Annotated in this window: 44 protein-coding genes and 1 pseudogene; 20 read left to right on the forward strand and 25 right to left on the reverse strand. The window is 63.6% G+C overall.

Annotated features, from left to right (window positions below; genetic code table 11):
* Positions 1–65: 65 nt before the first annotated feature.
* From C6W91_RS07460 to C6W91_RS07475, 4 genes and pseudogenes are all read left to right on the forward strand, one after another.
* A pseudogene (locus C6W91_RS07460) lies at positions 66–329 on the forward strand (response regulator transcription factor); the annotation flags it as partial.
* A 112-nt stretch (positions 330–441) separates the two neighbouring features.
* The gene (locus C6W91_RS07465) at positions 442–1083 is read left to right on the forward strand and encodes an acyl-homoserine-lactone synthase (RefSeq protein ID WP_370570649.1); all 642 of its coding nucleotides are present in this window, start codon (positions 442–444) and stop codon (positions 1081–1083) included.
* A gap of 83 nt (positions 1084–1166) precedes the next feature.
* Positions 1167–2702 carry an ATP-dependent RecD-like DNA helicase gene (locus C6W91_RS07470; protein ID WP_274827613.1) on the forward strand — a complete coding sequence of 512 codons (1536 nt, stop codon included), beginning with the start codon at positions 1167–1169 and terminating at the stop codon, positions 2700–2702.
* Positions 2699–3439, forward strand: coding sequence for an SDR family oxidoreductase (locus C6W91_RS07475; protein WP_370570650.1), 741 nt, complete (start codon positions 2699–2701; stop codon positions 3437–3439). Before C6W91_RS07470 ends, C6W91_RS07475 begins: the two co-directional genes overlap by 4 nt.
* A 162-nt stretch (positions 3440–3601) precedes the next feature.
* On the opposite strand, the gene C6W91_RS07480 is transcribed toward C6W91_RS07475, so the two are convergent.
* The 21 genes from C6W91_RS07480 to pcaF all read right to left on the reverse strand — a co-directional run bounded on the left by C6W91_RS07480 (position 3602) and on the right by pcaF (position 22124).
* On the reverse strand, positions 3602–4225 hold the full coding sequence (locus C6W91_RS07480; RefSeq protein WP_274827614.1) for an RNA ligase family protein: 624 nt from the start codon (positions 4223–4225) through the stop codon (positions 3602–3604).
* Between the two features lie 120 nt (positions 4226–4345).
* Positions 4346–4762, reverse strand: coding sequence for a VOC family protein (locus C6W91_RS07485; protein WP_370570651.1), 417 nt, complete (start codon positions 4760–4762; stop codon positions 4346–4348).
* An 89-nt stretch (positions 4763–4851) separates the two neighbouring features.
* The gene (locus tag C6W91_RS07490; RefSeq protein WP_065272538.1) at positions 4852–5646 is read right to left on the reverse strand and encodes a TIGR02186 family protein; all 795 of its coding nucleotides are present in this window, start codon (positions 5644–5646) and stop codon (positions 4852–4854) included.
* Positions 5646–6566: a sulfite exporter TauE/SafE family protein gene (locus C6W91_RS07495; protein ID WP_274827617.1), complete on the reverse strand. Its 921-nt coding sequence runs from the start codon at positions 6564–6566 to the stop codon at positions 5646–5648. Before C6W91_RS07495 ends, C6W91_RS07490 begins: the two co-directional genes overlap by 1 nt.
* A 192-nt stretch (positions 6567–6758) precedes the next feature.
* Positions 6759–7766 (reverse strand): ABC transporter permease, encoded by a 1008-nt coding sequence (locus C6W91_RS07500; protein ID WP_274866931.1) that lies wholly within the window; start codon positions 7764–7766, stop codon positions 6759–6761.
* Positions 7766–8860, reverse strand: a complete 1095-nt coding sequence (locus tag C6W91_RS07505) for an ABC transporter permease (protein ID WP_274827619.1) — start codon at positions 8858–8860, stop codon at positions 7766–7768. Before C6W91_RS07505 ends, C6W91_RS07500 begins: the two co-directional genes overlap by 1 nt.
* Complete coding sequence (locus C6W91_RS07510; protein WP_065272542.1) at positions 8861–10390, reverse strand: ABC transporter ATP-binding protein; 1530 nt, start codon at positions 10388–10390, stop codon at positions 8861–8863.
* A 188-nt stretch (positions 10391–10578) separates the two neighbouring features.
* Complete coding sequence (locus C6W91_RS07515) at positions 10579–11574, reverse strand: BMP family protein (RefSeq protein WP_370570652.1); 996 nt, start codon at positions 11572–11574, stop codon at positions 10579–10581.
* A 159-nt stretch (positions 11575–11733) separates the two neighbouring features.
* On the reverse strand, positions 11734–12171 hold the full coding sequence (locus tag C6W91_RS07520; protein WP_274839423.1) for a GNAT family N-acetyltransferase: 438 nt from the start codon (positions 12169–12171) through the stop codon (positions 11734–11736).
* Entirely contained in the window at positions 12164–12760 is a 597-nt protein-coding gene (tsaB, locus tag C6W91_RS07525; RefSeq protein ID WP_370570653.1) for a tRNA (adenosine(37)-N6)-threonylcarbamoyltransferase complex dimerization subunit type 1 TsaB, read from the reverse strand. Before tsaB ends, C6W91_RS07520 begins: the two co-directional genes overlap by 8 nt.
* Positions 12761–12808: 48 nt before the next feature.
* Positions 12809–13372, reverse strand: coding sequence for a NifU family protein (locus tag C6W91_RS07530; RefSeq protein ID WP_065272546.1), 564 nt, complete (start codon positions 13370–13372; stop codon positions 12809–12811).
* Between the two features lie 121 nt (positions 13373–13493).
* A complete protein-coding gene (locus tag C6W91_RS07535) occupies positions 13494–13949 on the reverse strand; it encodes a universal stress protein (RefSeq protein ID WP_065272547.1) in 456 nt (151 codons plus the stop codon).
* A gap of 21 nt (positions 13950–13970) precedes the next feature.
* Entirely contained in the window at positions 13971–15041 is a 1071-nt protein-coding gene (locus C6W91_RS07540) for an AbrB family transcriptional regulator (protein ID WP_370570654.1), read from the reverse strand.
* The gene (locus C6W91_RS07545) at positions 15034–15897 is read right to left on the reverse strand and encodes a branched-chain amino acid aminotransferase (protein WP_065272549.1); all 864 of its coding nucleotides are present in this window, start codon (positions 15895–15897) and stop codon (positions 15034–15036) included. The genes C6W91_RS07540 and C6W91_RS07545 overlap by 8 nt, the downstream gene beginning before the upstream one ends.
* 376 nt (positions 15898–16273) lie before the next feature.
* A complete protein-coding gene (locus C6W91_RS07550; protein WP_370570655.1) occupies positions 16274–17035 on the reverse strand; it encodes a Phenylacetic acid catabolic protein in 762 nt (253 codons plus the stop codon).
* Positions 17036–17115: 80 nt separating this feature from the next.
* A complete protein-coding gene (gene paaE / locus C6W91_RS07555) occupies positions 17116–18189 on the reverse strand; it encodes a 1,2-phenylacetyl-CoA epoxidase subunit PaaE (RefSeq protein ID WP_065272551.1) in 1074 nt (357 codons plus the stop codon).
* Between the two features lie 10 nt (positions 18190–18199).
* Positions 18200–18673, reverse strand: a complete 474-nt coding sequence (paaD, locus tag C6W91_RS07560; protein ID WP_370570656.1) for a 1,2-phenylacetyl-CoA epoxidase subunit PaaD — start codon at positions 18671–18673, stop codon at positions 18200–18202.
* A 121-nt stretch (positions 18674–18794) separates the two neighbouring features.
* On the reverse strand, positions 18795–19556 hold the full coding sequence (gene paaC / locus C6W91_RS07565; RefSeq protein WP_065272552.1) for a 1,2-phenylacetyl-CoA epoxidase subunit PaaC: 762 nt from the start codon (positions 19554–19556) through the stop codon (positions 18795–18797).
* The gene (gene paaB, locus C6W91_RS07570; RefSeq protein ID WP_065272553.1) at positions 19556–19840 is read right to left on the reverse strand and encodes a 1,2-phenylacetyl-CoA epoxidase subunit PaaB; all 285 of its coding nucleotides are present in this window, start codon (positions 19838–19840) and stop codon (positions 19556–19558) included. The genes paaC and paaB overlap by 1 nt, the downstream gene beginning before the upstream one ends.
* Positions 19841–19921: 81 nt before the next feature.
* Positions 19922–20899, reverse strand: a complete 978-nt coding sequence (gene paaA, locus C6W91_RS07575) for a 1,2-phenylacetyl-CoA epoxidase subunit PaaA (protein ID WP_065272554.1) — start codon at positions 20897–20899, stop codon at positions 19922–19924.
* Positions 20900–20921: 22 nt separating this feature from the next.
* Positions 20922–22124 (reverse strand): 3-oxoadipyl-CoA thiolase, encoded by a 1203-nt coding sequence (gene pcaF, locus C6W91_RS07580; protein WP_065272555.1) that lies wholly within the window; start codon positions 22122–22124, stop codon positions 20922–20924.
* Positions 22125–22423: 299 nt separating this feature from the next.
* On the opposite strand from pcaF, the gene C6W91_RS07585 reads away from it, so the two are divergent.
* From C6W91_RS07585 to C6W91_RS07600, 4 genes are all read left to right on the forward strand, one after another.
* Complete coding sequence (locus C6W91_RS07585) at positions 22424–24214, forward strand: acyclic terpene utilization AtuA family protein (RefSeq protein ID WP_370570657.1); 1791 nt, start codon at positions 22424–22426, stop codon at positions 24212–24214.
* Between the two features lie 129 nt (positions 24215–24343).
* The gene (locus C6W91_RS07590) at positions 24344–25960 is read left to right on the forward strand and encodes an acyl-CoA carboxylase subunit beta (RefSeq protein WP_370570658.1); all 1617 of its coding nucleotides are present in this window, start codon (positions 24344–24346) and stop codon (positions 25958–25960) included.
* A gap of 14 nt (positions 25961–25974) precedes the next feature.
* Complete coding sequence (locus C6W91_RS07595; RefSeq protein WP_370570659.1) at positions 25975–27945, forward strand: acetyl-CoA carboxylase biotin carboxylase subunit; 1971 nt, start codon at positions 25975–25977, stop codon at positions 27943–27945.
* Positions 27942–29084 (forward strand): nitronate monooxygenase, encoded by a 1143-nt coding sequence (locus C6W91_RS07600; protein WP_370570660.1) that lies wholly within the window; start codon positions 27942–27944, stop codon positions 29082–29084. The genes C6W91_RS07595 and C6W91_RS07600 overlap by 4 nt, the downstream gene beginning before the upstream one ends.
* Positions 29085–29102: 18 nt before the next feature.
* Here the strand turns inward: C6W91_RS07600 and C6W91_RS07605 are convergent, their stop codons facing one another.
* Entirely contained in the window at positions 29103–29639 is a 537-nt protein-coding gene (locus C6W91_RS07605) for an N-acetyltransferase family protein (RefSeq protein WP_370570661.1), read from the reverse strand.
* A 215-nt stretch (positions 29640–29854) separates the two neighbouring features.
* Here C6W91_RS07605 and C6W91_RS07610 point away from each other — a divergent pair, with 215 nt between their 5' ends.
* The 3 genes from C6W91_RS07610 to C6W91_RS07620 all read left to right on the forward strand — a co-directional run bounded on the left by C6W91_RS07610 (position 29855) and on the right by C6W91_RS07620 (position 32756).
* Complete coding sequence (locus C6W91_RS07610; protein WP_274831396.1) at positions 29855–31495, forward strand: sulfatase-like hydrolase/transferase; 1641 nt, start codon at positions 29855–29857, stop codon at positions 31493–31495.
* A 200-nt stretch (positions 31496–31695) separates the two neighbouring features.
* Complete coding sequence (locus tag C6W91_RS07615; protein ID WP_274831395.1) at positions 31696–32010, forward strand: DUF2834 domain-containing protein; 315 nt, start codon at positions 31696–31698, stop codon at positions 32008–32010.
* A 95-nt stretch (positions 32011–32105) separates the two neighbouring features.
* Complete coding sequence (locus tag C6W91_RS07620; RefSeq protein WP_065272562.1) at positions 32106–32756, forward strand: GntR family transcriptional regulator; 651 nt, start codon at positions 32106–32108, stop codon at positions 32754–32756.
* A gap of 6 nt (positions 32757–32762) precedes the next feature.
* Here the strand turns inward: C6W91_RS07620 and C6W91_RS07625 are convergent, their stop codons facing one another.
* Positions 32763–33470 (reverse strand): type 1 glutamine amidotransferase, encoded by a 708-nt coding sequence (locus C6W91_RS07625; RefSeq protein WP_274831394.1) that lies wholly within the window; start codon positions 33468–33470, stop codon positions 32763–32765.
* A 79-nt stretch (positions 33471–33549) separates the two neighbouring features.
* Here C6W91_RS07625 and C6W91_RS07630 point away from each other — a divergent pair, with 79 nt between their 5' ends.
* From C6W91_RS07630 to C6W91_RS07645, 4 genes are all read left to right on the forward strand, one after another.
* Complete coding sequence (locus C6W91_RS07630; RefSeq protein ID WP_065272564.1) at positions 33550–34809, forward strand: cytochrome P450; 1260 nt, start codon at positions 33550–33552, stop codon at positions 34807–34809.
* A 179-nt stretch (positions 34810–34988) separates the two neighbouring features.
* On the forward strand, positions 34989–36278 hold the full coding sequence (locus C6W91_RS07635) for a glutamine synthetase (protein WP_370570662.1): 1290 nt from the start codon (positions 34989–34991) through the stop codon (positions 36276–36278).
* Between the two features lie 30 nt (positions 36279–36308).
* The gene (locus C6W91_RS07640) at positions 36309–36626 is read left to right on the forward strand and encodes a 2Fe-2S iron-sulfur cluster-binding protein (RefSeq protein ID WP_370570663.1); all 318 of its coding nucleotides are present in this window, start codon (positions 36309–36311) and stop codon (positions 36624–36626) included.
* Positions 36627–36756: 130 nt separating this feature from the next.
* Positions 36757–37491, forward strand: coding sequence for an FkbM family methyltransferase (locus C6W91_RS07645; protein WP_370570664.1), 735 nt, complete (start codon positions 36757–36759; stop codon positions 37489–37491).
* 173 nt (positions 37492–37664) lie between these two features.
* Here C6W91_RS07645 and C6W91_RS07650 read toward each other — a convergent pair whose 3' ends face one another.
* Positions 37665–39020: an aspartate aminotransferase family protein gene (locus C6W91_RS07650; protein WP_370570665.1), complete on the reverse strand. Its 1356-nt coding sequence runs from the start codon at positions 39018–39020 to the stop codon at positions 37665–37667.
* 76 nt (positions 39021–39096) lie between these two features.
* A complete protein-coding gene (locus C6W91_RS07655; protein ID WP_274827636.1) occupies positions 39097–39876 on the reverse strand; it encodes an IclR family transcriptional regulator in 780 nt (259 codons plus the stop codon).
* 181 nt (positions 39877–40057) lie between these two features.
* Between C6W91_RS07655 and C6W91_RS07660 the strand changes: the two genes are divergently transcribed.
* The 5 genes from C6W91_RS07660 to C6W91_RS07680 all read left to right on the forward strand — a co-directional run.
* Positions 40058–41002 (forward strand): tripartite tricarboxylate transporter substrate binding protein, encoded by a 945-nt coding sequence (locus tag C6W91_RS07660; RefSeq protein WP_370570666.1) that lies wholly within the window; start codon positions 40058–40060, stop codon positions 41000–41002.
* Positions 41003–41074: 72 nt separating this feature from the next.
* Positions 41075–41605, forward strand: a complete 531-nt coding sequence (locus C6W91_RS07665; RefSeq protein WP_370570667.1) for a tripartite tricarboxylate transporter TctB family protein — start codon at positions 41075–41077, stop codon at positions 41603–41605.
* Between the two features lie 24 nt (positions 41606–41629).
* Positions 41630–43249 (forward strand): tripartite tricarboxylate transporter permease, encoded by a 1620-nt coding sequence (locus C6W91_RS07670; RefSeq protein WP_274831389.1) that lies wholly within the window; start codon positions 41630–41632, stop codon positions 43247–43249.
* Positions 43156–44598, forward strand: a complete 1443-nt coding sequence (locus tag C6W91_RS07675) for an aldehyde dehydrogenase family protein (protein ID WP_370570669.1) — start codon at positions 43156–43158, stop codon at positions 44596–44598. Before C6W91_RS07670 ends, C6W91_RS07675 begins: the two co-directional genes overlap by 94 nt.
* 17 nt (positions 44599–44615) lie before the next feature.
* A partial coding sequence (locus tag C6W91_RS07680) for a Tm-1-like ATP-binding domain-containing protein (protein ID WP_370570668.1) occupies positions 44616–45533 on the forward strand: 918 nt, incomplete at its 3' end.

Here is a 45533-nt window from a genome sequence, read left to right on the forward strand (position 1 = left end):
TGCTCATACGTGGGTCTCCTCTGTGAGCAGTTACCACGTCAGCGCACAAAATTCAGGATAGTCCCCTTATGGCGCATTATTTCAACCGCAAAGCGCTGGAATTCGAACCTGATCGCGGCCCGGAACAGGCCCAAACCCTGTCGCCAAGGGAAATTGATGCACTGACCCTGCTGGCAATTGGTTATAGCCGTGCGCAGGTCGCACAAACGCTTTCAATTTCGGAACATACCTTGCGCGTTTACATTGAAAGTGCTCGATTTAAGCTCGGCGCACTGAATACGACTCATGCAATTGCCCGCGCATTAAGCTGCGGCTTTATCGTTGTCTGATCCGGGCGCGAAAATCTGCTCAAATCCAATCTTATGAATTCGTTAATGTCTTTGGCGCATCGCCTTCTGGGCGTAAGCTCCCCCTGCATTTCAAGCAAAAGGGGACGAAAAAATGCTTCGCTATATCTACGGACACGACCTGCATAAACATCCTGAACTGGCCCGCTCCATGTTTCAGGATCGCGCCGACCAATTCCGCACCCGTCTGGGCTGGGAGGTCAGCGTCGATGCCAACGGACAGGAACGCGATCAATACGATGCGCTGGATCCGCTTTATGTGATCTGGGAAATGCCGGATGGCAGCCATGGCGGCTCCATGCGGTTTTTGCCGACCACCGGGCGGGTGATGGTGAACGAGATTTTTGGCCATCTGACTGGCGGCAGCCCGATCACCAGTCCGCTGATCTGGGAATGCACCCGGTTCTGCCTGTCGCGCAATGCGCCGTCCAAGGTGGCAGGTGCGCTGATGTTGGGCGGGGGTGAGATCATGCGCAATTTCGGCATTCGCCATTTCGTCGGTGTCTTTGACCGCCGGATGATCCGCATCTACCGCGCCATCGGCTCCAGCCCCGAGGTTTTGCGCACCGAGGGAGAAGGCCGTGACCAGATCAACGTCGGTCTGTGGGAGTTCACTCCGGACAGTTATGACATGGTGGCCAGCCGCGCGGGCATCGCGCCCGAGCTGTCGCGGCTGTGGTTCGACCGCTCCTTTGGCGGTGCCGACCCGATGAAGCAGATGGCGCTGACTGGCTAGGACCCGGGTCTGTCTTGCGACCCCACATGCCACGGGGCCGGTTGCATCTGGTGCAGCCGACCCCGCAGCTGTAGGGTCGCGCCATGACAAAGCCGCTTATTCAATTCTCCGACGATCAGGCCGCCGCTTTTGACAGCGTGACCGCGCTTTTGCACCAGGCCGGGGTGGATCTGGACGATGGTCTGCTGCATCCGCCGCGCGGCGATGCCGGGGTGATGGCGGTGATCGGCAAGGCGGGATCGGGCAAGACCCTGCTGCTGGCCGAGCTTTACAAGGCGCTGGAAGATGCCGGCGTCGAAGTGGTGTCGGGCGATTACGAAAGCCGCAAGAAAAGCGGCAAGCGCACCCTTGCGATTCTGGCCCCCACCAACAAGGCAGCCAGCGTGCTGCGGCTGCGCGGGGTGCCCGCGACCACCATTCACCGGATTCTCTACACGCCGGTCTACGATCCCGAATACGAACGCATCGCCGAATGGTTGGCCGGAAACGGCGAAGAGCCTGATATCGAAGGTCTTACCGAAGAGGCGCTGGCCCGCGCGGCGGCCTTTTACGAGCGCAACAAATCGATCCCCGGGGCGCTGGCGGCGGCAGGGCTGCGCGGCTCCGATTTTATCACCGGCTGGAAACGGCGCGAGGATCCGCTGGACATCGGCTTTGTCGATGAAGCCTCGATGCTGGATGACCGCCAGTTCAGCGATCTCAAAGAGATTTTCCCGACCCTGCTGCTGTTTGGCGACCCGGCGCAGCTGGCACCGGTGAACCAATCCGGCGCCATGGTCTTTGACGGGCTGCCAGAGACGCGCAAACTGGTGCTGAGCCGCATTCACCGACAAGAGGCCGATAACCCTATTCTGGACCTCGCCCATGCGCTGGCGGATCCGCAGCTCGGGTTCGAAGATTTCGAACGTATGGTCGAAGACACCGCCCGCCGCGACGAGCGCGTGGTCTGGGGGCAGCGGGTCGAGGTCGACCTGATGGCGCGCTCTCCGGTGCTGGTCTGGCGAAACAACACCCGCATCCGGCTGATCAACGCCTTCCGCAGCGTCCATGGCGCCCCCGAGGATGCGCTGATCGAAGGGGAACCGCTGATCTGCGACGGTATCGAACTGCCGCTGAAACACCGCAAGAAACGTCTTGATCTTGAGGCGCGCGGACTGATCAAGGGCGCGCAGGTGATCTACCTCGGCCCCGGCCGCAAACCCGGATTTTCCCGCCTGCACGTGATGGGCGCCGAGGATCCGCAGGTCTCGGCTGCCTCCATCGTGAAGATCGAAAAACCGGATGAGGAAGAGCCCTTCATCCCCTTTGCCGCGCGCATGGGGGCGACCTTTCTGCATGGGGCGGCGGTGACCATTCACAAGGCGCAGGGTTCGCAATGGGAGACCGCGCAGGTCTTTGCCCCCGATATCTACGCTGCTGCGCGCATGGGCCGGGTCGAGGCCGGCCAGCCGCTGTGGAAGCGGCTCGCCTATGTGGCGATTACCCGGGCGCAGGAGCGGCTGATCTGGGTGGTGCGCAACCGGCTGGCCAAGCCCACCGGGCCGCTCAGGGTGGATGATCTGCGCGCCGCACCGGTGGCGGCGCTGACACTCGAGGCAGAGGAGGAAACCGCGTTATGAGCAACAAGACAATCCTGATCACCGGCGCCAGCTCTGGCATTGGTCGGGCAGTGGCCGAACAGTTCCTGACCCAAGGCTGGACCGTGGGCCTGCTGGCCCGGCGCGCGGACAAGCTGGCGGAGGTGGCGCTGGGGCACGACCGGGCCTATGTGCTGCCTGCCGATGTCACCGATGCCACCGCCGTGGATCATGCGGTCAACAGCTTTGCCATGCAGGCCGGGCGGCTGGATGTGCTGTTCAACAACGCAGGTATCTTCACGCCGCCCGGCACCATCGATGAGATCGCGCTGGAGGACTGGCATGCCTCGGTCAATGTGAACCTCACGGGCATGTTCCTGGCGGCGCGGGCGGCCTTTCGGCAGATGCGCCATCAGGCACCGCAGGGCGGACGGATCATCAACAACGGCTCCATCGCTGCCCATGTGCCGCGTCCCGGCTCGGCGCCTTATGCGGCCACCAAATCGGCGATCACCGGGCTGACGCGCAGCATCTCGCTGGACGGTCGGCCCTTTGACATCGCCTGCGGGCAGATCGATATCGGCAATGCCCGTACCCCGATGGTGGAGGATCTGGCCCATCGCCATACCGAGGCCAATCCCGAGGCCGCGCCGATGGACACCTTTGATGTGGCGGATGCGGCGCGGTCGGTGCTGCATATGGCTGAATTGCCGCTGGAGGCCAATGTGCAGTTCATGACGGTGATGGCCACCAAGATGCCCTATATCGGCCGCGGCTGATCAAGGCAGGGCAGGGGACATGGCGGGGGAGCGCTCCCGCCCGTCTTCGGTCTGCGGACGCAGCTCTCATCCCGTTGGGCCGGGCACCGCGCGTGGCGCGGTGCCTGTTGCGAGAGCTCCGTGAAATGGTTGCTTTTTATGCGGTCCGCCGACCCAGCCCGGTCAGGCAAGGCCGTTCTTTACCAGCTCGGCCTTCATCCAGTGGATGTCGCTTTGCACATGGTCTGCACGCACGTATTTTCCCAGATGGGTAGCCATCTCGGCTTCGGTAAATGACCCTGTTGTGCGAATGACAAAACCTTCTTGCCGGTCAAAGTCCATTTGTGCGACCAGTTGGTCCACCAGAGTGGTCGAAAACGGGCCGCGAAACAGCTCTGGTACGCTGGAAATGCCGAGCTCAGAAAGTCGTGCTTGGGTATCCTCCCAGCTCTGTATTGTGTCTCCCAGAATCCATGCAAAGCCCATAAAGTATGTGGGTAGCGCCTCATAGGCGATGGAATGGCGTGCGTAGACGTACTCTCCGACAACCCGTTCATCCGGCGCAAGTTGCGGGGACACGCCTGCAGCAAAGGCCTTCATCCAATCGCGGGAGGGATGGTATCTGGCATCTGGGCTGCGCGGGTGGCAGCCGTCGGAGAAGATCGTGGTGTTCTCACCATCCATCTTCTCTGTTGCGATTACCTCTGACGAGGCCAGAAGTTGCGACAGATCGCTCATGATCTTGTCGTCCTTAGTGGCGCCGGGAGAGCTGGGTAGGTGAAAGGTGCGACCGTATTTCGTAGACATGAATAGAGCACCTTTGCAGAATAACTGAATGAAAATGGGGGGAGCGTTGGCTACCTTCACTGCAATGTAAAGATCATTGGCAAAGGGATGAAGGGGGCGTTTCAGTCCCGGTGAAAAGGATCAGTCATCCCGTCCCGTCTCGTTCGGGTTGCTAGAAAACAATGCGATCTTGTTGCCTTGTGGATCGCGCAAGTAGCCGACAAAGAACCGGGGGCCATAGGTGTCACGAAAACCCGGTTGTCCCTCATCAGTGCCACCTGCGGCCAGCGCGGCGGCGTGGAGGGCGCGCACCTGATCCTGGCTGCGCGCCTCAAAGGCCACCATGGCGCCATTGCCAGCCGAGGCCGCCTCTCCATCGAAGGGCGGTTTGACGTAGAAATCAGGCAGAGCAGGAGACTGGCCCGGCTCCACTGGCAGGGCATAGCTTAGACCTTCAGGTCCCTCCGATAGCCCATAACCAAGGGCCGGTAGGAAGGCAGAATAGAACTGTTTGGCACGCGTGATATCGTCAGCTCCGACGGTGACATAGGCGATCATGCTTGCTGTCCCGTTGCGCGATACATCTGATTGCTAAGGTGGCAATCCAACCGGCTGTTAAGACAGCGAAACGGCATGAATTGACGCTCCTACCGGTCGCGCAGCAGCTGGAAGGCTGCCGAGGCGCCCCAGCCGGCGAGGACGGCGATGACCAGTGACATGATCCCATAGATAAAGGGCCGTTCGCGCGAGAGGGCGTAAAGGAACCGCTCCAGCCCGACCTTGCGCACGTCGATTGCGGTTTCATAGCTGGAGACCACCTCGCCGCCGCGGGTCAGCAGGACGCGGGTGGTATAGGCGCCCTCGGTCAGGTTCGCGGGCATGTCGATCGCGGTGCGGAACAGGGTTTGCTGGTCCACGGTGACGGTGCTGGGCCGCAGGGAGTAAAGCCCTTCCTCGCGGCGGATGCGCACCACGGCCTCGGCAAAATCCTGGGCGCCGCGGATGTTCATCGCGGCCCCGACCGAGCGGATGGCGCGTTCGACCGATACCTTGTGGCGCAGGTCCTCGATATCCGTCAGAACCGCGCCGAAGGGGGCGCTGGTGGCTACGGCGTAAAAGCTGGGCGCGGAGTCGACCAGCACGCTGTCGACATTGACCCAGATGCCAAGCTTCTTTTCCTTGCGACGCACGGTGACCGGGGCGGAGGGGCCGGACACGGTGACGATCACTTCGAGCGGCGGCGCATCTGCGGGGATCGGAGTGTCGCGTTTCACCGCGCCGAAAACCAGGATTTCAGAGCCGTCAAAATCGGCGGTAATGGCGACACGGTTCTGGCTGAGGCCAAGCACAACCGCTTCGCGCTCGTTAGCGCGACCCGGGGAAGCGAGAACCGCAGGAAGGCTGAGCAGGGCAATTAGCAACAGGCGGAAGAGCGGCGTCATCAGTGACCTCCTGCCACGCCGAGCGAGAACAGCTCGTCCGGCTGAATAAGAAGCTCAAGCCCCAGTTTGCCGCAGACCAGCAGCACCATCAGTGCCAGCAGGATCCGCAGCTGTTCGGCCTTGAGATAGGTGCCGATGCGGGTGCCGATCTGCGCCCCGACGACGCCGCCAACCAATAGGAGCACGGCCAGCACGATGTCCACGGTAAAGTTGGTCGTGGCGTGCAGCATGGTGGTAAAGGCGGTGACGAGGATGATCTGGAACAGCGAGGTTCCGACCACCACCTTGGTCGGCATGCCGAGGATATAGATCATCGCGGGCACCATGATGAAACCGCCGCCCACGCCCATGATCGCGGCCAGAATGCCGACCGCGACGCCGACCAGAACCGGCGGGATCACCGAGATATAAAGACCGGAGGTGCGGAAGCGCATCTTGAAGGGCAGGGCATGCACCCAGCTGCGCTGGCGCCGCGCTGCGGGCGCGCCGCCCGATTTGCGGGATTTGCGTAGGGCGCTGAGGCTTTCGATGAACATCAGCCCGCCAACGACACCAAGGAAGACGACGTAGCAGAGCTTTACCAGAAGATCGACCTGACCCATCTGTTTCAGATGATTGAAGACCACCACGCCGAGCGCGGCGCCAAGCAGACCACCGGCCTGCAGCACAAGCCCCATCTTGATATCGACGGTGCGCCTTCGAAAATGGGCAAGGACGCCGGAAAAAGAGGAAGCGACGATCTGGTTGGCCTCGGTCGCCACCGCCACGGCAGGCGGAATGCCGATGAAGAACAGCAGTGGCGTCATCAGAAAACCACCGCCGACGCCGAACATCCCCGAAAGGATACCCACTAGCCCACCCAGCCCCAGAAGAAGGAAGGCATTGACCGAAACCTCGGCGATGGGAAGGTAGATCTGCATACTCAATTTAGACCCCTTTGCCGGTTTAAAATCAACTGGCGATGCCGCCCCGCAGCATTCAGGACCGATAATCGGGATCAATCTGGACTTATCACCTCGGCTGAGGGGGAAGGGCACGTGCAAAACGCAAAACCGCCCGGCGTGGGGCCGGGCGGTTTGACTGGGTCATGCGGCTGTGTGAGCGGTGCGCTCTTAGCGCTCCTTCACGTAAGGCTCGCCGCCGGCGCGGGGCGGAATGGCCTTGCCGACGAAACCGGCCAGGATCACCACGGTCAGGATATAGGGCAGGGCATCCATCACCTGCACCGGGATGGTGACGCTGCCCAGTTCGATGTTCTGAAACCGTAGCGCGACCGCCTGCAACAGGCCGAACAGCAGGCAGGCGCCCATCGCGTGCCAGGGCCGCCATTTCGCAAAGATCAGCGCCGCCAGCGCGATGAAGCCACGACCGGCGGTCATGTCTTTCACGAAACCGGCCTGCAGGGCCGTCGCCAGATAGGCGCCCGCGATGCCACACAGAAGGCCGCAGATCGCAACGGCGGCAAACCGCAGCCCCACCACCGAAACACCGGCCGTGTCCACCGCTGCCGGGTTTTCCCCGACCGCGCGCAGACGTAGGCCGAAACGGGTGCGGAACAGAACCCACCAGGTGAGCGGCACCGCGAGGAAGGCGGCATAGACGAGGATGGAATGCCCCGACAGCAGCTCGGAATAGACCTGCTGGAACATGCCCGCTTCTGCGATCAGTTCGGACAGGGGGCGGCCCGCTGCCTCGGCGTCGCTGGGGCCGATGGCAAAGGGCAGTTCAAGACCGCCAAAGCGTCCTTCGCGCAGCAGGGAGGGGGTGCGCCCGCCTTGCTGGAACCAATCCTGTGCGATCAGCACGGTCATGCCTGCGGCCAGAAAGTTGATGGCAACCCCGGAAATCAACTGGTTGCCCCGGAAGGTGATCGAAGCGACCCCGTGCAGCCCGGCCAGCACCAGCGAGGAGGCGATGCCCGCGAGCAGCCCCAGCCAGACATTGCCGGTGATTGCGGCCACCGCAGCGGACAGAAAGGCGGCCATCAGCATCTTGCCTTCAAGGCCGATGTCAAAGATGCCCGCGCGCTCTGAGAACAGGCCGGCCAGACAGGCCAGAAGCAGCGGCGTCGCCAGACGGACGGTGCTGTCCAGCACCTGAATTATGGTCAGGAATTCCATCAGGCTTTCTCCTTCCGCAATGCAAGGAAGATCTTTTCAAGCGGTATCCGCACCATATTGTCCAGCGCGCCGGTAAAGAGGATGACCAGCGCCTGAATGACGACGATCAATTCGCGCGGGATCGAGGTCCAGAGCGCCAGTTCCGCGCCGCCCTGATAGAGGAAGCCAAAAAGGATGGCGGCCAGGAAAACGCCAAAGGGATGGTTGCGCCCCATCAGCGCCACGGCGATGCCGATGAAACCGGCGCCCTCGGTAGAGTTCAGAACCAGACGCTCGGCCTCGCCCATGACGTTGTTGATCGCCATCATGCCCGCAAGCCCACCCGAGATCAGCATCGAGATCATGATGATCTTCACCGGAGAGATCCCGGCATAAAGAGCGCCGGGTTCGGAATGGCCATAGGCGCGGATTTCATACCCCAGCCGCGTACGCCAGATCAGCAGCCAGACCACCACGCAGGCGGCAACGGCCACCAGAAGGCTCACGTTGGCCGGTGCCGATTTGGAAAAGGCGATACCGAATGGGGCCAGCAGCTCGTGCAGGCTTGGCAGGTGAACAGCTTCGGCAAAGCGGGCTGTGGCTGGATCCATGGCCCCTGCGGGCTTCAGCACATTGACCAGCATATAGTTCAGAACCGCGGCTGCGATGAAGTTGAACATGATGGTTGTGATGACGATATGGCTGCCGCGCTTGGCCTGAAGATAGGCCGGTATGGCAGCCCAGGCGGCCCCAAAGAGGGCGGCGCCAAGGGAGGCAAAGATCAGCGCCAGAGACCAGTGAGGCCAGGGGATGTAAAGGCAGACAAGCGCAACGCCAAGCCCCCCCAGCATCGCCTGCCCTTCGCCGCCAATGTTGAACATCCGGGCGTGGAAGGCGACAGCGACCGCAAGGCCGGTGAACAGGAAATTGGTTGCATAGTACAGCGTGTAGCCCCAGCCATAGGTGGAGCCGAGCGCGCCTGTCACCATCATCTTGACCGCGGCGAGTGGGTCCTCGCCGATGGCCAGAATGACCAGAGCCGACAGGAAGGCAGCCAGTATCAGGCTGATCAGCGGAATCAGGACCACATCGGCCCATTTCGGCATTTTTTCCATTTACGCGGCCTCCCCCGCGACACCGGCCATCAGAAGGCCCAGTTCCTTTTCATCGGTCTGATCGGCGGCGCGTTCGCCCATGATCATACCGTCAAACATCACCGCCACCCTATCAGACAGGGACAGGATCTCTTCCAACTCGACCGAGACCAGAAGGATCGCCTTGCCCTCATCGCGCAGGGCGACGATCTGCTTGTGAATGAATTCGATGGCGCCGATGTCGACGCCGCGGGTGGGCTGGCCGATCAGCAAGAGGTCGGGATTGCGCTCGATTTCACGGGCGACGACGATCTTCTGCTGGTTGCCGCCGGAAAAACTTTTGGCGGCCAGCCAGGGATCCGGCGGGCGCACGTCGAATTTCTCCATCTTCGCAGCGGTGTCGGCGCGCAGGGCGGCGTTGTCCATCAGAAGGCCCCGCTGGTATTCCGGCGCGTGGTGATAGCCAAAGGCGACGTTTTCCCAGGCGTGGAAATCCATGATCAGCCCTTCGCGCTGTCGGTCTTCGGGGACGTGGGCCACATGGGCGGCGCGGCGTGCCCGCCCGTCCGATCCGGCGCCAGACAGCGGCAGCGGCGTGCCATTGAGGCGGATCGTACCGGTGCCGGGGCGCATGCCGCCCAGAACTTCCAGCAGCTCTGACTGGCCATTGCCCGCCACACCGGCGATGCCGAGGATCTCTCCGGCGCGCACATTGAGGTCGATGCCCTTGACGCGCTCGACGCCTGCCTCGTCCACGACGCGCAGGTTCTCGACTTCCAGGATCGGCTTGCCGGGCTTGGCGGGGACCTTGTCCACGCGCAGCAGCACCTTGCGGCCCACCATCAGTTCGGCCAGATGTTCGGGGCTGGTCTCGGCGGTTTTTACCGTTGCGGTCATCTCGCCGCGGCGCATGACGCTGACCGTGTCGGTCGCCTCCATGATCTCGCGCAGCTTGTGGGTGATCAGGATGATCGTCTTGCCCTCGGCGCGCAGCCGGTCGAGGATGCGGAACAGCTGGTCGGCCTCTGCCGGGGTCAGAACGCCGGTGGGTTCGTCAAGGATCAGGATCTCGGCCTTGCGGTAAAGCGCCTTCAGGATCTCCACCCGCTGCTGCATGCCGACGCCAATCTCGTCGATGCGCTTGTCCGGGTCCACGAAGAGTTCGTATTCCTCTTCCAGCGCCTTCAGCTCCTTGCGGGCGCGGGTCAGCGAGGGCATCAACAGCCCGCTGTCCTCGGCGCCCAGAACGATGTTTTCCAGCACCGTGAAATTCTCGACCAGCTTGAAATGCTGGAACACCATGCCGATCCCGGCGGAAATGGCGGCCTGGCTGTCTGGGATCTCGGTCTTCTTGCCGTTGATCCAGACCTCGCCGCTATCGGCCTTGTAAAAGCCGTAAAGGATGCTCATCAGGGTGGATTTGCCGGCGCCGTTTTCGCCGATGATCCCGTGGATCGTGCCGGGGGCGACGCTGATGGAGATGTCCTTGTTGGCCTGGACGGGGCCAAAGGCCTTGGAGATGCCTTTCAGTTCAATCGCTGGTGCCGTCATTCTGGCTCCTCAACATGCGGGGGCGCGGACCGGGGGGGGCGGTGTGATGCGCAGGGGGCGGATACCGGTGCGGCGGTGCGTCCCTCGGATGGGATGGAAAAACCAAACCCGGAGGCGGCGTTGCGGCAGCCTCCGGGCAAAGTGGGCTCTGGCTATGCCTGTTCAGGCCGGGCCAGAGCGGTTGCCGATCAGAACGACAGCGCCGGGCAGCTGTCGTCAGACATGTAGTCATGCACCTTCAGTTCGCCCGAGGCGATTTTTTCGGCTGCGGCGTCCACCATGGCTTTCATCTCGTCCGAAACCAGCGGCGCGTTGTTGTCGTCGAGCGCGTAGCCGACGCCGCCATTGGCCAGCCCCATGACCGAGAAACCGGTTTCCATGTCAGCGCCATCGCTGAAGGCCTCGTAAACCGCGTTGTCCACGCGTTTCATCATCGAGGTCAGTACCTTACCCGGGTGCAGGTGGTTCTGGTTGCTGTCCACGCCGATGGACAGGATGTCCTCATCCGCAGCGGTCTGCAGAACGCCCACGCCGGTGCCGCCTGCCGCAGCATAGACCACGTCAGCGCCCTGGCTGATCTGCGCCTTGGTCAGCTCGGATCCTTTTACCGGGTCATTCCAGGCGGCCGGGGTGGTGCCGGTCATGTTGGCGATCACCTTGGCGTCGGGGTTGGCGGCCATCACGCCCTGGGCATAGCCACAGGCGAATTTGCGGATCAGCGGGATGTCCATGCCCCCGATGAAGCCGACGGTGCCGGATTTGGAGGCCTCAGCCGCCATCATGCCGACGAGGTAGGAGCCCTCGTGCTCGTTGAAGACAACCGAGCGCACGTTGGGTGCGTCCACGACCATGTCGATGATGGTGAATTTGGTGTCCGGGTAATCGGCAGCCACCTGGCCCAGAGCGTCAGCAAAGGCAAAGCCTGCCATCACGATCGGGTTGGAGCCGGCTTCGGCAAAACGGCGCAGGGCCTGCTCGCGCTGGGCTTCGGACTGCAGTTCGATCTCGCGGAAACTGCCGCCGGTCTCGTCTGCCCAGCGTTTTGCGCCCATGAACGCCGCTTCGTTGAAGGATTTGTCGAATTTGCCGCCAAGGTCAAAGATCAGCGCCGGATCCGCCAGGGCCGCGCCCGCAGTGACGGCCAGTGCGGCCGAGCCGCCCATCAGGGTTTTCATCAGGCTCATTAGAATACTCCCAGTTGTGTTTTATGATTGTCACAGCCGCCGTTGGGCTGCCCGGTGCGTTATGTGACCGGGACGAATAGAGGTGCGGCAATTTAGCCCGCAGCATCGCGGCAGGGTCAACCGCTTTTTGACCAAACGGTGGAATTCCATACGGGTGGCCTAACGTAAGCTGCACCGCATAAGCACCGCGTCCACAGGGGCGGCGCCTTTGCGGGCATAATAACCGGGCCGGGTGCCGCAAGTGGCGAATCCGCATGCCTGGTAGAGCGCCTGCGCCGGGGTATTGTCGGCGGCCACCTCCAGAAAGGCTTCGGTGGCGCCGCGTGTGCGGGCGAGATCCTGCCAGTCCTGCATCACCTGCCGGGCCAGACCCTGGCGCTGGTGCGCGGGCTGGGTGGCGATGGTCAACAGCTCGGCTTCATCCGCGATGACGCGGACAAGGGCGAAACAGCGGGCATCACCGATTGCGAAAGTCAGGGGGCTGTCCAGAAGGTCGGCGAATTCCGCAGCGCTCCATGGGCGCGACTGGGTAAAGGCCGCCGCGTGTGTCCTAGCCATGTCGTCTGTGGCTGGGGCAGGGGCCACGGCGTCAGCCATCGATCAGCGCAGGCGGGGTATCGCGCGCGGGGGCGGCATCAGCAGCGCGCAGATAGAGGGGCGCGGGGGCGGCTGTGTCCTGATCCATCCGGGCGGCTGCCAGACGCGCGATCGCCTCGGCCAGCCCTGCGGGAGAGGCCTCGGGCGCAAAGGTCAGCCCGGCGCCGCGCGCGGCTTCTTCGGCTTCCTCGCGGGGCATCAGACGCGGTGCCTGATCCGGCAGGGCGGCATAGACCTGATCACGCGGGGCGGGAATGCCGGGCAGGGTTCCTGTGGCGGCGCGGGCGTCAAAACCGTCGATGCCCACGGCCGGAACGCCAAGACCCAGCGCCAGACCTCGGGCGGCGGAAACTGCGATGCGGATACCGGTGAAATTGCCGGGGCCGACGCCGACACCGATGGCATCCAGATCCGCCCATGTGGCGCCGCCTGTCGCCAGCACCTCTTCCAGCAGCGGCATCAACCGTTCGGCCTGCCCGCGTGTCATCGGCTCCAGCGCCTCGGCAACAAGGGTGTCACCGCGCAGCAAAGCGGCCGCGCAATGCGCGGCCGATGTGTCAAAGCCCAGAACCAGTGGTTCGGTTTTCATCCTCTGTCCTTTCAGGTCGCCAGCATGGCGACGGGTCTGTCCTGCCGCTCAGACGGCGACCGGGCGGACCTCGGTGACTTCGGGGATGTAGTGGCGCAGCAGGTTCTCGATGCCCATTTTCAAGGTCAGCGTCGAGGAAGGGCAGCCCGCGCAGGCGCCTTGCATGTGCAGGTAGACAACACCGCGTTCAAAGCCGTGGAAAGTGATGTCACCGCCATCCTGGGCCACGGCCGGGCGCACGCGGCTGTCCAGGAGGTCTTTGATCTGGTTCACGACTTCGCCGTCTTCGCCGCTGTGTTCGGCATGGCCCGAGGCCTGCTCACCACCTGCGCTGATCACCGGCTGACCGGATTGGTAATGCTCCATCACCGCGCCAAGGATGGCAGGTTTGATGTGATCCCATTCGACGTCGTCGGCCTTGGTGACGGTGACGAAATCATTGCCGAAGAACACGCCGGTGACGCCGCTGACGGCGAAGATGCGGCTGGCCAGAGGAGAGCTCTCTGCCGCTTCGGGGCTGGCGAAATCGGCGGTGCCTGCCTCCAGAACGGTCTGTCCCGGAAGGAATTTCAGCGTCGCCGGGTTGGGCGTGGATTCGGTCTGAATGAACATTTCGGGTCTCCGTTGGTCTGCAGGAGATATGCGCGCCGTGGCCGCACAAGTCAAGGTTTGGAACGGTTCTAAATTGCCAAAGCCACCTGTGCATCAGGGAACAGCGGCAGCAATTGAGGGCTCAGGTGATCGCTTCCAGCCGGTCCTTGGACAGATCGCCCGGCACGATGGTGATCGGCACCGGCAGGCTACCCGAGGTCTTGCTCAGCTGGTTTACCAGCGGTCCCGGCCCCTTACGGTCGGTGCCCGCGCCCAGCACCAGAACGCCGATGTCGGGATCGGCTTCGATCTGGGCCAGGATCTCGGGCACGGCCTCGCCTTCGCGGATGATCAGCTCCGGATCCACCCCCTGACGGTCGCGCATCCATTTGGCGAAAACCTCGAAATGGGCATGGATGCGTTCGCGGGCCTCTTCGCGCATGACTTCGCCCACGCCGATCCAGTGGTTGAATTCATCGGGCGGGATCACCGACAGGATCGCCACCCCGCCACCGGTGCGGGCCGCCCGCATCGCGGCGAACCGCATGGCGTTCAGACATTCGCGGCTGTCATCCAGCACAACCAGAAATTTGCGCATCTGTAGCCTCCACAATCCTGATCAATCTGCCCGAGGGGCCGCGTCCTGTCCATTGCTTTTCAGTGCGGCGCTGTTTGCCACCCGGGTCGCATAGAGCATCAGCACCACCGCCAGCACCATCAGGCGGAACAGATGCGCTGCCGCGACAAAGGTCGGATCGGCGCCAAGCGCGGCGCCGAGGATGATCATGGTTTCCAGCCCGCCGGGGGAAAATCCCAGCAGCACATCCAACAGCGGCAGGCCCGACAGATAGGCCGCCGGAAGGGCTGCAGCCACAGCCAGCCCGCAGGTCAGAAGGACGATCACGCCGCCTGCCAGCAGGCTGCCCTGCAATTCGCGCCAGCTCATGCCGGTAAAGCGTCCCCCGATAAGGCTGCCCATCAGGATCAGCGCGCCCTGCGCCCCCCAGCCGGGCAACCCGCCCGCAGTCCAGCCGCCAAGATGGGTCGTCGCAGCGACCGTTATCCCGGCTATCAGCGTCGGGGCGGGCAGTTTGATCCGGCGCAGCAGCGGCGCGATGGCAAGGGCGATGGCGATCTGGATCGCGATCCAGCCCAGTGGTGTCACCGCAGCGCTGCCCGGCAGGCCAAAGCCGATCTCCATCCCCGCAAGGGTTGCCCCCAGCGGCACCAGCAGGGTCAGCGACATCAGCCGGATTGAGGCCAGTACCATCGGCCGCGTCAGGGACAGAGACAGGCTGTCCGCCAGCGCGATCACCAGCCCCAGATGCCCGGGCGCGGCGGCGAGAAAGGATTCGTGTCGCTCAAACGGCAGGATGCGGGGCACAAGGCTACGCCCGGCGAAGGGCGTGACAATGGTCAGGGCCGCCAGCAGGCCAAAGGCCACTGGCCAGCGCATCATGGCGGCAAAACTTTCGGGGCTGACCATCGAACCGATGCTGAGCCCCATCACCAGAAACGCCGCATCCCGCAGCCGGGGCGCGATATCCATCGGTGCGCCCCAGAGCCCGGCAAGGCTGACGGCGATGGCAGGCCCGGCCAGCAGGGCCATCGGCATATGGATCAGGGAGGCGATCAAAGCTCCGACCCCGCCGACGGCGATGGTCAGAAAGCTTTGCCGCCACTCACCCATGCGTGGCAGCCCAGTCCCAATACATCTCGCGCACGCGGCGGGCCATGGGGCCGATCTGATACTGACGGTCGTCGAAAGCGGTGACCGGGGTGACCTTGCTCATGTTGCCGGACATGAAGACTTCGTCGGCCTCCTCAAAGTCCTTAAAGCTCAGCACGGTCTCATGCACGGTGACGCCGTCGGCCTTCAGGTTCTTGATGTGACGGGCGCGGGTGATGCCGGCCAGGAAGGTGCCGTTGGCGATGGGGGTAAAGACCTCGCCATCGCGCACCATAAAGATATTGGCCGTGGCGGTTTCGGCCACGTTGCCCATGGCATCCTGCACCAGCGCGTTGGCAAAGCCCTTGGCGCGGGCTTCGCGCAGCATGCGGGCGTTGTTGGGGTAAAGGCAGCCGGCCTTGGCGTTGACTACGGCGTTTTCCAGCACCGGACGGCGGTACTGGGTGCGGGTCAGCGTGGCGCTGGCATCCGCCGGGGCCATCGGGATCTCTTCCAGGCAGAGCGCGAACTTGGTGGTCTCCGGCTCGGGCGCAATCATCGTCGCATCGCCATCGGTGGCCCAGTACATCGGGCGGATATAGACCGCAGCGCCGGGGGCAAAGCGTTTCAGTCCCTCGCGGGTGATCTCCACCATATCCTCGACCGAGACGGTAGGTTTCATCATCAGCGCCGAGGCCGAGGCATTGGCGCGGGCGCAGTGTAGATCCAGATCCGGCGTCACCCCGTCAAACAGCCGCGCCCCGTCAAAGATCGAAGAGCCAAGCCAGGCCGCGTGGTCGGCGGCGGACATGATCGGCACGTCCCCGTCGTGCCACTGACCGTTGAAGTAGGTGTGGATGGTGCTGCCAGCTGCCATGATCGGGGCCTTTCAAAATGTCTTGCGTCCCCGGGACACTAGGAGGCTCTTCCGGCAAGGTCCAGTGCCCGGTCGGCGCTTCTTTGCACATGGGTGTGTGGGGGCTGTGGAGGTGTTGCGTTGCCACTGCGCGCCGGGACAAGGATCTGGCAAGCTGTTTCGCACGCGAAACAAATGGGAAAACACCGAGGATCGGGCGCTTTGCGCGCGCCGCCCGGCACGCGCCCGGCCCAAGGGGACAAGGCGCATCTGCGATGCACCGCGTCCGGGCGGGAGCGCCCCGCCTGCCTGCCCGCCTGACTATATGGGCGCTTTTTGGGGAGACCGCGCAGGACCCTGTGTCGGGACCTGCGCCGGATTGGGGGACCGGAGCGGCTCAGTTGCCCGGTGTCAGGCCCAGCTTCGCAAGGATCGCACCCGCGTCTGCGGCCCAGCGGTCGTGCAGCTCGGCATTGGTGCCATGGCGCAGGCCCATCGCGCGCAGCCCGTCGAATTTCTCCGAGGTTTGCGAGCCGAAAGAGGCGGCAACGCGGGGCCACCAGTAGTCCACCGCTTCCTGCGCCTGCGCTGTCTCGCCGTTCTCTACCAGCTGGGTCAGCCCCTCTTCGGCCAGCTCCGCATGGCGCTGCTCGATCGGGGCGATGCTGCGGAAAGCCTCGGCCAGCGGCTGGTAGGACACCTGCGACAACTCCCCAAGCTGCACCGTGACAGCGCGGCCCATCAGAAGGTTCATCACCACGGCGTCAAGCCAGCCTTCCAGCGGGTAGTTGAACACCGCAAGGCGCATGTCGTGCTTGCTGCGGCTCTGGCCGATGTCGGCATCGCGGGTCAGCCGCGCGGTCCAGGGGTGGTGATCGGCGTAGGCCTCGGTATCGGCGCCGAATTCCCCCATGATCCGCAGCACCTTGTCGGCATTGTCGGATTTCTCCAGCACGATCTTGGCGGCGGCGATGCGGGCCTTGATGCCGGGACCTTCGTTGATGATATCGGCAAAGCCCGCCGCCCCGGCGAGCTCGCTGTCGACAAAGGTCGCCATCAGTTTCAAGAGTTCCGCACGATAGCGCGGCGGCACGTTGGATGGATTGGTGAGCTTGCCGCCCTGCGCAAGATAGCTGCTGAGGCTCATGTCCTCGGCCATATCTGATCCTCCCTGAATTCGGCCCTGTGAAACGGGCCCTTAAACACAGACGCGCCCGGAAGGGCGCGCCATGAAATGCATTACTGATCGTAATCCACGACCACCCTATCGGTGACAGGATAGGCCTGGCAGGACAAGACGTAGCCCTTTTCGACCTCGTAATCTTCGAGCGCGTGATTGGTGACCATTTCCACCTCGCCCTCCAGCACCTTGCAGCGGCAGGTGGAGCAGACCCCGGCCTTGCAGGCGTAGGGCGCGTCCATGGCGTTCTCCAGTGCCGCATCCAGGATGGTGGTGTCCTTGCCCATCTCGATGGTCTGGGTGGCGCCATCCAGGGTGATCGCGGCAGAGGTCTGGTTCGCGTTGCTGGCCGCATCGGCGGCGCTCGCCTTGCGCTTGGCCCGGCCGGGCTGGGCGCTGGCGAAGAGCTCGAACTTGATCTGATCGTCCTTCAGGCCTGCCGTGCGCAGCGCTGCGGCGATGCCCAGCATCATCGGTTCCGGCCCGCAGATAAAGGCGGTGTCGACGTTGTCGATATCAATCCAGTGCTCGAACAGCTGGGCGCATTTCTCCTCGGTCACCAGACCGGTGAAGAGGTCGATCTCCTGCGCATCGCTTTCCAGAATATGGATGACGTTGAAGCGCCCCATGTAGAGGTTCTTCAGGTCCTCCAGCTCCTCGCGGAACATGATCGTGTTGACGCCCTTGTTGGCGTAAACCAGCGTGAAGGTCGAATTTGGCTCGGCCGCCAGGGTGGTCTTCAGGATCGACAGCACCGGGGTGATGCCGGATCCGCCGGCAAAGCCGAGGTAAGATTTTTCGGCGCCTGCATCGAGCGGCGTGAAGAAGGTGCCCATCGGCGCCATCGCCTGTAGGGTGTCACCGGGTTTCAGGTCGGTATTGGCCCAGGTCGAAAAGGCGCCGCCATCGACGCGCTTGATGCCGACCTGCAGGATGCCGTCCTCCTTGCCCGCGCAGATCGAGTAGCTGCGGCGCAGCTCCTCGCCGTCGAAATCGCGGCGGAAGGTCAGGTACTGGCCTTGGGTGAAATCGAACTCCGCCGCCGCGCCATTGGCGGGCTTCAGGGAGACAACAACCGCATCGCGGATCGTCTTGCGGACATCGGTGACTTCTAGATCGTGAAAGCGCGCCATGGAGGTCTCCTCAGATGCACTTGAAATAATCAAAGGGTTCGAGGCAGTCCTGACAGCGCCAGTGTGCCTTGCACGGGGTGGAGCCGAACTGGCTCACACGGGTGACGTTCTTGCTGCCGCAATGGGGGCATTTTTCGGGGCCGCCTGCGGCCTGGGGCGGAGCGATGCCGTATTCTTCCAGCTTGGCGCGGCCTTTTTCCGACAGCCAGTCGGTGGTCCAGGGCGGGGCGATCTGGGTTTTGAGGCGGATGTCGTCGACCCCGTGATCGCGCAGGGCGGTTTCGATATCCATGTTGATCACCGCCGTCGCCGGGCAGCCCGAATAGGTCGGGGTGACGGCCACCTCCAGCGTATCGCCATCCCAGGCGACACCGCGGATGATGCCGAGATCGACCAGAGAGATCACCGGGATTTCCGGATCGGGCACGGCGTCCAGCCATTCCCAGATCTGCTCCACGCTTGGCTTGTCTACTGTTTGGCTCATGTGGCTCACTCCACTTTGGCTTTGCCCGGTCGATAGGCCGGGCAGCCCCCGACCTCCCCCACAGGAGGGGGCTTCACCCCCACCCGAGGTCGGGGGTGCCCTTACTGTGATGCGGTTGTCGTTACCACTTGGCGCCGGGATAGGCGCGCTGCAGCCACTGCATATGGGTCAGCAGGTGGCCCAGGTGCTCGGTGTGCATCTTGCCGGTGCGCCCGCCCTTGTGACCAAAGGAACTGTCCGGGATGGTCAGCGTTGCCTCGCCCATGATCCGGCCGATCAGCGCATCAAAATCATCCCGCAGGCTGGCCGGATCGGGCGCAATACCCGCCTTGACCATCTCCGCGTCCACATCGTCGGACTGGAACATCTCGCCCACATAGGGCCAGAGGTAGTCCAGCGCCTCTTGCATGCGGCGGTGGCTTTCCTCGGTGCCATCGCCCAGACCTACGACCGTATCGGCCGAGCGTTCCAGATGATATGCGACTTCCTTGCTGGCCTTGGCGGCAATCGCGGCGACCCGTTCGTCGCTGGATTTCATCAGGTGTCCCAGCTGGATCGAGTGCCAGGCATCAAACAGGCACTGGCGCATCAGGGTGCGGCCAAAGTCGCCGTTCGGCACCTCGACCAGCAGCACATTGCGGAAATCCCAGACGTCGCGCAGGAAGGCGAGGTCATCTGCCGATTTGCCTTCACCCTGCACTTCGCCCGCTAGGCCAAGCCACATCTGGGTCTGGCCGATGAGGTCGAGCGCGGTATTGGCCAGCGCGATATCCTCTTCCAGAACCGGCGCGTGGCCGCACCATTCGCTGACGCGATGGCCCAGGATCAGGGTGTTGTCACCCATCCGCAAAAGGAACTGTGTAAAGGCTTCCTCGCGGGTCATCACATCGCCCCCACTTCTTCGGGGATGTCAAAGAAGGTCGGGTGACGGTAGACCTTGGATTCCGACGGCTCGTACAGCGGGCCTTTGTCACCGGGCGAGGAAGCGGCGATATTGTTCGCCTCGACCACCCAGATCGACACGCCTTCGTTGCGGCGGGTGTAGACGTCACGGGCGTTCTTGATCGCCATTTCGGCGTCCGGCGCGTGCAGCGATCCGACGTGGCGGTGGCTCATGCCATGCTGACCGCGGATAAAGACTTCCCAAAGGGGCCATTCATGTTTCATGGGGTGTTCCTCCTGGCTGAGGGGCCACCCTGCCGCAGGTCGATCATGGACCGGGCAGGGGGCAGATAAGGCTTGGGTCGGTTATTCGGCGGCGTGTTTGCGCGCGGCCTTTTTCTGGGCGTGGGCCAGCAGGCCGTCACGGACCCATTCGCCGTCTTTCCAGGCGTCATTGCGCGCGGCCAGACGGTCGGTATTGCAGGGGCCGTTGCCCTGGATCACGTCGAAGAACTCCGACCAGTCGGGATCGGTGTAATCATAGTGACCGCGTTCCTCGTTCCACTTGATGCCGGGATCGGGCAGCTCAAGACCCAGGAATTCGATTTGCGGCACGGTCTGGTCGACGAACTTCTGACGCAGTTCGTCATTGGTGTTCATCTTGATCTTCCAGGCCATCGATTGCGCCGAGTGCACCGAATCCTTGTCCGAGGGACCGAACATCATCAGCGACGGGAACCACAGTCGGTTCAGCGCGTCCTGCGCCATCTTCTTCTGCTCAGGCGTACCTTCGGCCATCTTGCGGATGGCGTCATAGCCCTGGCGCTGGTGAAAGCTTTCTTCCTTGCAGACCCGGATCATGGCGCGGCTGTAAGGGCCGAACGAGGTCCGTTGCAGCGGCACCTGGTTCATGATCGCGGCGCCATCCACCAGCCAGCCCACTGCGCCGATATCGGCCCAGTTCAGCGTCGGGTAGTTGAAGATCGAGGAATACTTCATGCGGCCATCCAGCAGCATTTCCGTCAGCTCGTCACGGGAGACGCCCAGCGTTTCCGCCGCGCAGTAAAGATACAGACCATGGCCCGCCTCGTCCTGCACCTTGGCCAGCAGGATCGCCTTGCGCTCCAGCGTCGGGGCACGGGTGATCCAGTTGCCTTCGGGCAGCTGGCCGACGATTTCCGAGTGGGCGTGCTGGCCGATCTGGCGGATCAGCGTCTTGCGATAGCCCTCGGGCATCCAGTCCTTGGGCTCGATCTTTTCGCCCCGGTCGATCCGCGCCTGAAAGGCGGCGAGTTTTTCGGGGTCGTCTTGCGTGGCCTCGGATTTCACCATCTGAGCATACATAGCGCGTTTCCTCCCTTACTGATTACACACGTTCAAGGATCAGGGCGGTGCCCTGTCCGACACCAACGCACATGGTGCACAGCGCGTAGCGCCCGCCAGTACGTTGCAGTTGATAGGCGGCGGTCAGCACCAGCCGGGCGCCGGACATGCCAAGCGGATGGCCGATGGCGATAGCACCGCCATTGGGATTAACATGGGGCGCATCGTCCGCCACGCCAAGGGCGCGAAGGGTCGCAAGCCCCTGCGAGGCGAAGGCCTCGTTGAGTTCGATCACGTCCATCTGGTCGATGGTGAGGCCGGTGCGGGCCAGAACCTTTTGCGTCGCGGGGACCGGGCCGATGCCCATCACGCGGGGTTCGACCCCGGCGGCGGCCATGCCGACGATGCGGGCCATCGGTTTCAGGCCGTTCTTGGCCGCGGCGGCCTCATTCGCCATCAGGATGGCAGCGGCGCCGTCGTTGACGCCCGAGGCATTGCCTGCGGTCACGCTCTTGTCCGGGCCGTTGACGCCCTTCAATTTCGCCAGCTTGTCGGCGCCGGTGCCGGGGCGGGGGTGTTCGTCGGTGTCCACGACCAGGGCATCGCCCTTGCGCTGCGGGATGGTCACCGGGGTGATCTCTTCGGCAAAGACGCCTGCCTCATGTGCGCTGGCCCAGCGGGCCTGGCTGCGGGCGGCAAATGCGTCCTGATCCTCGCGCGAGATATCATAATCTTCTGCAACGTTATCAGCGGTCTGCGGCATCGAGTCGGTGCCATACATCTCGTGCATCTTCTTGTTCACGAAGCGCCAGCCGATGGTGGTGTCGTAAACCGCATTGGCGCGGGTAAAGGCGCTGGTTGCCTTGGGCATCACGAAGGGCGCGCGGCTCATGCTTTCGACACCGCCTGCGATGGCCATGTCATAGTCTCCGGCGCGGATGCCGCGGCTGGCCATGCCCACTGCGTCCATGCCGGATGCACAGAGGCGGTTGATGGTGGTGCCGGGCACATCCACCGGCAGACCTGCCAGCAGGGCCGCCATGCGGGCCACGTTGCGGTTGCTTTCCCCGGCCTGGTTGGCATCGCCAAAGATCACATCGTCAATGCTGGCCCAGTCAACGTCCGGGTTGCGCGCGACCAGCGCGGCAATCGGGGCAGCGGCCAGATCATCGGTGCGGACCTGGCTGAGGGCGCCGCCGTAGCGGCCAATGGGGGTCCGTGTGGCATCGCAGATGAATGCATCCATGGGGTTCGCGTCTCCTGTTTGGCTCAAAAATTAGCCGACCGTGTAGTCGGTGTACATTAAAGCAGCGATTCGCGGCAAGCAAAATGTAACGCAAAAAGTAGATGATTGGAAAATCTGTAACACATTGTCGGAATCTGAATGACTTAACGTCCTTTTCCATCGGCGCGGATTTTCTGTTGCGGCCTGCCTGCGCTTTCAGGCAGGCTGAAACAGAACGATCGGTCTGTTGTGGTGCGGAGGACATCGCTACAGCTTTGCTAGGCCTGAAACAGGCGCATTGCGTCACGGGGGGAGAGGACATGGCGGATATTCTGCGCATCGGCGGCGCCAGCGGCTTCTGGGGGGATGCTGCGCTGGCCACACCGCAACTGCTGGCAGCGGGCGGACTGGATTTCATCGTCTATGACTACCTGGCCGAGATCACCATGGCGATCATGGCCCGCGCGCGCGCCAAGGATCCGGGCGCAGGCTACGCCACGGATTTCGTCAGCGGCGCCATGGCGCCCAACCTGTCCCAGATCGCGGCGCAGGGTGTGCGGATCATCTCCAACGCGGGTGGGGTGAACCCCGGCGCCTGTGCTGCAGCCCTGCGCGAGGAAATCGCCCGGCAGGGGTTGTCGTTGAAAGTGGCCACCATCGAAGGCGACGATCTGACCGGGCAGGCTGAAGAGATCGCCGCAACAGGCCCGGTCGAGATGTTTTCCGGCGCGCCTTTTCCGCCCAAAGACACGATCGCCAGCATCAACGCTTATCTTGGCGCCTTTCCCATCGCCGCCGCGCTGGACCGGGGCGCTGATATCGTCATTACAGGTCGTTGCGTCGACAGCGCCGTCACCCTTGGCGCCTGCATCCATCATTTCGGCTGGGCGCCGCAGGATCTGCACCAGCTCGCAGGCGGGTCACTGGCAGGGCATATCCTGGAATGCGGACCGCAGGCCACGGGTGGGAATTTCACCGATTGGCGCGATGTGGTGCAGGGGCTGGACCGCATTGGCTATCCCATCGCCGAAGTCTGCCCCGATGGCTCCTTTGATGTGACCAAACCCGAAGGCACCGGCGGGCTGGTCTCGCGCGGCACGGTGGGCGAGCAGATGCTCTATGAGATCGGCGATCCGCAATCCTACGTGCTGCCGGATGTGATCTGTGACTTCTCGAATGTGACACTGACAGAGACCGCTCCGAACCGGGTGCATGTGGCGGGGGCCAAGGGGCGCGGCGTCCCCGGCGACTACAAGACCTGCCTCACCCATGCCGATGGCTATCGCGGCGGGCATATTTTCACCTTCTACGGGCTGGAGGCCGAGGAAAAGGCCCAGGCCTTTGCCGATGCGGCGCTGTCGCGAACTCGGGCGGCTTTGACCCGCATGAACGCGCCCGATTTCACCGATGTCAGCGTGGAGCTGATCGGCGCCGAAAGCCAGTTCGGCGCGATGCGCCAAAGCGCCCCGGCGCGCGAGGTCGCTGCCAAGATCGCGGTGCGCCACGTCGATGCCCGCGCCATTGGCCTTTTCATGAAAGAGGCAACCGGCCTGGGGCTGGCCACTCCGCCAGGCCTTTCGGGATTTGCGGGCACGCGGCCCCGGCCTAGCCCGGTGCTGGCGTTGTTTTCTTGCCTCACGCCAAAGGATCAGGTGCCGGTGACGCTGCGCGACGGGGCGGGAGAGGTCGAGATCCCGACTGCTGAACCGCAGCCCGCCGATCCGCCCACGCGCCCTGCGCTGCCGGTTGCTCCGGCAGCGAATAGGGTGGTCGAGGTGCCGCTCGTGCGCCTGGCCTTCGGGCGCAGCGGTGACAAGGGTGACATCGCCAATATTGGCATTCTCGCCCGTCGCCCAGACTTCATGCCCTGGATCTGGGCCGCATTGGATGCGGACTACCTCGCCTGCGTCTTTGGTCATTTCACCAAGGGCCGGATCGAGCGGTTCTACCTGCCGGGCAGCCAGTCGATGAACATCCTGCTGCATGGCGCGCTGGGCGGGGGCGGCACCTCCTCCCTGCGCAATGACCCGCAGGCCAAGGGATACGCCCAGCTGCTGCTGGCCGCCCCGGTGCCGGTGGATGCGGATCTGCTAAGGGGGTGGGATGAATAACGAGGTGTCAGCCAGAAGGGCAGAGCTCGTCCGCGGGCGGAAGCGAAGCGCCCGCCCATGGGGGCGGACGGGCGCTGCCCGGCCTGTTGGTCGGGCGGGACAAGGCAAGATGATAAAGGGAGCCGTGACATGACAGTCTTTCAAAGCCGGATCAGCCCGGCCAGCGATGCCTATCAGACCAACCGCGCCGAGATGCTGGCGCTGGTGGATCGGATGCGCGCATTGGAAGCCCGCGCGGCAGCGAAATCCGATGAGCGCCGCTCGGTCTTTGACAAACGCGGACAGCTGTCTCCGCGTGAGCGGGTCTCGGCACTTCTGGACCCTGGCATGCCCTTTGTCGAGCTTTACAACATGGCGTCCTATCTGGTGGATGACCCGGATCCCGAGACATCGATCCCCGGTGCCTCGATCATCACCGGGATCGGCTATGTCTCGGGCGTGCGCTGCATGGTCTTTGCTGATGACGCGGGGATCAATGCAGGGGCGATGACCGGCAAATCGGTGGACAAGGCGCTGGGCGCGCTTGAGATCGCGCATCGGCAGAAGCTGCCTTTTATCCATCTGGTTGAAAGCGCGGGCGCCGATCTGATGCGCTACACGGTGGAGCTCTGGGCCCATGGCGGCGGCATGTTTGCGGGGCTTGCAAGGCTCTCGGCGGCGGGCATCCCGGTGATCACGGTGCTGCACGGCGCCTCCACCGCTGGCGGCGCATACCAGCCGGGTTTGTCGGACTATGTGATCGGGGTCAAGGGCAACGGCATGGCGATGCTGGCGGGGGCCGCGCTGGTGCAGGCCGCCACCGGAGAGGTCGCCAAGGACGCCGACCTTGGCGGCGCCGAGATGCATGCCGAGGTCACCGGGCTGGTGGAATACCTGGCCGAGGATGACGCCCACGGGATCGAGATTGCCCGCGATGTGGTGGCGGGGCTGGGCTGGCCTTCGGGGGCTGCGCAGGTTCCAGACTATGACGCGCCGCAATACGACCCCGATGAACTGGCGGGCGTTGTGCCGGTCGATTACCGCAAACCCTACGACATGCGCGAGGTCGCGGCGCGGATCGTCGATGGCTCGCGCCTTTTGGATTTCAAACCGGGCTATGGGCCTGCAACCCTGTGTCTGCAGGCGCGCATTATGGGGCAGCCCGTTGGGATCCTCGCCAACAACGGACCCATCGACCCGGACGGCGCCACCAAGGCGACGCATTTCCTGCAGGCGATGGATCAGGCGGGTACGCCGGTTGTCTTTCTGAACAACACCACCGGCTACATGGTCGGCACCGAGTATGAGCGCGGTGGCATGATCAAACACGGCTCCAAGATGATTCAGGCGGTGACGAACCTGCGGGTGCCCAAGATTTCGCTCTATGTGGGGGCAAGTTTCGGGGCCGGGAACTATGGCATGTGCGGCCATGCCTTTGGCGCCGATTTCCTGTTCACCTGGCCCAATGCCATGACCGGCGTGATGGGCGGCGAACAAGCTGCGCTGACCATGGAGCAGGTCGCCCGCCGCACCGCCGCGCGCAAGGGATTTCCGGTGGATGAGGAACGCCTTGCCGCCCAGCGTGCCAAGATCACCGCGCATTTCGACCGGCAATCGGATGCGTTTTACACCTCGGGGCACATGCTCGACATGGGGATGATCGATCCGCGCGACACCCGCCGGGTGATCGGCTTTTGCCTTGCCACCTGCGCCGAAGGGCTGGCGCGCGATCTGCGGCCCAACGCCTTTGGCGTGGCGCGGGCATGACGGGGGAGACGGACATGACACAGATCACATCACTCCTTGTGGCCAACCGGGGCGAGATCGCCCTGCGCATCATGAAAACCGCCCGCGCCATGGGCATCACCTGCATCGCGGTCCACACCGAAGCGGACGCCGCCAGCCCGCATGTGGCTTTTGCCGACCGCGCCATCTGCATTGGCGCAGGGCCAGTGGGCGACAGCTATCTTGCGGCGGAAAAACTGATCGCGGCGGCGCGGGAGGCGGGTGCGGATGCGGTGCATCCGGGCTATGGCTTCCTGTCGGAAAGCGCCGAATTCGCAAGCGCCTGCACAGGGGCGGGCCTCATCTTCATCGGCCCCGGTGCCGAGGCGATTGCGCTGATGGGCAACAAGGCCGCCGCCAAGCGCCGCATGATCGCGGCGGGGGTTCCTTGTGTGCCGGGATACGAGGGCGAGGATCAGTCGGCGGATGTCTTGGCGGCAGAGGCCGCGCGCATCGGCTATCCGGTGATGATCAAGGCGGCAGCCGGGGGCGGCGGGCGCGGCATGCGTCTGGTGGAGGCGCCAGCGGAGTTTGCAGGCGCATTGGGGCTCGCGCAAAGCGAGGCTTTGTCCGCCTTCGGATCAGACGAGGTGATCCTGGAAAAGGCGGTGATCCGCCCGCGCCACGTGGAAATACAGGTCTTTGCCGACAGGGATGGCAACACGATCCATCTGGGCGAACGCGACTGTTCCGTGCAGCGCCGCCATCAAAAGGTGGTGGAGGAAGCGCCAAGCCCCGCTCTGGATGAAGACTTGCGCGCCCGCATGGGCGCCGCCGCCGTGGAGGCCGCCCGCGCCATTGGCTATGTCGGCGCCGGCACGGTGGAGTTCCTGCTGGATGACAGCGGTGCCTTCTACTTCCTTGAGATGAACACGCGTCTGCAGGTGGAGCACCCGGTGACGGAAATGGTCACCGGTCTGGACCTGGTGGCGCTGCAGATCCGCGTGGCGGCGGGGCAGCCCCTTGGGGTGGCGCAAGAGGATGTGACCCTGACCGGCCATGCCATCGAGGTGCGCCTTTATGCCGAGGACTCCGCGCAGGACTTCCTGCCGCAGGCAGGGCGCATTGCCCTCTGGCAGGCGCCGACGGGCGCGGGCATTCGCGTCGATGCGGGGATTGTCAGCGGGCAGGAGGTCTCTCCTTATTACGATCCGATGCTGGCGAAACTGATCGCCCATGGCGCGACCCGGGCAGAGGCTCTGGAGCGGCTCATCGGCGCCCTGAAGGATCTCGCCCTCTTCGGCCCCGCCAGCAACCGCGATTTCCTGCTCAGGGTGCTGAACCATCCCGAGTTCGCCGAGGGGAAGGCCACCACCGGTTTCATTGCAGATCATCTGCCTGAGGATCTGACCGCACCGCTTGGTTCGGCAGAGGTCGCTCTGGCGGCGGCGCTGATCTATCGCAGTGATCAGGCGGCGATGGCCAAGACCAGTGGCGTTGCGCCCGAGCTTCTTGGCTGGTCCGCGCAAGGGGCTTTGCAAGCGCGGCTGAAGATCGCTGCCGGTGAGGCGGTCCATGATCTGAGGCTCAGCGAGATGGGCGGTGTCTTGACCGTCGCAGGGGGGGAGTGGTCGCATCAAGTGACCGGGCTGGACAGCGCGCTGCGCGTGGATGGCACCCGCGCGGATCTGCGGCACACTCATATGGAGGGCGATTGTCTTTTCCTGGCGACGGGCGCGCGCATTTTCGAGGTCACGCGCATCCGCGCCGGGGCCAGCGCGGCAGCGGGAGGGGCCAGTGGCCAGATCACCGCTCCGATGCATGGCGCGCTCTTGGAGGTCTGCGTCGCGGTGGGCGACAGTGTCACGCCGGGCAGCCGCCTCGCGGTGCTGGAGGCGATGAAGATGCAGCATGAAATCCTTGCCCCCGCTGCAGGCGTGGTGACCGAGGTTCCGGTCGCCGCAGGCACGCAGGTCAAGGCAGGCGATCTATTGGTTTCCATCGACGTGGAGGGCGGTGCGGCATGAATTCGGATCTTTGCAAACGGCTTGGCATCGAATTCCCGCTCTTTGCCTTTTCCCATTGCCGCGATGTGGTGGCCGCCGTCACCAATGCGGGCGGCATGGGCGTCTTTGGCGCCGCGATGATGAGCCCCGAGCAGCTTGAAGAGGAACTGAGCTGGATCGACGATCACGTGGACGGGCGACCCTATGGCGTCGATCTGATCGTGCCCAATAAGTTCGAAGCCAAGGGGCAGGACATCCCGGACGAACAGATCCTTGCCATGCTGCCCGAAGGCCACAAGGAATTTGCCGCCTCGGTGCTGCGCGACAAGGGTCTTGATCCCGGTGATCTGGATGCGCGGCGGCAGGAGATGCTGGTCTTTCGCGACAATATCAGCGCGGACGGGGCAAGGCGCAGTCTGGAGGTGGCATTCCGCCACCCGATCGCCCTGATTGCCAATGCGCTGGGCGTGCCGCCTGCCGATATGCTGGAGATGGGCAAGGCACAGGGCGTCGCCGTGGCGGCGCTGGTTGGCACGGCGCAGCACGCCCGCGCGCAGGTCGCGGCCGGGGTGGATATTATCGTCGCCGCAGGCGGAGAGGCTGGCGGGCACACGGGCGAGATTTCCACCATGGTGCTGGTGCCCGAGGTGGTTCAGTCCATCGCCGATATGGGCGCTGATGTGCCCGTGCTGGCGGCGGGCGGCATCGCCAGCGGCGCGCAGATGGCGGGCGCCATGGCGATGGGGGCGGCGGGGGCCTGGTGCGGTTCTGTCTGGCTGACAACCGCCGAGGCAGAAACCAACCCGGTGGTGAAGGAAAAGATGCTGGCGGCCAGCAGCGCCGATACGGTGCGGGCGCGGTCGCGCACCGGCAAGCCCTCGCGCCAGCTGGTCAGCGGCTGGACCGAGGCCTGGGAAGGCAAAGGCGCGCCCAAACCGCTGCCGATGCCCTTGCAGACGCTGGTATCTGAACCGGCGCTGGCGCGGATCGACCAGCTGAGCCAGACAGGCGATGCAGGCGCGCAGGAGCTGGCCACCTATTGGGTCGGGCAGGGCGTTGGTCTGATGACGCAGGCCATGTCGGCGGGCGCGGTGGTGCAGGCCTTCAAGGAGGATTTCCTGCGTGGCTATGAGCGACTGCAAGCGGCGCTGGAAGGGTGAGGCAAGGCGCTGGAGCGGTCAGTCGCCGGTGTAGTGCAGTACCGTGTTGGGATAGCCGGTGTCGTCGATCTCAAAGACGGTTTCGCCAACCGAGGCAAATTCCTGACGGTGATAAAACCCGATGGCGGGAGTGTTTTTGGAGTTCGTCGCCAGCCACGGCGCGCCCAATCCCTTGGCGCGGCAATGGTCCAGTCCAGCCCGTAACAGCGCCTGTCCAATGCCTCGCCCGTGGTGGCGCGGCTGCACGTAAAGGGTTGTGATCTCGGTTTTTGTGCCGCCGACTGGTGAGGGGCGATCTTCGGTGATCCGGATATAACCATCGATCCCGACCCGGTTCTGCGACACGATCAGCGTCTCACCCGGGTCCTGAAGTAGCGCGGCGAAATGGGCGGGGGTAAAGGCCTCCAGCACAAAGGCGGCAAAGGTGTCATTGACGCCTTCGCGCAGGTAGGTGCCGGTCCAGACCTCGATCGACAGCGCCGCCAGTGCGGCGCAATCGGTGGTTTTTGCCGGGCGCAGCTGTAAGGGGCGTTCGGTTTGAGGCTCGGTGGTCATGGGGTCTTTCCGGTTTCTGTCTGCGCATCCGTTGCGCCACAACAGGGATCACATCCCGGCAGCGGTGGAAATGGCACGCCTGCATTTCGCGCTGCGGTGGCGGCGCGGCGGCAACAGGCCGGGCGCGCTGTTCTCTGGCTTTTGCGGCTGGCCTTCTTGCTTCACCTGTTTAATAGTTTGCGGACAAATCGCGGAGCAACGGGAGGGGAGCGCCGATGAATATTCTCTACATCATGTTTGACCAGCTGAGGTTCGATTACCTCAGCTGTGCGGGGCACCCTCATCTGCAGACGCCGCATATCGATGCGCTGGCAGCAAAGGGCGTGCGCTTTACCCGCGCCTATGTGCAGTCGCCGACCTGCGGCTCGTCGCGGATGTCCAGCTATACCGGGCGCTATCCTTCCAGCCACGGGGTGCAGTTCAACGGCTATCCCCTGCGGGTTGGGGAATGGACCATGGGCGATCACCTGCGCCGCGCCGGGATGGGCTGCCATCTGATCGGCAAGACCCATATGGTGGCCGATGCCGACGGGATGGAGCGTCTGGGGCTGGCGCCCGACAGTGTGATCGGGGTACGGCAAAGCGAATGCGGCTTTGATCCATTCATTCGCGACGACGGGCTTTGGGCCGAGGGGCCGGACGGGTTCTACGATGGCAAGCGCAGCCCGTATAACGAATACCTGAAATCCAAGGGCTATCCTGGCGAAAACCCATGGAACGACTTTGCCAATGCCGGGGTCGAGGGTAATGACGTCGCCTCGGGGTGGTTCATGGTCAATGCCGACAAGCCTGCCAATATCGCCGAGGAGGACAGCGAAACCCCCTGGCTGACCACCCAGGCGATGGAGTTCATCACGCAGGCCGAGGCGAAGGGCGATCAGCCCTGGTGCGCGCATCTGAGTTATATCAAGCCACATTGGCCCTATATCGTTCCGGCGCCCTATCACGACATGTACGGCCCCGAACACGTGCTACCCGCCGTGCGTTCGGAAGCGGAGCGGGAAGATCCGCACCCAGTCTTTGGCGGCATGATGAACAACCGGATCGGCAAGACATTTTCGCGCGATGAAGTGCGCGAGCGGGTGATCCCCGCCTACATGGGGCTGATCAAGCAGGCCGACGATCAGATGGGCCGGCTGTTCGCCTGGCTGGAAGAGACCGGGCGGATGAAGGACACGATGATCGTGGTGACCTCGGACCATGGCGATTATCTGGGCGATCACTGGATGGGCGAGAAGAACCTGTTCCACGAACCGTCGATCAAGGTGCCGCTGATCATCTACGATCCGCGCGCCGAGGCCGATGCCACCCGGGGCACTACCTGTGATGAGCTGGTGGAGGCGATCGACCTGTTGCCCACCTTCCTTGAGGTCGCGGGCGGCGCTCCGGCGCCGCATATCCTGGAGGGGCGCTCACTGATGCCGCTGCTGCGCGGGGAGAAGACCGAGTGGCGCGATCATGCGGTGGCCGAATTCGATTACGCCACCAATCCGATCTGCGAAACGCTGGGGCTGGCGCCCAAGGATGCGCGGCTGTTCATGGTTGTGGACCGGCGCTGGAAGTTCATGCATGCCGAAGGCGGCCTGCGCCCGATGCTGTTCGATCTGGAAACCGACCCGGACGAGCTGGTGGATCTGGGCGCCAGCGCCGAGCATGCCGAGGTGATCGACCTGATGTACGACCGGTTGCTGGCCTGGGGGCTGCGCATGTCTCAGCGCATTACCCTGTCGGATGAACAGATTGCCGCCCGCCGTGGCAAGGCGCCGCGCAAGGGCATCCTGCTGGGCGTCTATGAACCGGATGAGCTGGCGCCCGAGCTGACAGCGAAATACAGGGGCGCTGTTCCGTCAGAGTAAAACAGCGAATTCGGGGAGGCTCCCGCCCGGCCGGGTCCTTTTGAAAAGGACGCAGGCCCGTTGGGCCGGGCGCCGCGCAGGGCGCGGCGCTGCACCGTGCAAAGCACGTTGCCATGCCCAAGGCCGCCAGGGACGACCCGGCCCCGCCGGTGGTCCTGCGGGCGCGTGAGCCTTTCGCCCCCTTCGTGAGGAGAGATCGGATGCGCACATTCTATGCCGTTTCAGCCATCATCGGCACGTTGGTGCCCTGGCTGTTCTTCGGCTCCTTCTTTGCCCTCAACGGGATTGATATCCCGGCCTTTCTGCGTGGGCTGTTTGCCAATGGCGCGGCGGCAGGGTTCTCTACCGATGTTCTGCTGTCGATTTTGGTTTTCTGGGTATGGAGCTGGAGGGACGCCCGCGATCTGGGCCTGCGCCGCTGGTGGTTGGTTCTACCTGCAGGCTGCACCGTTGGCCTATCCCTAGCGCTGCCGCTGTATCTCTGGATGCGCGAAGGGCGGATGGGCGCCGCCTGATCTTGTCAGGCTGCCGGGGCCGGGCGCCGTTGCCTCTGGCCGGGGGGCACCCTATCCTGCGTCAAAAGCCAAAGAGGCGGGAGAACGGAACAGGCATGGCCGGGCAGAGCGAGCAGCTACTCAACGCGATCCTCAGCGATATCGACGCCGGGCGGCTGAGCCCGGGCGATGTGCTGGACGAAGCCGGTCTTGTGGCCCGCCACAACGTCTCGCGCACGCCAGTGCGGGAGGTGCTGATCCAGCTGGAAACCGCCGGGCTGATCCGCCGTCTGCCGAGGAAGGGTGCGGTGTTGTTCAAACCAACGCTGGAGGAATTCCTCGCCATCCTCGAAGTGCACGCCAAGCTGGAAGGACAGGCCGCGGGCCTTGCCGCGCGCCGCATGACCAAGGCTCAAGCCGCGGAACTGGAGCGTATTGTTTCTGCCTGCGAGGCGCACGCGGCCGAGAAGGGCGACGGCGATCCCGATGGCTACTATCAGCTGAACCTGCGCTTTCACGAGGTGATCGCGCTCGGCTCGGGCAATCCCTTCCTTGTGGAGATGATCAAAACGAACGCGCGCAAACTGATGGCCTATTACCGGGCGCGCTACCGCTATCCCGGTTCCATCGCGCAATCGGCCAAGGACCACCGCAGGCTGGCCGGGTTGATTGAGGCGCATGACAGCGCAGCAGCGGAGGCCGAGATGGCCGCCCATGTTCAGTTCGATCAGGTCACTGTGATGGATCTCTTGGCGGCGCTGGGTTGAGCTGCCTCAGCCGATGCCCTGCTCGAAGAACCGTGCCAGCGCCTCGGCGAAGCGGGACTGATCGGAGGTCTCGGCAAGGCTTGCCACAGCCTGCGCATGCACATCTTCCGGCAGCATCCCTTTCATTTCCTCGGTCAGGGCGGTGATGAAGCCATGGCTCATTTCCGGGTGATGCTGGGTGGTCCAGATGTGGCGGCCGATGGTGAACCCCGCGATCATGCCGTTGCTGGTGGCTGTCTGCACCGCGCCCTGCGGCAGGGCGCAGACGCATTCCTTGTGAGATCCATAAAGGCGCAGGGGATCGGGCAGCTCCCGCGCCCAGGGCGGGGTGTCCTGCAAGGTGTTGAGCGTCAGCCCCTGCACCCAGCCGCAAGGGTTGCTACCAAGAGCACCGCCAAGGGCCTGCGCCACGGCCTGGTGGCCAAAACAGGCACCAAAGAGGGGCTGCTTGCGGGCGTTCATGTCCCGGATCAGATCCATCAGCGGCGGGGTCCAGGGCAGATCATCACGGACCGAGGCCGGACTGCCGGTGATCATCGCACCGTCAAAATCCGCGATGTCCTTGGGGAAGACGCCATCCTTTACCGAAAAGACCGAAACGTCCCAGCCGGGGCGGGCCATATGGATGAGGTCCGCGAACTTCTCACCATCCTTGGGGTGGTGCGCGGCAAAGTCGCTCTCGTCCGTGTTGGTCATCAGAATGGCCAAGTGCATGATATGCCTCGCAAGATTTTCGTTTACATATTTATGAGGTCTAATAATATACACAAAGCAACCATTCGGGAAGCCCCTCATGACGATCTGGACACCGCAGGACGACGGCTTTGCCGATCTCAGCAGCCACGACACCTTTGCCAATGGCGCGCCGCATAACACCTTTGCCCGGCTGCGCCGCGACGACCCCCTGCACTGGACGGAATATGCGGGCGGTGAAAACTACTGGTCCGTCACCCGCTATGAGGACATCACCGCGATGAACAAGAACACCGAGGTGTTTTCCTCGGCGCGCGGCATTCGGATGGAGGATCAGTCCTACGAGGAATACCTCGCCCGGCGCACCTTTCAGGAGACCGACCCGCCGGAGCATTCCAAGGTGCGCATGAAGCTGATCAAGGCCTTCTCCAAGACCACCATGGCGCAATACGAGGAGGATATTCGCACGCTGTGTGCCGAGATCCTGGATCAGGCGCTGGCGAAGGGCACCTTCGACGCCACCAAGGAAATTGCCCGGCAATTGCCGATGCGGATGCTGGGGCGCGTCGTGGGCCTGCCGGAGGAAGACCTGCCCTGGCTGGTGGAAAAGGGTGATGCGCTGATTGCCAATACGGACCCGGATTTCACCACGCATGTGCTCGACAAGATGGACACGGATGAATTCCGCATGATGCCCTTCAACTCCCCCGCCGGGGCAGAGCTTTATGTCTATGCCAAGGAGCTGATGGAGGCGAAGGCGAAGAAGGGCGACACCTCTGGCGTTTTGAACCTGATCCTGGAGCCGGCCAAGGATGGATCCACCATCACCGAGACCGAGTTTCGCAACTTCTTCTGCCTGCTTGTTGCAGCGGGCAACGATACCACGCGCTATTCGATTGCGGCTGGCATTCAGGCCATGTGTCATCAACCCGAGCTGCTGGCGCAGATGCAGGCGGGCGGCGCGGTGTGGGACACGGCGGCGGATGAGATCATTCGCTGGGCCACGCCCGCGCTTTACTTCCGCCGCACCGCGACCCGCGACGTTGAGATGCACGGCAAGACGATCCGGGCAGGCGACAAGGTGCTCTACTGGTTCATCTCGGCCAACCGGGACGAAAGCTATTTCGGTGATCCCTTCCGCGTCGACCTGATGCGCAGCCCCAACCGGCATGTGTCCTTTGGGCAGTTCGGCCCGCATGTCTGTCTTGGCATGTGGTTGGCCCGGCTGGAGGTCACGGTGCTGTTTCAGGAACTGGCAAAGCGGATTTCGCATATCGAGGCGGCGGGGCCGCATAAATTCCTGCGCTCCAACTTTGTCGGCGGCATCAAGGAATTGCCGGTGCGGGTTAAGGCGGCATAGGCTGGGATAAGCCTTTGGTCCGGGGCAAAGGCCCGGACAGCGGCCGACCTCCCGCACGGGAGGGCGCTTACGCACCCACCCGAGGTCGGCCGCTGTCCTCTGGTGGTTGGGTGAAATGATATGGGCATAACGGCACGCAAAAGATGCCGCAGCCCGTCCAACAGGAAGGACCTTGAGCTATGAAGACCCGCCTGCGCGCGATGTTCTGCGATCACCTCAGCATCATGCGGGGAAAATACCTCCCCAATTCCAAGATCGGTGACGATGCCACGCGGTTCTGCCGCTCGGTCTTTGGCACCCATTACGACAAGGACCTGCTGGATGCGCCCGGCTCCATGGTGAAACAGGGCCTGCCGGATATGGAGCTGAAATGGCTGCACGATGATATCCGCGACAGCTGGCATGCCTCCACCAAGGTGGTGCTTGGTGACCTCTACGACGATGCGGGGGAGCCGCTCTCCCTTTGCCCACGCGGGGCGCTGAAACGGGCAGTGGCGGCCTGGTCCGCCAAGGGGCTGCAGCCCAAGGTCGGGATCGAGCTGGAAGCCTTTGCCCTGCAGGCCGATGAGAACGGCCGCCTGATGCCATACGATGCGCCGGGCGGCGTGGTCTATGGCACCGGCCCTTTTGCTGACCCCTTGCGGTTCAACGACCGGATCTGGGCGATGGCGGATGAGATGGGCTTTAGCCTGGATATGATCACCGCTGAATTCGACAGCCCCCAGTTCGAATACACGCTGACCTTTGATGATGCGGTGAAGGCAGTGGACGATATCGTGCTGTTCCGCCTGATGGCGCGGGAGATCGCGCTGGAATATGGCATCGTGCTGACCTTCATGCCCAAACCCATCGCCGAGGCGGGCGGATCGGGCATGCATATCAACTATTCCTTCGTGGACGAGGCGGGCGGCAATGCTCTGTCCTCCGGCCCACGCGGCGGCCCCGAGCACATGAACGATCTGGCGCGCGGCTGCCTCGCTGGTGTGCTGCACCACCACAAGGGGTTGGCCGGTCTGATTGCACCGACCGCCAACAGCTATATGCGGCTGCAGCCCGGCAGCCTGTCGGGGTACTGGCAGAACTGGGGCGGCGATCACCGCAACGTCACCACGCGGATCAGCTCCGAAGGCGGCGCCAAGGCGCGGCTGGAACACCGGATGGCCGATGCTTCGGCCAATCCCTACACGGCGGTGGCGGCGGTGCTGCAGGCCTCCCTTCTGGGGGTCGAGAAGGGTTACTCCCTGCCACCGATGGAAACCGGCGACGGTTTTGACCGCACCGATGCGCGCGAGGGCACGGCGATCGACCTGAAAGGCGCGGTGACGGATCTGGAGCGCGACACGGTTCTGGCAAAGGCAGTCGGGGAGGAACTGGTGGCAAACCACGTCTTCATGAAACGCAAGGAAGTGCGCAAGACCCGCGATCTGGAAGGCGACGGGATGCGCGATTTATATGTGCATTTTGTCTGATTGCGGCAGGCGGGGCCGAGTGGGGGAGAGATGACAGTGAAAGTGACCTGGAAATTGCCTGATGGCGCAGAGATCACCGGCGCAGCGGAAAACGGGCAGAACCTGATGCAGGCGGCGCTGGCTCATGATGTGCCGGGGATCATCGGTGAATGCGGCGGCACACTCAGCTGCGCCACCTGCCATGTCTATGTGGATCCGGCCTGGTCCGACAAATGCGGCGCGCCCGAGGATTTCGAGGACGCGATGCTGGATATGGCCGAGGAACGGCGCGACAGCTCCCGCCTCAGCTGCCAGATCGAGGCGAGCCCGGATCTGGACGGGCTGGTGCTGATCGTGCCCGAAGAGTAACGCGCCTGGCGAAACAGCGGTGCCCGGCGCGGCTGCTCTTGTTTTTGGTCCGGGCGCTGCGCAGGCTGCGCCAGACCAACAACGGGACGAGGGCAAGCGCGTGGCGGAGACGGGGCAGAGGGCAGACGATTTGGAATTGCAGCCCGATGTCGTGGCGGCCAATTGTCTTGGCGTTCTGGTGCCGCAATCACGCTTCCTCAGTGAAAAGCGCATCGCCCGGATCAACGCGGCCCGCTATGAGGGGCAGGAGATTGCCGGTGCGCTGCATGTGATCGAAAAGGGCGACCGGGTGCTGGAAATCGGGGCCGGGATCGGCGTCGTCGGTGGCGTGATGGCGCGCCACAGTGGGGCAGAGCGTATTCTATCGTTCGAGGCCAACCCGCAGCTGATCCCGGTGGTTCGCGCGCTCCATGCGATGAACGGGCTGGAAGAACGGATCGAGGTGCGCAACGAAGTGCTGGTGACGGCGCCCGATGCGCCGGAGGCGATGGAATTCCATGTGCGCAGCAGCTACCTCGGCTCTTCCCTGCTGAACCCGGAGGGACGCCCGTCGGACCTGGTCCGGGTGCCGACGCGGTCCTTTGCCGAGGTTTGTGCCGAACTGCAGCCCAATGTTCTGATCATGGATATTGAGGGAGGCGAGCTGGAACTGCTGCGCCACATGGATCTATCGGGTTTCCGGGGCGTGGTGCTGGAATTTCACCCCGAGGCCTATGGCATCGGCGGCATGCGGGAATGCAAGAACGTACTGCGGGATGCCGGATTTACCCGCATCGCGGAGAAGTCGACCCGCATCGTCTGGACCTGTCTGCGGATGGAGGCAAAGGTCGAGGGCGATGGGGCTTCTGTAGCGGAAACCACCTGAACTCTCGAAATAAAGTGCTCTGGCTGTACCCCGGTGCCGCGCCGCGTCAGCGGCGCCACCGAGAGGCGCGGGCCCGAAGCGGAGGCTTCGGGACCGCCATGGTATCTGGTGGCCTGTGCCGGGCCAATGGCCCGGCACAGGCGCCCGCGCACGAATGCAGAGCAGAGCGCAGATCAGCTGGCAGCAGCAAGGCCCGCATCAAGGGCCGAAAGGATGGTGCTGACATCGGCGGCCTCCAGGACCAGCGGCGGCGACAGGATGATATTTGGGCCAGAGACCCGCACCATGGCGCCCGATTGATAGGCAACCTCCTGCACCATGCCGATGGTCTTCTTGTCGATCGGGGTCTTGCTGACGTGATCGCCAACCAGTTCCAGCGCGCACATCAGCCCGTGGCCACCACGCACATCACCGATGAGTCCGTATTTGTCCTTCAGCGCCAGAAGACCCTCGTGCAGTTCCGCGCCGCGCGCTGCGGCGTTTTCCGGCACGTTCAGACGCTTGGTCTCCGCAAGGCAGGCGAGCGCCGCCGCCGCGCCCACCGGGTGGCCGGAGTAGGTGTAACCGTGGCCAATGGCCGCCTTGCCGCTCTCGTCGCTCTCAAAGACCTCGGCCACCGCATCGGCGATCATCACCGCGCCAAAGGGGAAATACCCATTGGTGATCGCCTTGGCGGTGCACATCAGGTCGGGCTGCACCCCCCAGTGGCGCGATCCGGTCCAGGATCCCGTGCGGCCGAAGGCGGTGATCACCTCATCCGCGATCAATAGGATACCATGTTTCGAGCAGATCTTGCGCACGCCGGGCATGAAGCTTTCGTGCGGCGGGATGACACCGCCTGCACCGAGGATCGGCTCCATGATGAAGGCGGCGATTGTACCTGCGCCCTGAAAGGCGATCTCATCCTCTAGCGCCTGCAGGCAAAGCTGGGCCAGACGCTCGGGATCACTCTCATTGAAGGGGTTGCGATAGGTATAGGGCGCCGGAATATGGTGGCAGCCGGGCAGAAGCGGCTCGTACTGGGTACGGAAATTGGCATTTCCGTTGACCGAGGCACCGCCCATATGGGTGCCGTGATAGCCCTTCTTGAGGCTGAGGAACTTGGTGCGCCCCTCCTGACCGCGGATCTTGTGGTACTGGCGCGCCAGCCGCAGGGCGGTTTCCACCGAATCCGAGCCGCCCGAGGTGAAGAACGCGCGGCTTAGGCCGTCGGGGGCAAAGAAATCCTTCAGCTCTTCGGCCAGTTGGATCACCTGATCATTGGTGGTGCCCCGGAAGGTGGAATAATAGGGTAGGACATCCAGCTGCGCGGCGATGGCATTCTTCACCGGCTGGCAGGAGAACCCGAGGTTCACGTTCCAGAGGCCCCCGACCGCATCCACGACCTCGTGCCCGTCAACATCGGTGATCGAAACGCCCCGGGCGCCGGTCACGATGGTGGGGGGATTGGCAAGGCTGTCGGCCGGATGCGCCATCGGGTGCCAGAGTGATTTGGCGTTATGTTCTTTGAGGAAATTGGAATCTTTCATGGAACGAGCTCCTGATTGCGGGGCCATCCGGCGGCGCCGGTGGGGGAAAGGCGGAAAAACGGGATCATATGCGGCATCATGCGGCGGCCTCTTGCGGGTAGTCGGCCGGGGCGGCGCCGCCGATACGATGGGTCAGGGTCTGACCGGCGCGGTGCAGGGCGGCGGGGATCAGAACGGCTTGTTCCGGCGTCATGCGGGACACCGGCGCGGCCACGGCAAGGGCGCCGATCACCTGACGGTCGGCGCCAAAGACCGGCACCGCATGGGAATGTACTTCGGCTTCGAAGCCGCCGACGGATTGCGCCATGCCGCTGCGGCGGACCTCTTCCAGCTGGCGGCGGATCGCCTCCGGGTCGGTCACGGTGGCGGCGGTGTGGCTGTGCAGCGGCCCGGACAGAACCGCATCGACGAACTCGGGATCGGCATAGGCCAGAACGGCCAGGCCGGAGGCGGTGCCGTGATAGGTCAGAACCTCGGCATCCTCCATCATCACCCGGGCGGCGTGGCGCGGCGAATAGGCGTGGCTAAGTGAGTTGAGCTGGGTGCCCTGCACCAGCGACAGGTGGGTGGTTTCCCCGGTTTCCTCGCTCAGATCCTTCAGCACCCGGCGCGAGACGGACAGGATCGGCACCGCGGCTTCGCGTAGGGCGGCGAGGCGCAGAACCTGCGGACCCAGCCGGTAGGACCGGTCGCCATCGGCCTGTTCGACAAAGCCTGATTCCTGCATTTCGCCCATCAGCCGATAAACAGTCGCCTTGTTCATGCCTGACAGGCGCGTGAGATCGCTGAGGCCGATCTCGGTGCGGCCATGATTGAAATATGTCAGCAATGACAAGGCTTTGGAGACTGTACCCATGTGGTTCGGCGATCCCGTAAATGCTGTGTGATCAGGCAAAGTCCAGGAATTTCCGCCTCTGCCTTTCAAATTTGTTGACAGATAACCGGGGAGGCTGTCAATCTAAATTCAAACCAACGGTTCGAATAATGAACCACCATGACCCAACAGAGTCCAACTGACAGCAACCGGGAGACTTGCAATGAAACTGACCACCATCGTCAAAGGCGCAGCGGCGGCCACCGCCCTTGGCCTCAGCGCCGTTGCGGCGCAGGCCGAGTATCCGGAAAAGCCGGTGAACTTCATCGTGCCTTGGCCTCCGGGCGATCTGGAAGACGTGCTGACCCGGATGATCGCCGAGGATTTCCAGGACGAATACGGCGTCGCGGCGGCGGTGGTGAACAAGCCCGGCGGTGGCGGTGGACCCTTCCCCGGTGCGATCGAGGTCGCCAATGCGCCCGCCGATGGCTACACCATCGGATCCTTCGTGATCGGCGTGCCGGTTGTTGGCCACCAGATCGACATCCCGCCGCTGACCCCGGCCAAGTTCGACCCGCTGGGCATCTTCCTGACCTATCCCTTTGTCATCGCGACCTCGGGCGATGCGCCTTATTCCTCGATGGAGGAACTGGCAGCATACGCCAAGGAAAACGACGTGGCGCTGGGCCATTTCGGGGACGTGCTGACCCCGACCCAAGTGACCAAGGCCTTTGCCAAGAACGCCGGTTTCGAATGGGGCTCTGACGCGGCCTTTGACGCGCTGGATTGCAACACCCTGGCCTCGGGCGATGCGGATGTGATCAACACCACGCTGCAGCTGATCCTGCCCTGCCTTGATGACGTGAAGGTGCTGGTCTCGATCACCGATGAACGCATTCCGCTGGTGCCCGATGCGCCTGCGATCGGTGAGCTGGACGACAGCCTCAACATCGCGCTGTGGAATGGTCTCTTCGTGACCAAGGACACACCGCAGGACGTGCGCGACAAGATCATCGCGGTGGCCGAGAAAACCGTGATGAGCGAACGCGCCCAGAACGTGGCCAAGGAAACCGGCGCGCTGATCTACTGGCAGAACGCCGAGGACAGCGCTGCCCGTGTTGCCGCTGACATCGACACAATGGCGCGGATCGGTTCGATCCTCGAATAACCCATCCTCCCGGATCGGGGCGCCTCGCGGGCGCCCCGGCCCTTGTTTCCTGCGCGACAGAAGTTCCCCTCCATGACGACAGAACGCGAACGCCGTTTCCCCGGACCCCGGCGCGGACAGCTGGTTTTTGCCCTTGGGTTTCTTGGGCTCTCCGTGCTGCTGCTGGTACTGATTGGTGATCAGACCGCTTGGGTGAAAAAGACCAAACTCTTTGCCCAGCCCCGGTTCTGGCCCGGCGTGGCCCTGGGCGGCATGGTTCTGATGGGGGGCTTGCATCTCTACCGGCTGCCCTGGCGGCGCACGACGCGTTTCGACCTGAACGAGGCCCGGCGTTGGGGGCAGGCGGTGGAGTACGTCGCCTGGTTCATGGGCTACGTGCTGCTGGTGCCGCTTGTGGGCTATCTGCCGGTGACACTGGTCTTCGTGCCGCTGCTGACCTGGCGCATGGGCTATCGCAGTCGCCTGATGCTGTGGACCAGCGCTGGTTTCGCCCTTGCCGTGGTGCTGGTGTTCAAGGGGCTGCTATCGGTGAAGATCCCCGGCGCGCTGCTCTATGAATATCTGCCAGGGTCCCTGCGCAGTTTTGCCATCCTCTACCTCTAGGCCTTCAGTTTAACGGGATCCCCGATGGACCTTATTCTTTCTGCAATCGAGATCCTGATGCGCTGGGACGTGGCGCTGGCGCTGCTGGCCGGGTCGGTGGGCGGCGTGCTGATCGGTGCCATCCCCGGCGTCGGTCCGGCGGTTGCGATTGCCATCCTGCTGCCTGCGACATTCTCGATGGATCCCATCGTGGGGCTGACAGTCCTTTTGGGGATCTATGGCTCGTCGATGTACGGCGGTGCCATTCCCGCGATCCTGATCAACACGCCCGGCACGGCGGTCAACGCGCTGACCACCTATGACGGCTACCCGATGACCGCGCGGGGAGAGCCGCGCCGCGCCCTAAGCCTTGCCTATTCCGCCAGTTTCTTTGGCGGCGTTTTCTCGGTCATCTGTCTGATCCTTTTTGCGCCGGTGCTGGCCAAGGTGGCACCCATGTTCGGCAGTCGCGAGATCTTCCTCGCCGCGCTGCTGGGCCTCTTGCTGGTGGTGGTGGCCCATCGCGGGCAGGCGCTAATCGCAGGGGCGTTCGCTTGCTTTGGCATTTTCCTCAACACCATCGGCATGGAGCCGGTGAAATACACCCAGCGATACACCTTCGGGCAGGATTTCCTGGGCGGTGGGATCAACCTGATCGTCGTGGTTCTTGGGCTGTTTGCGATCTCTCAGGCTTTTGTGCTGCTGACGGATGAGGACGAGAAGATCCGCCTCACCCGCTTGCGCGGCGGCATGTTCCAGGGCTTGCGCGAGTTGTCGCGCCATCCCCGTGTGGCGTCAGTCTCTGCCGGGTTTGGCGTCTTGATGGGGATGATTCCCGGCGTCGGCGAATTCACTGCGCAGTTCATGTCCTACACCTATGCGCAGAAGACCTCCAAACGACCGCAGGATTTCGGGCGCGGGTCGTCCGAAGGGCTAATCGCCGCCGAGACCGCAAACAACGCCGTGCCCGCCGCCGCCATGGTGCCGCTCTTGGCGCTGGGTATTCCGGGCGAGGCGCTGACGGCGATGATGCTGAGCGTCTTTTACGTCCATAACGTGGTGCCGGGACCGGGGCTGTTCCAGAACGACATGGATTTCGTGGTGGCGCTCTATCTGGCGCTGTTGATCCTCAACGTCCTGGTGCTGATCTTCCTGCTGTTTGCGACCCGAAGTCTCATTCAGGTCGTGAAGATCCCCAATCGCTTCCTTGGGGTCTGTATCCTGACGCTCAGCTTTGTCGGGGTCTATTCCCTGCGCAACTCTGCCACCGACTGCGTGATGGCGGCGGCATTTGGTCTGGTGGGCTATGTGTTGAAACGCCTGTCGCTGCCCGCGGTGCCGATCATCCTTGGCATGGTTCTGGGCGGCATCATGGAGGTGAAGCTGCGCGCGGCCATGGCGCGGGTCAAAACCCCCTTTGATTTCATCGACCGCCCGGTGGCGTTCATCCTGTTTTCCATCATCATACTGGTCCTTGTGATGCATACCGTCCGCATTCTGCGCGACCGCAAGGAGCTGAAGGAGGCCGAATGGCAGACCAAAACCTCATCAACGAACTTCGGCGGGCTGATGTGGCGCCGCAAAAACTCTTTCTTGAAGGATCGTGGCAAGCAGGTTCGGGCACGCCATGCGAAGTTACTTCGCCGATTGACGGATCTGTTCTGACCACACTCGAAGGCGCGTCAGCGGCGGATGTGGAGCGTGCGGTGGCTGCTGCCCGCGCCGCGTTTGAGGATGGCCGCTGGTCACGTCTGGCGCCTGCTGCTCGCAAGAAGGTGCTGCACAAGATCGCTGATCGGATCGAGGCGGAGGCGCTACCCCTTGCCGTTCTGGGTGTGCGCGACAATGGCACCGAAATGGGCATGGCGCTGAAGGCCGAGCCGGGATCGGCGGCGGGCACCTTCCGTTATTATGCGGAGGCGCTGGACAAGATCGCGGGAGAGGTCGCTCCCACCGCCCCCGATGTGCTGGGGCTGGTGCAGCGCGCGCCGGTGGGCGTCGTCGGCGCCATCGTGCCGTGGAATTTCCCGCTGATGATCGGCGCCTGGAAATTGGCGCCTGCACTGGCAATGGGCAATTCGGTGGTCTTGAAACCCGCCGAGACCGCCTCGCTGTCGCTGCTGCGACTGGCCGAGATCTGCGCCGAATGCGGTCTGCCGGATGGGGTGCTGAACGTGGTCACCGGCGCGGGCGCAGAGACCGGCGCGGCGCTGGCCGAATCCATGGGCGTCGATGTGCTGGCCTTTACCGGATCGGGCGGCACCGGACGCAAGCTGCTGGAGGCCTCGGCGCGCTCCAATCTCAAACGCTGCTATCTGGAGCTGGGCGGTAAATCCCCCAATATCGTCTTTGCCGATGCCCCCGATCTGCGCCACGCGGCAAAAGTTTCGGCGGCGGGGATTTTCCGCAATTCAGGGCAGGTCTGCGTGGCTGGGTCACGCCTTCTGGTCGAAGCCTCTGTGCATGATGAATTCGTCGCCATGCTGATCAACGAGGCCGAGGCGCTGCGGGTGGGAGACCCGCTGGATCTGGGCAATCACATCGGTGCGGTCAATTCCGAGGACCAGCTGCGGCGCAACCTGTCTTTCATGGATATGGCCCGCGCCGAGGGTGGTCAGGTGGTGACCGGCGGCAACCGGATCCTGCAGGAGAGCGGCGGCACCTATATGGCGCCCACCATCGTGACCCACGTTGCACGGGACCATGCCCTGTTCCAGCGCGAGGTCTTCGGACCGGTGCTGTCGGTGACCAAGTTCGAAACCGAGGAACAGGCGCTGGCGCTGGCCAATGGCACCGATTTCGGCCTTGCCGCAGGGGTCTGGACCGCCAACCTGTCCCGTGCCCATCGCATGGTCGCGGGCATCCGCGCGGGGGTGGTCCATGTGAACACCTATGGCGGCGCAGATAATACGGTGCCGCTGGGCGGGGTCGGGCAGTCCGGCAATGGCCACGACAAATCGCTGCACGCGCTCGACAAATACGTCGATCTGAAAACGGCCTGGATCCAGCTTTAACCGGAGGCAATGACAAGATGCCCGATAAAACCATTCTGATCGCCGGGACCTATGACACCAAGGATGCCGAGCTGGTCTACCTGGCGGATGTGATCCGGGGGCAGGGCGGCGGCGTCCTGACCATGGATGTGAGCGTCTTGGGCGATCCGAGCCAGCCCACCGACATCAGCAAGCATCAGGTGGCCGAGGCAGGCGGCAGCTCCATCCAGGCCGCCATCGACAGCGGCGATGAAAACACCGCCATGCAGATCATGGCGAAAGGATCGGCAGCCAAGGCGCTAGAGCTCTATCGTGCCGGTTCCATCGACGGGGTGATCGTACTGGGCGGCACCATGGGCACCGATCTGGCGCTGGACCTCTGTGCGGCGCTGCCGCTGGGGGTGCCGAAATATATCGTCTCCACCGTGTCCTTTTCACCCTTGATGCCGCCGGAGCGTATCCCGGCCGATGTCCAGATGATCCTCTGGGCCGGGGGGCTGTATGGTCTGAACTCGGTCTGCAAAGCTTCGCTGAGCCAGGCGGCGGGCGCGGTTCTGGGCGCGGCCCGTGCGGTGGAGCCGCCAAAGCGGGAGCGGCCACTGATCGGTATGACCTCCTTTGGCAAGACGGTGCTGCGCTATATGGTGACGCTGAAACCGGCGCTTGAGGACCGCGGCTATGAGGTGGCCGTCTTCCACGCCACTGGCATGGGCGGGCGGGCGTTTGAAAGCCTCGCCAGCGAAGGCGCCTTTGCCGCGGTGATGGATTTCGCCCCGCAGGAAGTGACCAACCACCTGTTCGGCGGTCTGTCGGCAGGCGCGGACCGGATGACCAATGCAGGCGCTTCGGGCACCCCGCAGTTGGTGGCGCCGGGCTGTTATGATCTGGTGGATTTTGTCGGCTGGCAAGAGACCCCGCCGCAGCTACAGGGGCGGCCCAGCCATGCCCATAACCGG

The organism is Phaeobacter sp. SYSU ZJ3003, assembly GCF_041300735.1.
In the GTDB taxonomy this organism is placed as follows: domain Bacteria; phylum Pseudomonadota; class Alphaproteobacteria; order Rhodobacterales; family Rhodobacteraceae; genus Phycobacter; species Phycobacter gallaeciensis_A.

Bases quoted from the DNA above. Each gene is read 5' to 3' on its own strand.
- C6W91_RS07465 (WP_370570649.1), top strand. From the start codon at position 442: ATGCTTCGCTATATCTACGGACACGACCTGCATAAACATCCTGAACTG.
- C6W91_RS07470 (WP_274827613.1), top strand. From the start codon at position 1,167: ATGACAAAGCCGCTTATTCAATTCTCCGACGATCAGGCCGCCGCTTTT.
- C6W91_RS07475 (WP_370570650.1), top strand. From the start codon at position 2,699: ATGAGCAACAAGACAATCCTGATCACCGGCGCCAGCTCTGGCATTGGT.
- C6W91_RS07480 (WP_274827614.1), bottom strand. From the start codon at position 4,225: ATGTCTACGAAATACGGTCGCACCTTTCACCTACCCAGCTCTCCCGGC.
- C6W91_RS07485 (WP_370570651.1), bottom strand. From the start codon at position 4,762: ATGATCGCCTATGTCACCGTCGGAGCTGACGATATCACGCGTGCCAAA.
- C6W91_RS07490 (WP_065272538.1), bottom strand. From the start codon at position 5,646: ATGACGCCGCTCTTCCGCCTGTTGCTAATTGCCCTGCTCAGCCTTCCT.
- C6W91_RS07495 (WP_274827617.1), bottom strand. From the start codon at position 6,566: ATGCAGATCTACCTTCCCATCGCCGAGGTTTCGGTCAATGCCTTCCTT.
- C6W91_RS07500 (WP_274866931.1), bottom strand. From the start codon at position 7,766: ATGGAATTCCTGACCATAATTCAGGTGCTGGACAGCACCGTCCGTCTG.
- C6W91_RS07505 (WP_274827619.1), bottom strand. From the start codon at position 8,860: ATGGAAAAAATGCCGAAATGGGCCGATGTGGTCCTGATTCCGCTGATC.
- C6W91_RS07510 (WP_065272542.1), bottom strand. From the start codon at position 10,390: ATGACGGCACCAGCGATTGAACTGAAAGGCATCTCCAAGGCCTTTGGC.
- C6W91_RS07515 (WP_370570652.1), bottom strand. From the start codon at position 11,574: ATGAGCCTGATGAAAACCCTGATGGGCGGCTCGGCCGCACTGGCCGTC.
- C6W91_RS07520 (WP_274839423.1), bottom strand. From the start codon at position 12,171: ATGGCTGACGCCGTGGCCCCTGCCCCAGCCACAGACGACATGGCTAGG.
- tsaB (WP_370570653.1), bottom strand. From the start codon at position 12,760: ATGAAAACCGAACCACTGGTTCTGGGCTTTGACACATCGGCCGCGCAT.
- C6W91_RS07530 (WP_065272546.1), bottom strand. From the start codon at position 13,372: ATGTTCATTCAGACCGAATCCACGCCCAACCCGGCGACGCTGAAATTC.
- C6W91_RS07535 (WP_065272547.1), bottom strand. From the start codon at position 13,949: ATGCGCAAATTTCTGGTTGTGCTGGATGACAGCCGCGAATGTCTGAAC.
- C6W91_RS07540 (WP_370570654.1), bottom strand. From the start codon at position 15,041: ATGGGTGAGTGGCGGCAAAGCTTTCTGACCATCGCCGTCGGCGGGGTC.
- C6W91_RS07545 (WP_065272549.1), bottom strand. From the start codon at position 15,897: ATGGCAGCTGGCAGCACCATCCACACCTACTTCAACGGTCAGTGGCAC.
- C6W91_RS07550 (WP_370570655.1), bottom strand. From the start codon at position 17,035: ATGGCCGAGGACATGAGCCTCAGCAGCTATCTTGCGCAGGGCGGCAAG.
- paaE (WP_065272551.1), bottom strand. From the start codon at position 18,189: ATGGCGCGCTTTCACGATCTAGAAGTCACCGATGTCCGCAAGACGATC.
- paaD (WP_370570656.1), bottom strand. From the start codon at position 18,673: ATGAGCCAAACAGTAGACAAGCCAAGCGTGGAGCAGATCTGGGAATGG.
- paaC (WP_065272552.1), bottom strand. From the start codon at position 19,556: ATGACCCGCGAGGAAGCCTTTACACAGTTCCTTTTGCGGATGGGTGAC.
- paaB (WP_065272553.1), bottom strand. From the start codon at position 19,840: ATGAAACATGAATGGCCCCTTTGGGAAGTCTTTATCCGCGGTCAGCAT.
- paaA (WP_065272554.1), bottom strand. From the start codon at position 20,899: ATGTATGCTCAGATGGTGAAATCCGAGGCCACGCAAGACGACCCCGAA.
- pcaF (WP_065272555.1), bottom strand. From the start codon at position 22,124: ATGGATGCATTCATCTGCGATGCCACACGGACCCCCATTGGCCGCTAC.
- C6W91_RS07585 (WP_370570657.1), top strand. From the start codon at position 22,424: ATGGCGGATATTCTGCGCATCGGCGGCGCCAGCGGCTTCTGGGGGGAT.
- C6W91_RS07590 (WP_370570658.1), top strand. From the start codon at position 24,344: ATGACAGTCTTTCAAAGCCGGATCAGCCCGGCCAGCGATGCCTATCAG.
- C6W91_RS07595 (WP_370570659.1), top strand. From the start codon at position 25,975: ATGACACAGATCACATCACTCCTTGTGGCCAACCGGGGCGAGATCGCC.
- C6W91_RS07600 (WP_370570660.1), top strand. From the start codon at position 27,942: ATGAATTCGGATCTTTGCAAACGGCTTGGCATCGAATTCCCGCTCTTT.
- C6W91_RS07605 (WP_370570661.1), bottom strand. From the start codon at position 29,639: ATGACCACCGAGCCTCAAACCGAACGCCCCTTACAGCTGCGCCCGGCA.
- C6W91_RS07610 (WP_274831396.1), top strand. From the start codon at position 29,855: ATGAATATTCTCTACATCATGTTTGACCAGCTGAGGTTCGATTACCTC.
- C6W91_RS07615 (WP_274831395.1), top strand. From the start codon at position 31,696: ATGCGCACATTCTATGCCGTTTCAGCCATCATCGGCACGTTGGTGCCC.
- C6W91_RS07620 (WP_065272562.1), top strand. From the start codon at position 32,106: ATGGCCGGGCAGAGCGAGCAGCTACTCAACGCGATCCTCAGCGATATC.
- C6W91_RS07625 (WP_274831394.1), bottom strand. From the start codon at position 33,470: ATGCACTTGGCCATTCTGATGACCAACACGGACGAGAGCGACTTTGCC.
- C6W91_RS07630 (WP_065272564.1), top strand. From the start codon at position 33,550: ATGACGATCTGGACACCGCAGGACGACGGCTTTGCCGATCTCAGCAGC.
- C6W91_RS07635 (WP_370570662.1), top strand. From the start codon at position 34,989: ATGAAGACCCGCCTGCGCGCGATGTTCTGCGATCACCTCAGCATCATG.
- C6W91_RS07640 (WP_370570663.1), top strand. From the start codon at position 36,309: ATGACAGTGAAAGTGACCTGGAAATTGCCTGATGGCGCAGAGATCACC.
- C6W91_RS07650 (WP_370570665.1), bottom strand. From the start codon at position 39,020: ATGAAAGATTCCAATTTCCTCAAAGAACATAACGCCAAATCACTCTGG.
- C6W91_RS07655 (WP_274827636.1), bottom strand. From the start codon at position 39,876: ATGGGTACAGTCTCCAAAGCCTTGTCATTGCTGACATATTTCAATCAT.
- C6W91_RS07660 (WP_370570666.1), top strand. From the start codon at position 40,058: ATGAAACTGACCACCATCGTCAAAGGCGCAGCGGCGGCCACCGCCCTT.
- C6W91_RS07665 (WP_370570667.1), top strand. From the start codon at position 41,075: ATGACGACAGAACGCGAACGCCGTTTCCCCGGACCCCGGCGCGGACAG.
- C6W91_RS07670 (WP_274831389.1), top strand. From the start codon at position 41,630: ATGGACCTTATTCTTTCTGCAATCGAGATCCTGATGCGCTGGGACGTG.